The organism is Kitasatospora sp. NPDC096204, from assembly GCF_044763205.1.
Lineage (GTDB): Bacteria > Actinomycetota > Actinomycetes > Streptomycetales > Streptomycetaceae > Kitasatospora.
Genome location: NZ_JBIWFT010000039.1, coordinates 1 through 57124 on the forward strand (window position 1 = coordinate 1; position 57124 = coordinate 57124).

The following is a 57124-nucleotide window of genomic DNA, read 5'->3' on the forward strand; positions in this document are numbered from 1 at the left end:
CCACCGCCGTCAGCGACGAACTCGCCTGGGCCTGAACCACCCGCTCGAAGGAGAGCCGAATCCCCACCACCCACCCCCCCCCCCCCCCCCCAACCCGCGACCCCCCCGCGCGGGACCCCCGGCCCCCCGGGGGGCGGGGGCCTGCCACCGGGCGCCGCCCCACCCCGCGGTCCTCGTCACCAGCCGCGCCGCGCTCACCGCCCTGCCCGGCTCCCGGCTCGTCGACCTGCACGAACTGGACGCCCCGCACGCGCGGACGCTGCTGCGCCGCATCCTCGGGGAGCACCGGGTCGCCGCCGAGCCGGTGGCCGCCGCACGGATCGTCGAGCTGTGCGGCGGCATGCCGCTGGCGGTCCGCATCGCCGGCGCCCGCCTCGCCGCCCGGCCGCGCTGGACCCTGGCCCGGCTCGCCCACCTGCTGCACGACGAGCGGCGCCGGCTCGACGAACTGGCCACCGGGAACCTGGCCGTACGGGCCGGCTTCGCCGTCGGCTACACCCGCCTCGCCGAGCCGACCCGCCGCACCTTCCGGCTGCTCGGGCTGCTCGACGCCCCCGACTTCGCGCCGTGGGCCGCGGCGGCGATTGCCGACATCCCGCCGGAGCAGGCCGAGCGGCAGCTGGAGGAGCTGATCGACGCCCAACTCCTCCAGGAGACCGGCACGGAGCCGCACCTGCGCTACCGCTTCCACGACCTCGTCCGGCTGTACGCGCGCGAGCACGCCGAGGCCGCGGACGAACCGGCCGCCCGCGCCACCGCGCTCGAACGGGCCTTCGGCGCCTGGCTCTGGCTGGCCGAGCAGGCGGCCGACCAGGTGCCCGGGCCGTGCTTCGCGCCGATCCACGGCGCCGCGCCGCGCCACCCGATGCCGTCCGGCGTCGCGGCGGCACTGCTGGACGACCCGACGGCCTGGTTCGACGCCGAGCAGCCGGCCCTGAACGCGAGCGCCCGGCAGGCCGCCGCGCTGCGCATGGTGCCGATGGCGTGGGAACTCGCCGCCTGCCAGGAGAAGTACTGCGACGTGCGCGGCCTGTACGACGAGTGGCGCACCACCCACCTGGCCGCCCTCCAGGCCTGCCGGGCGGCCGGCGACGGCCTGGGGACGGCCGTGCTCACCCGAGGCCTGATCGAGGTGACGACCTGGACCACCGCGGCCGACGGCTCCGGGGCGACCGTCGACCTGCCGGACGGCACCCAGACGATGGTCGCGCTGGACGACCGGGCGCGACACCTGCGAGGCCTGTTCGAGCAGGCCGGGGAACCGCGCGGGACCGCCGACGCCCTCGTCCTGACGGCCTGGAGCCTGGTGGCCCAGGGCCGCGAGCAGGAGGCCCTGGACGCCGCCCGGCAGGCCCTGGACCTCGCCACCGCCCACGACCACCCGGGCGGCGAGGCCCGGGCCCACCAGATCATCGCCATCGCGTACGGCGAGACGGACCTCGACCGCACGATCGAGCACCTCACCGAGGCGCTGCGGCTGGCGCGGCTGATCGGCAACACCCGCTTCGAGGCGACCGCGATCCAGTTCCTCGGAGCCGCCCACGGCCGGGCCGGCCAGGTGGAGCGGGGCGGCGAGTTGCTCCTGCGCTCGCTCGCCATGGCCCGCTCGCTCAAGGACCGCTACGTGGAGGCGTTCTCGCTGCTCTACCTGGCGATGCTGTACGCGGCCACCGGCGACGACCGGGCCCGGGAGACGGCCGAGGCCGCGCTGGCCATCGCCCGCCGCTTCGATCTGGGGCACCACCTCGCCCAGGCCCTCGGCATCCTGGGGGAGCTGGACCTGGCGGCGGGGGACCACGCCTCGGCGGTCGGGCACCTGGAGGAGTCGGTGCTGGTGTGGCGCGCCCGCGGCTGGCGCTCCTTCCTCGCCGAGGCGCTCCGCGCGCTGGGCCGGGCGTACGAGGCGGCCGGGCTGGCCGAGTCGGCCGCGCGGGTGCTGGAGGAGGCGCGGGAGCTGAGCGACATCCGGTAGCCCGGCCGGGGCGTACGGCGGCGCCGGTCGGCGGCCGGGGGTGTACGGCGGCGGCCGGCGGCTCAACGGTGCCGAGCGGTGCCGGTCGTGGGCCGAGCGGTGAGCGATCGGTAAGCGAACGGTAAGGCGCCCCTGCCTAGGCTCGATCCCCACGGCACAGGACAGGCGTACCCACCCGGCCCCGGCCCGGTCGACGCGCCCGTCCCGTACGCACCGCATGGGCAGCCGGTCGGGTCCGCGCAGGGGACGGACCCGCCCGGTGGCTCTACCGGCACCCGGGTGGGGACCCGGTCACCGGTCCCGGTCTCAGGCGAGGGTCGCGTCGAGGAAGGCCCGCCAGGCCGCGTGGACGCGCTCGGCGTGCGCGCGGCTCCTGCTGCCCTCGCCCGCGTCGGAGCCCTCGCCCGCGTCGGCGTCGGCGCCGTCACCCTCGCCCTCGCCCGCGTCGGCGAGGAGGTCCAACAGCAGGCCGCGCAGGACGGCGAGCACCACGGTGGGATTGGCCCGGGTGCCGTCGAGGACGCGTTCCAGTGGAGGCAGCCACTCGTCCAGCGAGGCGGTGCCGAAGTCCAGCCACGGCTCGCTGTGGTCGAAGGCGCGGACGTACCCCTCGAAGAACAGCCGCAGCGCGCCCCGCCGTTCCGGGGCGGTCAGCCACTCCCAGAGCAGTTCGAGGGTCTCGCGGGCGCTGCCGCCCTCGACCTCGGATCGTTCCAGCAGGGCGAGTTGCTCGGACCGCCCGACCGCCAGGACCTCCCGGACCAGCTGTTCCTTGGACCCGAACAGGTACAGCAGCACGCGGGGGCTGGAGCCGATCCCGGCCGCCAGCGGGCGGAGGGAGAGGTCGGACACGTTGTGCTCGGCGACGTAGCGGACGGTCGCGGCGAGGATCTCCTCGCGGCGCGGCGAAGGGCGGGAGGGCGCGTTGGCAGGGGCGGACACGTGGTCTATCGTTCCACTGAAACGAGTGTTTCAGTGAAAGGGGATGCCAGATGGCCGCCACCGCACCCGGAACCGCGACCATCCGCGAGGCCGTCCGGCCCGGGGACCTCGGCGCTGTCGCCGCGCTGCACGGCGTCCTCTACACCCGCGAGTACGGCATGGACGCGACCATGGAGGCCTATGTCGCCGCCGGCATGGCCGAGTTGGTCCTGGCCTGCGCCCGCGAGGGTGGTGCCGCGCCCGGTCGGCTGTGGGTCGCCGAGCTCGACGGCCGGGTGGTCGGTGCCACCGGCCTCACCCGGGCGGAGGAGCGCCTCGGCTGGGGCCGGCTGCGATGGGTGATCCTCGATCCGGCCGCCCGTGGTCGGGGTCTGGGCCGGCGGCTGCTGGAGACGGCCCTGGACGAGGCCCGCACGCGCTCGTACCAGGGCGTGTTGCTCTGGACTGTCACCGGGCTCGACGCCGCCCACCACCTCTACGCGAAGGCCGGCTTCAAGCTCACCGTGTCCCGCGCCGCCCGCAAGTTCGGCCTCGACACCGTCGAACAGCGGATGGACCTGCGGTTCTGAGAAACGCGGGACAGGGGCCTGACGGGACGGTGGTTCCGACAGGACGGCGGTTCTGACGGGCCGGTGGTTCCGAGGGGCCGGTGGTTCCGAGGGGCGGTGGTTCCGAGGAACGCGGGACGGTGCTCCTGACGGCCCGGGCCCCGGGCGTGTGGAAGCCCGGCCGGGGGCTCGACTCCCCAGGGCGGCGAGGGCGTAGGCGCGGCTGCCGGTGACGTGCCCGCGAGGTGGCGGCGGGCGAGGTCCGCGGCCGCCTTCCGTCGGCCGTCGCCGTCCTCCCGTGAGTCCGGGGGCGGACGACCGCCGCCCGGACCGGGCCCGTGGCACGTCCGTTCGTATCCAGCCCCTATGATCCGCCGCGGGGGGAAGTACGCCGAGCCGGTGCGGCACAGCCGTGTCCGTACAGCCGTGTCCGCCTCCTCCGGTGGCGCGGGCCCGCGCCACCGGTTCGACGACCGGGAGACTACGACTCGGTGATACTCACTCAACGCCTGGGCCGCGGGCTGCTGGCCGGCGCCTCGGTGCTCGCGCTGGCACTGCTGCCCGCAGGCCTCGCACCCACCACGGCGGCCGCCGCCCAGGCCGCCGCCCAGGCCGCCGCCCCGACCGGCGCCCCGGCCGGTGACGGCTCCGGGCCGACGCCGGTGGACCTCGACACCACGCGCGCCTTCGCGGACACCTTCCAGCTGGACCCGGCCAGGGACACCGACCCGCTGTACGGGCTGAACGTCGGGCTCGAGGCCCGGCAGTCGGTGCCGGCCGGCCAGCACGGGATCTCCTACACCCGGGTCTCCGGCCGCTGGGACACCTCGGTCGCGCCCGACCAGTGGTTCGTCCAGACCAGTCACCCCAACCACCCCAACAAGCTGCTGTTCGCCAAGGGCGTCTCCGCGGTCATGCTCGGTGCGCCGGCCGTCGCGGACGGCACCGGGCACTACACCGTCTCGACGGTGATCGACCCCGTCGTCGGTGACACCGGCAGCAACGACTGGGGCTCGATCGTGCTGAGCCGCAGTCACCGCAGCAACGGCTACGTCACCGGTGGCGACGTCGACCTCGGACTGACCGTCAGCTCGCGCGGCGGGCTCGCCCTCTTCCACGGCGGCGGCGGTGAGGCTCCGTTCTGGACCGGCACGGTGGCGCCCACGGCGCGGTACGCCGTCTCGCTGACCGTCTCCACCGGGGCCGACCGCGCCGTCACCCTGACGGTGAACGGCACCCCGTTCACCGTCCCGGCGCCGGCCGGGGTGACCCGCTGGCCGGGCAGCGAGTTCCTCTACCTCGGCACCTACCTCACCGACCCGGACAGCTTCACCACCTTCGGCGACGGCGCCGGCCACGGGCTGAACGTCAGCAGGGTCGACACCACCGCCACCCGCAGCGCCAATCCGTTCGTCGACACCTTCGACGGCGCGCCCAACGCCACCGCCGACTTCGGGCTCAACCGGGACCTCAGTGCCCGCCAGCCGAGCCTGATCTCCGCGAACTACACCGCCGTCTCGGGTGTCAAGGGGCTGGCCCTCGACCCGCCGGCGGGCTCGGTGCAGGTCAACAGCCCGGCCCACCCGAACGTGCTCTCCTTCCCCAAGGGCACCTCGGCCGTCCGTCTGAACAAGCCGGCCACCTCGGACGTTCCGACCGGCGCCTACACGGTGCACGCCGTGCTGACCCCGGTGGTCGGCAGCACCTCCGGCCAGGACTGGGCCTCCCTCGCCGTCAGCGACGCCTCGGGCGGCACGGGCGCGGTGGACGCCGAGGACGTCGCGCTCGGCCTGCGTGTCCAGGCCGACGGCGGGTTGACGCTCTTCCAGGGCGGCACGTCGACCGTCCTGCCCACGGCCCCGGCGGCGGGCTCCTACGAGGTGTCGGTCGCGCTCAGGACCGGCGAGCAGCGGGCGACCGTACTGGTCAACGGCGCGACGGTGTTCTCCGGCCGCACCGACGTCCGGCTGCCCCGCGACGGCTACGTCTCGCTCGGCGCCCACCACTCGGCGCCCGGCCAGGCCACCACGGTGGACGACCTGCGGATCTCCATGCTGGGCGGGCTCGGTTACTACGGGTTCTTCGACATCCGGGACCCGGACTCGCCGAACAACGGCGTCAACCACGCGCCGGAGGTGGCGCAGTGGACCAACCTCAACAACTACCTGCGTGGCCAGGACCCCCGCCTGGAGTTCCTGGACCAGTGCCTGCCGGCCTCCTGCGTGATCGACCTCAACCAGGAGACGGTGATCCCGGACTCGCCGGGCAGCTGGGTGTTCCACCCGAACCCGGACGCCGCGGAGAACCTCCGCAGGCTGGTGGAGCGCATCGGGCCGAACATCGACAAGATCGCCGCCGTCGGCATGACGGACGAGCCGTACTCGCACGGCATGGCCCCCGAGCAGGTGATGCTGCAGGCCAAGCAGATCCGGGCCGCGTTCCCGGAGAAGACGCTGCTCATGAGCCTCGACCGCTGGAACGCCGAGCAGACCGCGCCGATCCCGCCCGAGGTCGACATCGTCGGCTTCGACCACTACTGCACGGGCCGCGGCCAGCTCCAGCCGCTGCTGGCGAACCTGAAGACGTTCCTCTCCTCGCCGGACCAGCACCTGATGCTCTTCCCGGAGTCCACCAACGAGCGGGACGTCGCCGTGAACTGCTTCCCCGACAGGACGGACGCGGACGTCGTGGCGTACAACGCCGAGTACCGGGCGCTCGCCGCACAGGACCCGCGCGTCGTCTACCTGCAGAACTTCCGCTGGCTGGGCCCCGACCAGCCGAACAGGGTGCCGCTGACCGTCGCGGCGCAGCAGCGGATCGGCCGGGCCGTGGTCAACGCCACGCCCACGCCGAAGCCCGCCTCGGTGGGCGCCTACCGGAAGTCGGACGGCAGCTTCGGCGAGGCCGCCCACAACGGCCGGTACACCGGGCAGTCCGTGTTCGGCGGCGGCGGCGACGACGTCGTCCCGCTGACGGGCCACTGGAGCGGGCCCGGCACCGACACCGTCGGCGTCTACCACCGCGACACCGCGACCTTCCAGCTGTCGAACGACAACGCCACCGTGGCCGCCACCTTCCCGTTCGGGATCCCCGGTGACATCCCGCTGGTCGGCGACTGGAGCGGGCAGGGGCGGAGCACGGTCGGTGTCTACCGGCCCAGCGACCAGTACTTCTACCTGTCCGACGACAACTCCACCGTCAAGTACCGGATCAAGCTGGGCAACCCGGGCTGGAAGCCGCTGGTCGGCGACTGGGACGGCAACGGCACCACCACAGTCGCCGTGTACGATCCGCAGACCCAGATCTTCTACCTGAACGACTCCAACCAGACGGAGAACGTGCGGCCGGGCGTCAAGTTCGGCAACCCCGGCGACATGCCGGTCAAGGGCGACTGGGACGGCACCGGCAAGGAGACCATCGGCGTCTACCGGCCCGGTGACCAGACCTTCTACGGGGCCGCCGAGAACTCCGACCTGGTGATCTACCGCACGAAGTTCGGCAACCCGGGCGACGTCCCGCTGGTGGGCAACTGGGGCTGACGCCTCGTACGACGTCCGACAGGGCGCCCTTCCGACGCCGCGGAGCGGTCGATCGGGAGGGCGCCCTGCCGTTGCCGGATCTCCAGGGGAGCCCCCGCCGGCACCGCGTCAGGTGATGTGCCGCAGCAGCGCGGCGACGGCGGGCGGTGCCTCGCCGGGGGGCCGGACGACCATGACCTTCCAGGTCGGGGCGTGGCGGTCGAAGCGGTACTGGGGGAGGTCGGGGAAGCGGTCCGCGATCGACCTGGGCATGATGCAGACGCCCAGGTCGTTGCGGACCAGCTCGGCGGCCGCCACGATGTCGTTCACCTCGAAGGTGGTGCCGCGGTCGACGCCCGCGGCGCGGAAGGCGCGGTCGACGGCGTGGCGGATGGCCCAGCCGGGGGTGAAGTCCACCACGGGCAGCCGGGCGACGTCGGCGAGGGTGACCTCGCCCTCCGGGGTGGCTCCGGCGAGCACCCGTCGGGGTGCCGTGAGCAGCACCATGGACTCGCGGGACAGCAGTCTGGTGGTGAGGCCGCGCTGCTGCTGGCGGTCGAGCGCCACCACGGCCAGGTCGACGGTGCCCTCGCGCAGCGCCTGGCGGATGTCGGCGACGGCGGCCTGGCGCAGGTGCACCACGACGCCGGGGTGCTCGGCGCGCAGGGCGGCCAGGGCGTGGTGGAGGCCGGCCCAGACGCCCTGCATGGTGCCGACGGTCACCCTGCCGCGCAGCTGCCCGCGGGCGGCGTCGACGGCTTCCCGGGCGAGTTCGGCGGCCCGCAGCGTCGCGCGGGCGGCGGGGACGAAGGCCTCGCCGGCGGGGGTGAGGGCGACGCGGTGGGTGGTGCGGTCGAACAGCGGGGTGCCGAGTTCGCGTTCGAGGGCGCGGACGGTGGCGGACACGGAGGACTGGACGACGTGCAGCCGCCGTGCCGCCGCGGTGAAGCCGCCGGTGTCCGCCACCGCGACCACGACCTCCATCTGCCGCAGATCCATCGTCCACTCCCGGTTGGGCCGTACGCCGCCCGGTGCGGGGGGCGGCGAGGGCTGTCGATCTTCACGCATCGTAGGCGGAGGGCGGTGCCGCCCTCGCGGGTGTGCGGAGGGTGGTGTCCCTGAGTACGTGGGCGGGGCGGTGTCCCTGAGCACGTGGGCAGGGGCGGCCCGGCACGTGGCGCCGGCCCGTCCTCGGAGCGGGGACGGGCCGCGGCCGGGTCGCTCCCGGTCACGCGCTCCCGGTCAGGCGCTCGCGGTGCCGGGTTCGGCGGCCGCGCCCTGGCGGCGTTCGGTGGCCCAGTAGAGCAGGGCGAGCAGGGGCAGGGCGGTGCCGAGGGTGGCGACGCCGGTCCAGCCCCAGGCGTGGTAGAGGACGGAGCCGAGTTCGGATCCGGCTGCTCCGCCGACGAAGAACATGGCGATGAAGGCACTGTTGAGGCGGGCCCGGGCGGCCGGGTCGAGCGCGTAGACGGTGTGCTGGCCGAGGATCAGGCTGGCCTGGACGGCCATGTCGATGAGGACGGCGGCGAGGGCGAGCAGGATGACGCTGTGGCCGCCGAAGCCGGCGAGCGCGAAGGAGACGGCGGCGACGGCGAAGGCGATGCCGGTCATGCGGTGGGTCAGCCCGTGGTCGGCCCAGTGCCCGGCGAACGGGGCGACGGCCGCTCCGGCCGCGCCGACGAGGGCGAACAGGCCGACGCCGACCGCGGAGTAGTGGAAGTGGGGGCCGGTCAGGACGAAGGAGACGGTGGTCCAGAAGGCGCTGAAGGCGGCGAACATCGCGGCCTGGTAGAGGCCGCGGCGCAGCAGGGCGGGGTGGGTGCGCACCAGCCGGGCGGTGGAGCGCAGGACGTGGTGGTACGGGATGGTGGTGGTCGGGGCGTGCGCGGGCAGGGCGGCGCGCAGGGCCACGCCGAGGACGGCCATCAGGACGGCGGAGCCGAGGAAGACGGTGCGCCAGCCGGCGAGGTCGGAGACCAGGCTGCTGAGGGTGCGGGAGAGCAGGATGCCGGTGAGTAGTCCGCTCATCACCCGGCCGACGATCCGGCCGCGGGCGTGGTCGGGGGCGAGGCTCGCGGCGAACGGGACGAGGACCTGGGCGACGACCGAGGTGGCGCCGCTGACGAGGGAGGCGATCAGCAGCATCGGGAAGCTGGTGGCGAGCCCGGCGGCGATGAGGGCGAGGGTGGTGACCGTCAGCAGGGCGGTGATGAGGTTGCGCTTCTCCAGCCGGTCGCCGAGCGGGACGAGGAAGAGCATGCCGATCACGTAGCCGACCTGGGTGAGGGTGATCAGGGCCCCGGTGGTGGCGGTGCTGGTGTGGAAGACGTCGCTCAGCGTGGAGAGCAGGGGCTGGGCGTAGTACAGGTTGGCGACCGTCATGCCGGAGGCGACGGCCAGCAGTGCTATCAGCCAGCCCGGCACGCCGTGGGGGGCGTTGGCGGGTGTGGACCGGCGCGCGGCGGTCGGGAGGTCGGACGAAGCGGACATCGGGCACCTTCTCGAGGCAGTGGGCCGGGGCGGCCGGCACGGGCGGGGCGGTGACGGCAGCCTCCTCGCTGCCGTCACACGGGTGTGAGCGTCGGTCCGCTCCCGCTGCTTCCCCGTCCGGGGCGATGCTTCGGAATGTCAGTCATCTCGATCGGAGATGACCGTGGGAGCCCGCCCCCTGGGTCGTGCGCCGAACCGGATCAGGCCCGCGCCGCCCGGGCCCGTCACTTGACCAGGCGGGACCAGTCGGCCGGCTGGGCGGGGTCGAGTTGGCGGAGCTTGTCGAGGACCGCCGGGTCCTGGGCGTCGAGCCAGTCGGCGACCTGGCGGAAGGAGGCGCAGCGGACGCCCTCGCGCTTGCAGACGCTCTTCATCACGTCCTCGACGGCCTTCATGTAGATGCCGCCGTTCCAGTCCTCGAAGTGGTTGCCGATGAACAGTGGGGCGCGGCTGCCGTTGTAGACGCGTTCGAAGCCGGCGAGGTAGCTGTCGCGGGTCTCCTTCTCCCAGGTGTCGTACTTCTTGGGGTCGCCCTTGGTGGTGTCCCCGGACTGGTTGGCCAGGAAGTTGAAGTCCATCGAGAGGCTCTGGGTCGACTTCCCGGAGTAGGGGAGCATCTGGAGCGGGAAGTTCCAGATGCCGTCCTTCCTGGTGGGCCAGACCTGGAACTCGCCCGGGGAGCTGGCGTCGTAGCGGAAGTTCGTGGCCTTCTCGGCCGGCAGCAGGTTCTTCTGGCCCTCCAGGCAGGGGGCGCGGCCGCCGACCAGTTCCTTGGTGTAGTCGAAGGGGAGCGGCGGGAGGTCCTTGAAGCCGGTGTTGGTCTTCCAGTTGGTGACGAAGGAGACGGCCTGGTCGAGCTCGCTCTTCCACTCCTCGGTGCTCCACTCGCCGCCGCCCTTGGCGTTGCAGAAGTGCCCGTTGAAGTGGGTGCCGATCTCGTTGCCGTCCTGCCAGGCCAGGCGCAGCTGTTCCAGGGTGTCCTTGATGTGGGCGTCGGTGGCGTAGTCGATGGAGGCGTCGCCGGGCTTGTGCTGTGGCGGCTTGTACAGCGTGCTCTTGGACTTGGGGAGGGTGTAGAGGCCGCTCAGGAAGAAGGTCATCTGGGCGTTGTTCTCCACGCCGAGCTTGCGGAAGCGGGAGAACATGCGCTCGTCGCCCTCCAGTGCCCCGTCCCAGGAGAAGACGACGAACTGCGGCGGCTTCTCGCCGGGCTTGAGCCGCTCGGGCGTGGGCTGCTTGGGCTGCGGGCCGGTGTAGGAGGTGGAGCCGTCGCCGAGCACCTTGACCTGGCCGTCCCAGGTGGGGGTGGGGACGGGCGGCGGCGGGGCCGGGGCCTCGGTGGTGCTGCTCGGGGTGGGGCCGGACGGGGTGGTGCCGGTGGCGGTCGTGGGTCTGCTCGTCGTGTCGGAGCATCCGGTCGCCAGGGCGGAGGCCCCGAGGACCCCCATTGCCAGCAGGATGGCCGAGCCGCGAGCAGTCCGCACGGGACCCCCTTTTCCCTGATGTCTGATCAGGAAGTATTCGGAAGATGATCGATGAATACGATCATCAGAACATTTTTGAGCGTCGAGGTCGAACCGCTCCGGGGGTGGTGCGGCAGCGGCCCGTCCGGCGCGGTCGGCGCCGTTGACGACGTCAACGGGATCGTGGGGCTCGGGGGTTCATGCCATTGACAGGGGGCCTCCCGGGTTGAATGCTAAGCAAGCGCTTAGTCAATGATCCGCCTCCCCGAGGAGCCGCCCGATGGCCGAGACCCCCGTCGACCCGCCCGGCCTGGACCTGGCCCGTCTCCGGGCCCACCTGGACCGCGAGCTGCCCGGGATCCTCCAGGGGCCGCTGCGGGCCGACCTCGTCGAAGGGGGCCGCTCGAACCTCACGTACGTGCTGAGCGACGGCACCTCCCGGGCCGTCCTGCGGCGCCCGCCGCTCGGGCACGTCCTCGCCACCGCGCACGACATGGGCCGCGAGTACCGCGTGATGACCGCGCTGCGCGACACCGGCGTCCCCGTGCCCCGCACCCTGCTGCTCGACCCGGACACCGACACCCTCGGCGCCCCCTGGTACCTCATGGAGTACGTCCCCGGCACCGCCCACCGGGACGCCGCGCCGCTGGCCGCCCTCGGCGAGCAGCGGGTGCACGCGCTCGGCACCAGGCTGGTCGACACCCTCGCCACCCTGCACCGGATCGACCCCGCCGCCGTCGGCCTCGCGGACTTCGGGCACCCCGAGGGCTACCTGGAGCGCCAGCTGCGCCGCTGGTCCAAGCAGCTCGCCGCCTCCCGCAGCCGCGAACTGCCGGACCTGGACCGGCTGTACGAGCTCCTCGGCCGGCGGCTGCCCGTCTCGCCCGCGCCCGCCCTCGTCCACGGGGACTACCGGCTGGACAACGTCCTGGTCGACGACACCGACGCCATCGCCGCCGTCCTGGACTGGGAGATGTCCACCCTCGGCGACCCGCTCACCGACATCGGCCTCCTGGTGATGTACACCGAACTCTCGGGCGTCGGCGGCGGCATCATCCCCTCCGCCATGACCGCCCCCGGCTTCCCCGAGCCCGACGAGATCGTCTCCTCCTACGCCGCCGCGACCGGCCGCCGGGCGGAGGACCTCGACTGGTACGTCGCCTTCGCCTCGTTCAAGCTCGCCGCCGTCGCCGAGGGCATCCACTTCCGCTTCCGGCAGGGCCGCACCCTGGGCGCCGGCTTCGAGCGCGCCGGCGAGATGGCGCCGATCCTCGCCCGGCACGGCCTGAGCACCCTCAAGGAGAACTGAGCACCGATGGACTTCGCCTACGACGCCCGGACGAACGAACTCCGCGAACAGCTGCTCGCCTTCATGGCCGAGCACGTGTACCCCGCCGAGCCCGTCCTCGCCGCCCAACTCGCCGACCGGGCCCGCGACCCGTGGGCCATTCCGCCCGTCGTCGCGGACCTCCAGGCCGAGGCCCGCAAGCAGAACCTCTGGAACCTGTTCTTTGTGGACAAGCACAGCCAGCCAGGTGGACCCGGCGCCGGCCTCACCAACCTCCAGTACGCCCCGCTCGCCGAAATCACCGGCCGCAGCATCCAGTTGGCCCCGCCCGCGCTCAACTGCGCGGCGCCCGACACCGGCAACATGGAGCTGCTCGCCCAGTTCGGCAGCACCGAGCAGCGCGAGCGCTGGCTGCGCCCGCTGCTGGACGGCGGGATCCGCTCCGCCTTCGCGATGACCGAGCCCGAGGTCGCCTCCTCGGACGCCACCAACATCGCCACCCGGATCGAGCGGGACGGCGACGAGTACGTCGTCAACGGCCGCAAGTGGTACATCACCGGCGCGATGAACCCCGACTGCCGGATCCTGATCGTGATGGGCAAGACCGACCCGGACGCCGAACCGCACCGCCAGCAGAGCATGGTGCTCGTCCCGCGCGACACCCCGGGCGTGATCGTGCGGCGCGGCATGACGGTCTTCGGGTACGACGACGCCGACCACGGCGGCCACGCCGAGGTGCTGTTCGAGGACGTCCGCGTCCCGGTGGAGAACCTGATCGGCGAGGAGGGCACGGGCTTCGCCATCGCGCAGGCCCGGCTCGGCCCCGGCCGCATCCACCACTGCATGCGCGCCGTCGGCATCGCCGAGCGGGCGCTGGAGCTGATGTGCCGTCGGGCCAACGAGCGGGTGGCGTTCGGCAAGCCGCTGGCCGAGCAGGGCGTGGTGCAGGACTGGATCGCCGAGTCCAGGGTGCGGATCGAGCAGCTGCGGCTGCTGGTGCTGAAGACCGCCTGGCTGATGGACACCGTCGGCAACCGCGGTGCGCACACCGAGATCCAGGCCATCAAGATCGCCACCCCGCGCACCGTGGAGTGGATCCTGGACAAGGCCGTCCAGGCCCACGGCGCGGCCGGCGTCAGCCAGGACACCCCGCTCGCCCAGCTCTGGGCCGGCAACCGCACCCTGCGGCTCGCCGACGGCCCGGACGAGGTGCACAAGCGCTCGCTGGCCCGCAGGGAGCTGCGGCAGTACCGGAACTGACCCGTAAGGGTGTGACACCCGGGTATTCAGGGGCCGGTTGGCCCCCTGGTATGACGGCCGCGGCCCGTCCCCGACCGTAGTGTCCTGCGTGTTCGATCGATCGGAACACGGAGGGAACACCATGGGCATTCCGGGACGGGCCGTGGCGGCGGTGGTACTGGCGGCGGCAGCGGCGGTGGGCACGATCGGCACGGCCGGGGCGGTCGCGGCGGCGCCGACCGACGGCGGCGCCGGGCGGCAGGCCCGGGCCTGGCTGCCGGAGCCCAGCGGGCCGTACCCGATCGGGACCACCGCGCTGCACCTCACCGACACCGGACGGGAGGACCCCTGGCACCCCGGGCAGCGGCGCGAGCTGATGATCAGCCTCTGGTACCCGACCTCCCACCCGGCCGCCGGCGACGACCGCGCCCCCTACATGGAGCCCGCCGCCGGCCGGCACTTCGACGGCCCGGACGGCGTCGGCCTGCTCAACTACGGCACCGAGCCCGGCCGCACCGACTGGTCGGCCATCCGCACCCACGCCCGCAGGGACGCCCCGGCGCTGGCCGGCGCCCCGCGCCCGGTCGTGCTCTACTCGCCCGGGCTCGGCGACCCGCGGACCTGGGGGACGGCGCTGGTCGAGGACCTCGCCTCACGCGGCTACGTGGTGGTCACCGTCGACCACACCTACGAGGCCTCCGAAGTCGCGTTCCCCGGTGGCGACCTGGCCCCCTCGGTGCTCCCCGGCATGCTCGGGCGGCCCGGCCTGGACATCGGCGCCGTGCTGCGCAGGGCGATGGACACCCGGGTGGCCGACACCCGCTTCGTACTGGACCAACTCACCGTACCGGGCGGCCGGCCCGGCCTGCCCGCCGGGCTCGCCGGGGCCCTCGACCTCGGCCGGATCGGCATGGTCGGCCAGTCGGCGGGCGGCTTCACCGCCCTGCAGAGCATGCACGACGACCCGCGGATCACCGCCGGCGTGAACATGGACGGGCAGCTCCACTTCCCCGGCCCCGACGGTCACACCGGCGTCTTCCTGCCCAGCGTCGCCGAGGACGGCCTGGACCGGCCGTTCCTGCTGATGGGCACCGGCAGCGACGACTCCGGCAGCTACCGGAACCAGCCCGGCTGGAACGCCCTGTGGCAGCACAGCACCGGCTGGCACGCCGATGTCACCCTCACCGGCTCCCGCCACGGCTCGTACACCGACGGCCAGCCGCTGCTGCCGCAGCTCGCCCGGCAGGGCGTGCTCAGCGCCGAGCAACTGCGCAAGGACGTCGGGGACATCCGCCCAGGGCGCGCCGAACTCGCCACCCGCTCCTACGTGGCGTCCTTCTTCGACCGCTGGCTGCGCGGCCAGGACGACCACCTGCTGGACGGTCCCTCGGCGCGCTTCCCGGAGATGGCCTACGAGCGGTAGCGGGCCGGGGCGGTGGGGGCGGAGCCACGGCGCCGCCCCCTCCCGGACGGGCCGCAGCCGAGGCTCTCCCAGCGCAGTGGTGAATCGCCGTCAAGAGGGCCTCGGCGCCCGGCGGCCGCGGATTCCGGAGCCCCATTTCCGGTTCCATTCAGTGAATGGCTACACGCGTCAACCCTTTTTCCATCAACACCGCTTGACCTGCTTGGAAACCGCTTGACCTGCTTGGACGCGCTTCTTAATCGTTCCTTACCCTACGCCGTTGACCGGTGTTCATCAGCTCTGCTTTCCTTCTTGCCACGCAGGCGGCAAAAAGCCGACGGGCAGTCAATTCCGGTGTACGAATGACATTCGACCGGAACCCGCCCCGACGGAATCCGCCGCCGGCCCTTCCCCACAAAGGGATCGTTCCCGGCCCCCGGGCCGCGGACGATCGGCAGAAGAGAGGCACCCTCACCCATGGGTCACTCCCCCAGGACAGGACGCGCGAGGACCGCGGCGCTCACCGCGATCGCGTCGCTCGCGCTCGCCGCCGCCGGCCTGGCCGGCGCGGCCGCTCCGGCCTCCGCGCAGGACGTCTCCGGCTCGCAGGGCAGCTCCACCAACGAGTTCAACCCCTGGAGCCCGCAGAGCGGCCACCCCTACCGGCACGGCGCGGTCCCCGGCATGTCGCAGCACGAGAACTACAAGAAGTGGCTTGCCGCCCACAACCAGGCCGCGGCGACGGGCCAGCAGACGCTGTCGTACGGCGGTGGCGTCGACGGCATCGGCGTGCAGAGCGGGCACTCCAAGGTCTACCTGGTGTTCTACGGCAACCAGTGGGGCACCCAGAGCACCGACGCCAACGGCAACGCGAAGTTCTCCAACGACTCGGCCGGCGCCGCCGGTGCCACCCAGCAGATGTTCAAGGGCATCGGCACCAACGGCGAGACCTGGTCCGCCGACCTGACCCAGTGGTGCGACGGCCCCAACGTCGCCACCGGTGCGGTGAGCTGCCCGTCCAACGCCAACTTCATCCCGTACCAGAGCGGCGGCGTCCTGTCCGGCGTCTGGTACGACAACGCGGCCGCCTCGCCGAGCCAGGCCAGCGGCAACCAGCTCGCCCAGGAGGCCGTCAAGGCCGCCGGCCACTTCGGCAACACCACCGCCGCCGCCAACCGGGACGCGTACTACATCGTCCTGTCGCCGCACGGCACCAACCCGGACGACTACCAGAACCCCACCACCGGGTACTGCGCCTGGCACGACTGGAACGGTGACACCACCCTCACCGGCGGTGCGGCGAGCTCGCCCTACGGCGACATCGCCTTCTCCAACCAGCCGTACAACATCGACGCGGGCTCCAACTGCGGCGTCGGCTTCGTCAACTCGCCCGGCACGCTGGACGGCTGGACGATGACCCTCGGCCACGAGTGGCACGAGATGATGTCCGACCAGAACCCGGCCGGAGGCTGGACCAACCACGTCTCCGGCAGCAGCTACAACGGCCAGGAGAACTCCGACGAGTGCGCCTGGATCCGGCCCGGCAGCACCGGCGGCGCCGCCAACATCTCCTTCGGCTCCTTCGGCAGCTACGCCGAGCAGGCCAGCTGGTCCAACGACACCAACTCCTGCGCGATCTCGCACGCCATCCTGACCCACGGCAACACGGTCACCGTCACCAACCCGGGCAACCAGAGCGGCACCGTCGGCACGGCGGCCAGCCTGCAGATCAGCGCCACCGACTCGGCCACCGGCCAGACGCTGAGCTACTCGGCCACCGGCCTGCCGGCCGGCCTGTCGATCAACTCCTCGACCGGCCTGATCTCCGGCACCCCGACCGCCGCCGGCACCTCCAGCGTCACGGTCACCGCCACCGACGGCACCGGCGCCGCCGGCAACACCGCCTTCACCTGGACCGAGTCCACCAGCGGGGGCGGCGGCAACCCCGTCACCAACGGTGGGCTGGAGAGCGGCAGCCTGACCGGCTGGACCGCCGCCGGCACGACCTCCGCCACCGCCGCCGCCGCCCACAGCGGCAGCTACGGCGCGATGGTCGGCTCCACCAGCCCGACCGGGGACTCCTCGATCGCCCAGACCTTCACCGCGCCGACCGGCTCCAGCACGCTGTCCTTCTGGTACAGCAACACCTGCAACGACACCGTCACCTACGACTGGGCCACCGCCACCCTGAAGGACAACACCACCGGCACGACCACCACGGTCCTGGCCAAGACCTGCACCACCACTGGGAGCTGGACCAACAAGACGGCCTCCGTCACCCCGGGCCACAGCTACACCCTCACCCTGAGCAACCACGACGACAACTACCCGGGTGACCCGACCTACACCTACTACGACGACGTGACCGTCTCCTGACCACCGTCGCGCCGAACGCACCGGGGTGGGCCCAGCGCCCGCCCCGGTGCCGTTTTCCGGTCCGGGCGCCGGGTGGCGTCCGGGCGGGATCCGAACCGGCCGCCGGTGCGTCGAACCGGTACCCGTGGAACAACGGCCGGAACAACGGCAACTGGAACAACGGCAAGAGGAACCACCGTGAATCCGAGAAGACCCGCCACCCTGGCACTCGCCGCCGCCCTGCTCGCCCTGGCCGGCTGCGCCTCCACCGGAACGGGCCCGTCGACGCCCGCGACCACGCCGGCCACCACGTCGGCCACCACGTCGGCGACCACGCCCGCCACCACGCCCGTCACCACGTCGGCCACCCCGGGCCCGGCGGCGGTCACGGTGGACGAGCACGCCGACCGCACCACCGTGCGGATCGCCGTCGGCGCGACGCTGACGCTCGCGCTGCACAGCACCTACTGGTCCGCCGCCACCAGCTCCGCCCCCGAGGTCCTCGCCCCGGACGGCGCCCCGAGCACCGCCCCGTCGCCGTCCTGCCGCCCCGGCGGCGGCTGCGGAACCGTCACCGCGGCCTTCACCGCCCGCGCGGCCGGCACCGCCCGCCTCACCGCCACCCGGACCTCCTGCGGGGAGGCCCTCAACTGCCCGCCCGAGCAGCGGACTTACGAGGTCACGGTGGACGTCGAGGGCTGAGGAGCGAGCGTTTCGACGCGCTGAGGGCCGCTCCCCGTCGCGCGAAATTCACGGCCCGGGGTCTACCCGCATAGACAGCGATACGTCATCCTGGTGCGATGCCGGTCCTCGGAGCCCGGGGGTCGAGTCGTAGGCACGTCATCCTGACCGGGAGATGCAGATGAAGCCACGCACCGCAGCCACCGTCGTCGCCCTGGCCCTGGCGGGCCTCGCCCTCTCGGCGCCCACGGCCGGCGCCAGCGGTACCAAGCTGTCGCAGTCGGCGGCCGCCAGTCAGTTGAGCGGCGCCGGCATCACGTGGAGCTCCAGCGGCGGCTGCACCACCAGGTCCAACTCCACCTGCACCTCGTTCGACCAGATCAACTCGGGCACGGTGAGCGCCGTCATCACCCTGAAGCAGGCCAGCGGCTGCGCCATCAACATCACGGGCGGGACGGAGGTGGGCCACGCCTCCGGCACCTACAGCCACTACAACGGCTACAAGGTCGACGTCTCCCGCAGCTCCTGCATCGACAGCTACATCCAGAACAGCTTCACCTACATCGGCCTCCGGGGCGACGGCTACCCGCAGTGGAAGGCCGCGTCGGGCAACCTGTACTGCAATGAGGGCAGCCACTGGGACATCACCGTCTACTGACGCCGACCCGTCCTGGCAGGAGGAGAAGGCCGGTGGCGGGGTCGCAGCCGAAGAGCTGCGACCCCGCCCGGTGTCGCCGCCCGAGCCGGGCGGAGGGTCAGTCGCCCAGGACGGCGATCCGGCCGGTGCTGAGCCCGGCCGCGACGCGCTGGACGGCGTCCGCGGCGCCGGCCAGCGGCACCCGGGCGCTCACCAGGGGCCGGACGGCGCCCCGTTCGGCGAGCCTGGTGAGCTCGTCGTGGGCGGTGCGGACGGCGCGCGGGTCGTGGGTGTTGTAGAGGCCCCAGTGCAGTCCGAGGATCGTGTAGTTCTTCACCAGGGCGTGGTTGAGCGCCGGGGTGGGGATCCGCCCGCCGGCGAAGCCGACCACCACGATCCGGCCCTCGAAGGCGACGCACCTGGCGGAGCCGGTGTAGGCCTCGCCGCCGACCGGGTCGAAGACCACGTCCGCGCCGCGCCCGTCGGTGGCCTCCCTGACGGCGTCGACGAAGTCCCGCTCCCGGCGGTCCACCACCAGGTCGGCGCCGAGCGCCCGCGCGGCCCGTGCCTTCGACGGCCCGCCGACCACGGCGATCACCCGCGCCCCGGCGGCCCGGCCGAGCTGGACCGCCGCGCTGCCGACCCCGCCGGCCGCCGCGTGCACCAGCAGGGTCTCGCCGGCCCGCAGCCTGGCCCGGCGGTGCAGCCCGAACCAGGCGGTCTGGTGGCCGATGTGCAGCGCGGCCGCCTCGGCGTCGTCCAGCGCCTCGGGCGCCGGGAACGCCGCGTCGGCGTCCAGCAGCGCGTACTCGGCGAAGGCGCCGTGCGGCAGCACCGGGTTGCCGATCAGCCGCTCGCCCCGCCGGGCGCCGTCCACCACCTCGCCGCACAGCTCCACGCCGGGCGTGAACGGCAGCGGCGGGCGGACCTGGTACTGCCCGCGCACCATCAGCGCGTCCGGGAAGTTGACGGCCGCCGCCCGCACCCGGACCAGCAGCTGCCCCGGCCCGGGCACCGGCCGCGCGACGTCCCCGGCCAGCCGCATCACCTCGGCGGGCTCGCCGAGTTCGCCCACCTGCCAGGCCCTCACAGCACTTCGCTCCTCTCCAGCCCCTGCTGGAGCCGGTTCATCCCGGTGAGCCAGCGGTCCGGCTCGGTGGCCCGGACGCGGCAGTAGTCGGCGACCTCGGGGTGCGGCAGCAGCAGGAAGCGCTCCGCGCGCATCCCGTCCAGCGCCGCCTCGGCGACGTCCGCCGGGTCGAGCGCGGTGGGGGCGAGCAGCGCCTCGCCGACCGCGCCGGTGGAGGCGAGCAGGTCGGTGCGCACGCCCTGCGGGCAGAGCGCGTGCACCCGCACGCCCCGGTGGCGGTAGGTCGCGGAGAGCCACTCGGCGAAGGCCAGCGCGCCGTGCTTGGTGACGGAGTACGGGGCGGAACCCAGCATGGTGAGCAGCCCGGCGGCGGAGACGGTGGCCAGGAAGCGGCCCTCGCCGCGTTCCAGCCAGCGGGGGAGCAGCAGGTCGGCGGCCCGGACGTGGGCCATGACGTTGACCTCCCAGGCGCCCGCCCAGGCCGCGGCGGGCGCGTCGGCCCCGCCGGCCGGGGCGACGCCGGCGTTGGCGCACCACACGTCGATCTCGCCCAGGTCGGCGCGGGCCCGCCCGACCAGCTCGGCCAGGCCCTCGGCGGAGGCCGCGTCTCCGGGCAGCGCGGTGCCCGCGCACTCCTTCGCCACGGCGTGGGCGGCCTCGGCGTCCAGGTCGTTGACCACCACCCGGGCGCCGGCCGCGGCGAAGGCCCGGGCCAGCGCGGCGCCGATGCCCCGGCCGCCTCCGGTCACCACCACGCCCCGGCCGTCGAACTCCCGGCCGTCGAACCCCCGGCTGCCCGGCGCCCGACCCTCCGCTGTCCGGCCCTCCGATGCCCGGCCGTCCGGTGTGGGGCCGTCGAACGCCCCGGTGGTCACATGCCACCGCCGAGGGTGACCCCGCCGTCCAGGACCAGGGTCTGGCCGGTGATCCAGCCGGCGTCCGGGGAGAGCAGGAAGGCGACGGCGCCGGCGACGTCCTCGGGGACACCGAGGCGGCCCAGCGGGTAGGCCTTGGCGACCTTCTCCTCGCGGCCCTCGTACAGCGCCTCGGCGAACTTGGTCTTGACCACGGCGGGGGCGACGGCGTTGACCCGGATGCCCTGGGGGCCCAGCTCGGCGGCGAGTTCGGTGGTGAGCCGGATCAGCGCGGCCTTGCTGACGCCGTACATGCCGATGCCCAGCGAGGCGCGGATGCCGGTGATCGAGGCGACGTTGACGATCGAGCCGCCGTGCTCGCCCATCCACGCGGCGTGCGCGCGGCGGGTCCAGGCCAGCGGGGCCAGCACGTTGACGGCGAGGATCTTCGCGGCGGCGCCCTCGTCGGTGTCCAGGATCGGCCCGAGGACCGGGTTGATGCCGGTGTTGTTGACCAGGTGGTCGAGCCGGCCGAAGGCCTCCAGGGTGCGGGCGACCGCCTCCTCCTGGTGAGCGGGGTTGTCGGCCTTGCCCGCGACGGCGATGGCGTTCTCCGGGCCGCCCAGGTCGCGGACGGCCTCGGCCAGCGGCTCGGGGTTGCGGGCGGTGAGGCAGACCTTGGCTCCGCGGTCGACCAGCTCGCGCGCGATGCCGAGGCCGATGCCCCGGCTCGATCCGGTGACGATGGCCACCCGGCCCTTGAAGGAGTGCACCACGGAGCGTCCTGCCTTTCGTGCGGGAACCTGCGGGAACCTGTGCGGATCTGCGGGGTCTGCCGGGGCTGCGGGGTCTGCGGGGCCCCGGGGAATCCCGCCATCTGCTGACTAAGCGCTTGCTCAGCATGCTGTCGGTGCGGGAGCCTGTCAACAGTCCGTCGGACTCCCGCCCCGCCCGAGGCGGCGACCGGCGGGAATGCCTGTACGAGTTCTCTGGGAGGATGGCGCCATGACCAGCACCCCGCTCGCCGACCTCTGGCCGACCCTGCCCGGCGCCGACGTCCGCCCCGAAGCGGCGTACCGGCTGCTCCAGGCCGCCGTCGAGTCGTTCGCCGAGCGCGGCTTCCACGCCACCACGACCCGGGACATCGCCACCGCGGCGGGGATGAGCCCGGCGGCGCTGTACATCCACTACCAGTCGAAGGCCGCACTGCTGGCCGAGATCAGCCAGGCCGGCCACGCCGCCACGCTCGCCCTGGTCCGGGGTGCGGCGGCCGGCCCGGGCGGCCCGGCCGAGCGGATGCGGCGGCTGGTCGAGCAGTTCACCGCCTGGCACGCCCGGGCCCGGACGGTCGGCCGGGTGGTCAACTACGAGCTGCACGCGCTGCCCGAGGACGCCTACGCGGTGGTCGCCGCGCTGCGGCTGGACATCGAGCGGGAGGTCAGCGCGCTGATCGAGGCGGGCGTGGCGACGGGGGAGTTCCAGGTGGCGGAGGTGCGGACGGCGGCCCGCGCGGTCACCTCGCTGGGCATCGACGTCTCCCGCTGGTACACCGGCAACTCCACCGAGGCGCCGGAGGAGCTCGGGCGCCGCTACGGGGAGCTGGTGCTGCGGATGCTCGGCGCCCGACTCTGAGGGGCGGCGCCCTCCGGGCCGGCCCCGGGCCCCGAACCCCCCTTGACCCGCGCCGGCGAGGCGAGCAGACTCGTATACGAAGTACGTTTTTCCCGTACGTGTGCCTCGTAAATGTACGGACAAACCCAGGGCGCCCGCCACGACCTATCGTGGCGGGCGCCCTGCTGTCGGGCACTGTGGCTTCGGGGCTTTGGCGCCTCCTACGGTGTTTCAGGCGGTGGCCAGGCAGAACTGCACCAGCCCGGCGTCCACGTCGAGGACGATCTGCTCCATCTCCGCCCACCGGGGGTGGAACTCGGTGCCCCACTCGACCGTGAAGCCGAGCACCTTCCCCTGGTCCGGGTCGGCGAAGTTGCGGGAGTAGACGTAGTCGTCGCTGGTTCCGCTGGTCGGGTACAGGTGGAACCCGCTCATCGGCTTGTACGCCAGGCCGCGCACGCCGTTGACGCCCTTGCAGAACGCCTCGGCGAGCAGCACGGCGGCGTCCTCGTCGTCCTTGGGGATGTACTCGGCGTACGTGAGGTCGCCGGGCAGGCCGCGCTTGCCGTCGTAGTCGGAGTTGCGGAAGTTCATGTCGGGGTCGACCGACTGGTTCTCGTCGTCGCCCCAGTTGTAGAGCATGTCCTGGGAGTAGCTGTGCACGTCGACGAACCACCGGGTCAGCGGGAGCTGGTCCAGCAGCCACTGGACGTTGCGGGTCTCCGGTTCGGAGAACGCGCTCGGGCCGGCGTAGACCTGCTGGTCGCACGGGTCGTTCGACACCTGGGGGTTGGCGCCCGGGGCGAAGGCGGTGACGAAGTCGAAGAGGAAGTCGTAGTTGCGGTTGAGGTCGACTCCGACGCAGTCCGGGGCGGGGTTGCCACCGGCGTTCGCCGGGTTGCGGTTCTTGCGCCACATGGGCCTGACGGTCTGGCTGTAGTGCCGGCCGTCGGGGTTGACCAGCGGGTAGAGCACCAGGTCGAGCCGCTGGAGCAGACCGCTGACCTGACCGGCGGTGAAGGCGGTGCCGCCGTAGCCGAGGCCGGTGCCGTCCCGGTGGGCCTCCAGCAGGTCGGCGGCGAGGTGGATGAGGATCTCGCAGCTGCCCCATTCACGGGCGTGGACGCCCCCGATCATCATGACGCACGGCTTGGGGGCCGGCGTGGGCTCGCTGATCAGCAGGGCGTGGGCGGTGCGGCCCTCGAACGAGGGCTCGGGCAGGGTGACGAGTTGGGTCAGGTCGGGGAAGGCGGTGGCCAGGCTGGTCACGGCGGACTCGACCTCGGTGACGTTCAGGTACGGCATGGCGGGCCTCCCGGGTCAGCCGGAGAGTTTGGCGGCCAGGCCGCGCGGGACGGCGTCGGCGGGGGCGAAGCGGTCGCCGCTGCCGACCTCGGCCTGGGCGGCGCGCCCGGCCTCGCTGGCGTTGCCGATCAGGGTGACCGTGACGCCCTCGCGTTCGAGGGCCGGGATCCGGTCGGCCGGGGCGTAGACGTCGATGCCGATGCGGCCGTCTTCCTCGACGCGCGGGCGTCCGCCGACGTCGGGGCGGGTGTCGCGCAGCAGCGCGCGCAGGGTCTCCGGGTCCTTGGCGGTGACGCGGAGGCGCAGGATGTCATCCGGGGGTGGTGTGTCGGGTACGGAGGACATGGGACTTCTTCCCGGGCGCCGTCAGCGGGCTGCCGGTGGCGCCGATTCGATCGGATATGTCCGACGTGTACCTCGTATCCTCAGGATGCGTCGCCGCCGTAGAACCCGTCAAGGGGCGGCTCGGGCATCCCGTCGAGCAGGCTGTCCAGGCCGCTCAGCATCTCGGCCTCGTCGTCGAAGTCGGCGAACCGGGGCACCAGGGCGCGCAGCCGGGGGTAGTCGGTGGCGGACAGCCGGTGCAGGCCGAGCCGCAGCGCGGGGTCCGGCTCGCTCGGGTTGTCGACCACCTGGCGCTTGTCCACCAGCATGCAGCCGAGGTTCCAGGCGACGAAGCTGCGGTAGACGGTCAGCGAGCCGGCGTCGTCGAAGCCGGCCCGGCCGAGCACGGCCAGGATGTGCTCGGTGAGGTCCAGCACCGAGGCCGGGCGCCGCGACACCGGGACGGCCAGCGGGCGGGTCGCGACCAGTGGCAGGATCTCGGGGTGGGCGTGCGCGGTGGCGGCGAACGCCTGGGCGATCCGGCGCAGTTCGGCGCGCCAGCCGTCCTGGTGGGGGCCGCGGACGGAACCGGCCCGCAGTCGGGCGTTGATCTCGTCGAAGTAGGCCTCGACCAGGCCGTCGATCAGCGCCTCCTTGCCCGGGGTGTAGCGGTACAGGGCCATCGACTCCACGCCGAGCTCGGTCGCCAGCCTGCGCATGGTCAGCGCACCCAGACCCTCGCGGTCGACCAGGGCCACGGCGGCACCCAGCACCAGCGGGCGGCTCAGCCGTCCCCGCTTCTCGGAGGCGTCCTGCTCGGCCATCTCCGCACTCCTCCGGGTCGGTGGCGGTGTCGGCCCGCGCCCCGGCCGCTCGGCCGGCTCGACGGACCAGTCGCGACGCGGGGCCCGCTTCCGGGCCGGGCTTTGGCGGATGTCACTCAGCGGATACAGAACCAGGATACAAGGTATGAATCGGACGTAAACGGTTGAGCGGACTCCGGCGGCCGATTTCGCGGATCCCGCTGGTCAGCCGACCCGGGGTGGGGGTCGGGGCGGGGCGCGGCTGCGGCAACGGCGCTGGCGGCGCCGGTCGCGGTGTGTGACGCCGCTGCGGGTGGAGGGGCGTGCGTTCGGTCGGGTGGGAGTCGGTCGGCGGGTGCGGTGAGCAGCGGTGGAGGCGGGGTGGGGGGTTGGGGCGGGGGCGTGGCTGCGGCAACGGCGGTGGCGGGGCCGGTCGCGGTGTGTGACGCCGCCGCGGGGCTTGCTGATCCGGTGGGCGGAGGGGCGTGCGTTCAGTCGAGCAGCAGCCGGACGGCGAGTGCGGCGACCAGTGCGGCGGAGCCGAGCGCGGTGAGCAGCCGGCCGCGCGGGCCGGTCAGGGCGCGGCCGAGCAGGGCGCCGCCGGAGGCCAGCAGCAGCTGCCAGCAGGCGGAGGCGGCGAAGGCGCCGAGGGTGAAGGCCACCCGGGCCGGGACACCGCCCTGGCTGCCGCCGCCGAGTACCAGCGCGGCGAAGTAGAGCACGGTGAGCGGGTTCAGCAGGGTGATGCCCAGCAGTGTCAGGAACGCCCGGGCGGGGGAAGGCGGTTGTGTCCGTGGTCCGTCGGCGGCGGTGCCGGGGCGGCTGCGCAGTGCGGTGACGGCCGTCCGGGCGGCGAGGGCCAGCAGCACCAGGGCGGAGACGAGCCGCAGCGGCCGGGCGAGCGGTTCGAGCAGCGGCGCGAGGCCGGTGCCGCCGGCCGCCGCGAGCAGCGCGTACAGGCCGTCCGCGGTGGCCACGCCGAGGGCGGCGCAGGTGCCGGTGCGCAGCGAGGTGCGTGCGGTGAGCGACACCAGGTAGGCCCCGACGGCCCCCACCGGGACGGCCACGCCGAGCCCGGCGAGCAGCCCCGCGGCCAGCGCGGCCCTCACGCGCGTGCGGCGTCGGGCCTCCGGGGACGGCGGGGCTGCTGCTGGACCGTGACCGTGACCGGGGCCGTGGCCGGGCGGGTGGCGGCGGGTGCGGACAGCGGACGGGCGGGGGAGTCGGTCATGGGTCGATGGTGGCGGCCCGGCCGCGGGCCCGGCAAACGGTTTTCCGGGCGCCCGGGATAGCGTGGGGCCGACCCCGTGATCGCCGTCCCGAGGAAACCCGAGGAGAGTCGATGGACAGTCAGAACGACCAGGTGCGCGCGCTGTTGGTGGAGGTCTGGGCCTCGTGGGCGGAGCGGGGCGCGGCCCTGACCGCCGAGGACTGGGAGCGGTCCACCCGGCTGCCCGGGTGGACCGTACGGGAGCTGTTCGCGCACGTGGCGCCGGTGCCGGAGATGTTCGCCGGGCTGCGCGCGGCCGTCCTGGACGCGCCGGCCGAGGTGGTGGACGGCGCCGGCATCCTGCGCGCCTACAACCGTCCCGGCGGCATCGCCCACACCGCCGCCGAGCAGGTCGCCGAGGCGGCGAAGCAGACCGCCGAGGCGGCCGAACCCGCCGTGCTGATCGCCCGGTTGGGTGTCGAGGGACCCGCCGCGCTGGAGGGCATCGCGGACCTGTCGCCGGGCGCCACGGTGGCGCATCCGCTGCTCGGCAGCGTGACGGTCGGCGCGCTCGGCGAGGTGGCGCTGATGGAGGCGACCGTCCATCTGCTCGACCTGGTCGCGGCCGTCGGCGGCCCGCAGCCCGCCGAGGAGGCGCTGGACTTCACCCGCGCGCTGCTGGCGCGGGTCGCCGACCCGGTGGCCTTCATCGAGGCGGCGACCGGTCGCGGTACGCGGGCGGTGCTGCCGGTCGTCCGGTGAGGGTTCCGGTCTGGTGAGGCGTACACGTCTCATGTCATGAGCCTTTCAAAGGCGCGGGCTTGCTGTCACGCTGCTGCTCCCGGCCCGCTCCCCACGAGAGGCTCCGATGAGAAGAATCCTGCCTGCCCTGACCGGCGCCGCCCTGTTCGCGGCGGTCGGCCTCGCGGCGCTCGCCACCCCCAATGTGGCGAGCGCCGCGGACTGCACACCCGCCCAGGTGGTGGCCAACGGCGGTTTCGAGTCCGGCAGTTCGTCCTGGACGGCGCCGAGCGGCGCGATCACCGCGGACAGCGGCCAGAGCGCGCACTCCGGCAGCTCCTACGCCTGGCTCGACGGCTACGGCTCCAGCCACACCGACACCCTCTCGCAGTCCGTCACCCTCCCCGCCGGGTGCGGCACCGCGACGCTCGGGTTCTGGCTGCACGTCGACACCGCCGAGACCACCGGCAGCACCGCCTACGACAAGCTCACCGTCAAGCTCGGCTCCACCACACTGGCGACCTACTCCAACCTGGACGCCGGCAGCGGCTACGTGCACAAGACCCTCGACGTCTCCGCCTTCGCGGGCCAGAGCGCGACGCTGGCCTTCACCGGCGTCGAGGACGCCAGCCTGCAGACCAGCTTCGTGCTGGACGACGTCACCCTGGACGCCTCCGGCGGCGGCACCCCGCCCCAGCCCGGCGACCCGACCCGCACCCCGGTCTCACCGGCGTACACCGTCGCGCTCACCAGCGACGCCTCCGGCGGCAGTTGGACCGGACACGAGAGCGTGAGTTTCAGCAACGCCTCGTCCTCGCCGCTGAACGAGGTGTACCTGCGGCTGTGGGACAACGCCCACGGCAGCTGCCCCAGCACCCCGATCACGGTGACCAACGTGACCGGCGGCACGCCCTCCCCGCTCACGGTGAACTGCACCGCGCTCAAGATCACCCTGCCGGCCCCGCTCGCCCAGGGCCAGAGCGGCACCGTCGGCTTCGACCTCGGCATCACCGTGCCGAGCGGCGCGGACCGCTTCGGCCACGACGGCGCGTACAACTTCCTCGGCAACGCCCTGCCCGTCCTGGCGATACGGGACGCGACCGGCTGGCACCTCGACCCGTACACCAACAACGGCGAGTCCTTCTACTCGGTGGCCTCGGACTTCACCGTCACCCTGGACCACCCGACCGGCCTGCTGGTGCCCGCGACCGGCACCTCGGTGGACACCCCCGGCGCGGCCGGACGGACCGTCACCAAGGCGACCGCGAGCAAGGTCCGCGACTTCGCCTGGGGCGCCGGACCGTTCACCAGGATCTCCGGCACCTCCGCGGCCGGGGTGAAGGTCAACGTCTACTCGGTGGCGGGGATCAGCGCGTCCGACTCCGCGTCGATGCTCTCCACCGCGACCTCGGCGGTCGACGCCCACGCCCAGCGCTTCGGCGCCTACCCGTACGGCGAACTGGACGCGGTGATCGACAACAACTTCTGGTTCGGCGGCATGGAGTACCCGGGCTTCGTCCTCGACCTGGTCAGCACCACGGCGCTCACCCACGAGATCGGCCACCAGTGGTGGTACGGCATCGTGGGCGACGACGAGTACAACGGCCCCTGGCTGGACGAGGCCTTCACCGACTACGCCACCGACCTCGCCCTCGGCAAGACCGGCAACGGCTGCTGGAGCAGCGTCTCCTGGGCCTCCTCGGCGGAGCGGATCACCAACTCGATGGCGTACTGGGACGCGAACTCCTCCCGCTACTCCACGGTCGTCTACGGCTACGGCAAGTGCGCCCTGCACGACCTGCGCCGGACGATCGGCGACACCGCGATGACCACGTTGCTGCGGAACTACGCGCAGGCGCACTGGTACGGCGTCTCCACCACCGCGGAGTTCAAGGCCGCGGCCCAGGCCGCCACCACCGTGGACCTGACCTCCTTCTGGAGCCAGCACCGCATCGACGGCTGAGCGGCCCGCACACCCCTGGCGGCGCCCCCGGTCCCGGCCGGGGGCGCCGCCCTGACGCCCTCTCGGCGGCCCTTGACGCCACCTGGCCCCCGGAGGACGCTGTACGCATACGACATAAGCGTGTGCCGTATGCGGACAGTCGAAAGCACACGACCCAGAGTCGCGAGCTCCCGGCGCAGACCCGACCGCTGGAGCGATCATGTCGACCAACCACTACGTGGCGCTGCCGGACAGCTCCCGCGTTCCGCTCGACGGAGCGCGGGCCATCGGACCGGCCCACCCCCAGACACCCCTGACCGTCACCGTCTACCTGCGCCGCGACCCCGCCGCGCAGCCGCGGCCGGACGTCTACGAGCTGGCGCTCCAGGCGCCGACCAGGCGCGTCCTGCCCACCGACGACCAGTACGCCGCCACCCACCGGTGGCTGGACACCGACCTCAAGGCGGTCGAGGCCTTCGCCGCCGAGCACGGCCTCAAGGTCGAGAACCCGAACCCGCTGGCCCGCAGCGTCCAGCTGACCGGCACCACCCGGGCCGTCGCGGACGCCTTCCAGGTGACCCTGGCCCGCTACCGCTACCAGGACGCCAGGGGCAACCCCCGCACCTACCGCGGCCGGGTGGGCCAGATCTTCGTCCCCGCGGAGCTGGACGGCATCGTCACCCACGTCTTCGGCCTGGACGACCGGCCGATCGGCAACCGCCTGCTGATCCGCCGGGCCGCCGACGCCGCCTCGGTGGCGCACACCGCCGCGACGGTCCGGCCGGGGGCCTTCCTCCCACCGCAGCTCCAGGTGCCGTACGCCTATCCGGCCGGCACCGACGGGAGCGGGCAGTGCATCGCCGTCCTCGCCTTCAACGGCGAGACGCCGCCCGGCGTCCCGTCCGGCGGCTACTCGCTGGACGCCCTGCGGAACTACTTCGTCAACATCCTCCACCAGGACATGCCGGACATCACCAACGTGGTGATCCCGGGCGTCGGCACCCCCGGCAACGACCCGGGGCAGGACTCCGACATCGAGACGGCCGACAGCACCGGCGAGATCATGCTCGACCTGGCGGTCGTCGGCGCCCTCGCCCCCAAGGCGAAGATCGTCGTCTACTTCACCACGTTCACCGAACAGGGCTGGGTCGACGTGATCACCCGGATCGTCAACGACACCGACAACCGGCCCTCGGTGATCACCAACAGCTACGGCAACGCCGAGGCCATCCCGGGCAGCCGGTGGACGGTCGGGGCGATGAGGCGGGTGGACACCGCCTTCGCCGGCGCGGCCGAGAAGAACATCAGCGTCTGCTGCGCCTCGGGCGACGACGGCTCCCGCGACCAGGCCTCCGACGAGCGCGCCCACGCCGACTTCCCCGCCTCCAGCCCGCACGTGCTCGGTGTCGGCGGCACCCGTCTGGTGGTCCGCCAGGGGCAGGTCGTCAGCGAGGTCTGCTGGGACGACGGCCCGGGCAGCCGGACGGGCGGCGGCATCAGCGCGGTCTTCCCGGAGCCCGCGTACCAGGACGGCGTCGACGTCCCGCCTTCGGCCGACCCGCCGCACGCGCGCGGGCGCGGCGCGCCCGACGTCTCCGCGCTGGCCGACCCCCAGACCGGCGTGGTCGTCCCGAGCGTCGACGGCGTGCACTTCAACCAGATCGGCGGCACCAGCGCCTCCGCCCCGATGTGGGGCGCCCTGCTCGCCCGGATCAACCAGGGCCTTCCCGGCTCCGCCCAGGTCGGCTTCCTCAACCCGCTGCTGTACACGAAGTTCGCGACGGGCGTCCTGCGGGACATCACCCAGGGCAGCAACGGCGCGTACGCCTCCGGGCCCGACTGGGACGCGTGCACCGGCCTCGGCAGCCCCGGCGGCCAGGGGCTGCTGGACGGCCTCAAGGCGCTCTGACGCCGCACCTCCCGTGACGCCGGACCCGTTCAAGGCTCCGGACCGGCCCCGGCTGCGGACACCGCCATCCGTCGGGCCCCCGCCTCGGCGACGGGGGCCCGACGGTCGGTGGATCAGCCCAGGGCGAGGGCGCGGAGGCGGTCGGCCGCGCCGTTGAAGTAGTTCTGGTCACCGGGGAAGGTGCCGGCGTCGGCGAACTGCCAGAACGTCTGGTAGCCCCAGCCGTTCGGCAGGGTGCCGACGGAGGAGGCGTAGCGGGCTATCCAGAGCGGGTTGGTGGTGCCGAAGCCGCCGTTGTTGCCGGTGCACTGGGTCCACCAGTTGGTGGTGGTGTAGATGGTGGGGTAGCGGCCGGTGCGGGTGTGCACGGTGTTGCTGAAGTCGCGGATCCAGCTGACCATGGCGCTCTGACTGAGGCCGTAGCAGGTGGCGCCGTAGGGGTTGTACTCGATGTCCAGCGCGGGCGGCAGGGTCTTGCCGTCGGCGGACCAGCCGCCGCCGTGGCTGACGAAGTAGTCGGCCTGGGTGGCGCCGGAGGAGGCGTTCGGCAGCGCGAAGTGGTAGGCGCCGCGGATCAGGCCGGCGTTGTACGAGCCGTTGTACTGCTGGGCGAAGGAGGGGTTGGTGTAGCCGGTGCCCTCGGTCGCCTTGACGTAGGCGAACTTGGCGCCGTTGGCGGCCACCGACGACCAGTTGACGTTGCCCTGGTAGCCGGAGACGTCCAGCCCGGGGGTCTGGGTGGCGGCGAGGGAGGCGAACGGCGCGGCGGCGCCGCGGCCCTCGTGGACGGCGACGGTGGAGCCGGCGAAGTCCTGCTCGGGGTGGAAGCCGGGGCGGCCTTCGGCGACGGGGGCGACAGGGGCGGGTTCGGCCGCGTACGCGGGGGCGGCCACACCGGCGACCAGGGCGGTCGCGGCGGCGAGGGCCGCCAGCGCGGGCAGGCGGCGGCCGGCCCGTCTGTCGGTGCCGGTGGGGCGGGCGGAGCGGGAAGAGCGGGGCATGAGCACTCCTCTGGTCCGAGCGTGGGGAAGGTCGAAATGACCCGGTACGGCCGGGGTCTGACCGGCCGTACCGCAGAGTAGCCATGTACCTGGCACCGCCACCAGGCATCTTTTTTCACATAGTGAACGCATGTCAGATGTGTCGGGGTGCCATGACCGGCAACCGGCGTTGCCGGTCCTGCCTGTTTCCGACCGCCCGGAACGCACGCGGAGACGGTGTCGGGCGCGGTGCCGGGCGGGGTGGCCGGGCCGGTGGCGGGAGGACCCCGGGGTCCTGGGGCGCGGTCGCCGCTGTGCGACGATGCCCGCGGGCCGGCCACCACGGGCGGCCCCGCACGTGAGGAGAGGACCCGCCATGCCCGAGACCGCCGCCGACTCCGCCCGTCCCGCCGGGGAGCCCGCGTTCCGGACCGCCACGCCCGCCGACGTCCCGGCGCTGGTCGCGCTGGTCGAGTCCGCCTACCGGGGCGAGTCCAGCCGGGCCGGCTGGACCACCGAGGCCGACCTGCTGGATGGCCGGCGCACCGACCCGGAGGCCGTCACCGAGGCCCTGAGCCACCCCGACGGGCTGGTGCTGCTGGCCGAGCTGGACGGCGAGCCGGTCGCCTGCTGTCAGCTGGAACGGCGGGGCGGGCTGGCCTACTTCGGCATGTTCTCGGTGCGTCCCGGGCTCCAGGGCGGCGGCATCGGCCGGGCCGTGCTGGCCGAGGCGGAGCGGCTGGCCGCCGAGGAGTGGGGCGTCGGCGCGATGGAGATGGCGGTGATCGAGCAGCGCGCCGACCTGATCGCCTGGTACGAGCGGCGCGGCTTCCGGCGCACCGGCGAGTTCAGTCCGTTCCCGTACGGCGACGAGCGCTTCGGCATCCCCCGGCGGCCGGACCTCCGGTTCGCCCACCTCGTCAAGGAGTTGAAGGCTGCGTCATGAGTGGATGGATGTCCGTGTACGGAAGTTGACGGCTGTGGCCGTGCTGACCCGGTGGCCGCGAAGAGAGTTGACAGCGGTCGGAAACGGCTCGCCCCAGGGGGAGGGTTCGGTTCCGCCGGAGCGGATTTCCGCAGGTGACGTGCCGTCAAGTCGGTGAGCTGGGGCGATGTGGAGATGTCATACCTCGTTCATTATTGGTCTAGGCCAATGTGAGAGGCTGAGCGCGAACGGCCACGTTCCGCCCGCTGCCCAGGGGGGCCATTTCCGCATGCCCGCACTCCATGGCACCGCCATGCCCGCACCCGACGCCGGTCCGCGCAGGACACCCGCGGACCCCGACGACAACCGACTGCCCACCCCGCCCGACGACGAGGAGCTCTACTGGTACTTCGGCCCGCAGCGCCGCTGGGTGCTGCTCTGCGCCACCCTCTCCTACGCGGGAGCCACCGCCACGCTCGGCCTGTTCGCCCTCAGCAAGCCGCTGCTCTGGCCGTTCCTGGCGCTCACCCTGCTCAACGCGGCCACCTGGCTGCTCTCGCTCGCCGACGGCCAGCGCGCCCGGCGCTTCACCCGCGACTCGCACGACCTGCTGCTGCGCGCCTGGAACCCCGCCCGCGCCCCGAGCGTGGACCTGCTGCTGCCGACCGCCGGTGAACCACTGGCCGTCCTGGACAACGCCTACCGGCACACCGCGGCCGTCCGGTGGCCCGGCGAGCTGACCGTCCTGGTCCTCGACGACGCCGACCGCCCCGAGGTGCGCGAACTCGCCGAGTCCTACGGCTTCCAGTACCGCGCCCGCCCCGACCGGGGCCGGTTCAAGAAGGCCGGCAACCTCAACCACGGCCTCGCCGAGGGCACCGGCGAGATCGTCGCCGTCCTGGACGCCGACTTCTGCCCCCGCCCCGACTTCCTGCACCACCTGGTGCCCTACCTCGACAACCCCGGGGTCGGCATCGTGCAGAGCCCGCAGTGCTTCGACACGGACGCCGACATGTCCTGGCTCGAACGCGCCGCGGGAGCCACCCAGGAGATCTTCTACCGCTGGATCCAGCCCTCCCGGGACGCGCAGGACGGCACCGTCTGCTGCGGCACCAACGCCCTCTACCGCCGCGCCGCACTCGAGCGGATCGGCGGCTTCGCCGAGATCGACCACAGCGAGGACCTCTACACCGGCCTCGCCCTCGCCCGCGCCGGATGGGCCACCCGCTACGTCCCCGCGCTGGTCGCCAAGGGCATGTCGCCCACCGGCCTGCCCGCCTTCATCAGCCAGCAGTACCGCTGGTGCCTCGGCTCCCTTGCCCTGGTCCGCGACCCGGACTTCCGCCGGGGGCCGCTCTCCCGATCCGCCCGGCTCTGCTTCTGGAACGGCATCCTCGGCTACGTCACCAGCGCGGTGAACGTCTTCGCCGTACCGCTGCCCGCCCTGATCATGCTGTTCTTCCGGCCCGAGGAGATCCGGCCCTGGCAGGTGCTGCCCTTCCTGCCGCCGATCTGGGTCGCCCTGGTGCTGCTGCCCGCGATGTCCCGCACCCGCTGGCGCTTCGAGGTCACCCGGGTCCAGCTCCTCGGCGGGCTCTGCCACGTGGTCGCCATCGCACACGCGCTGCGCCGCCGCTCCGCCGACTGGGTGCCCACCGGCGCCGTGTCCGGCGGCAGTTCGCTCGCCCGCGCCGTCGCCCGGATCGGGGTCGGCTGGCTCGGACTGGTCGTCCTCGCCGGCGCCGCCGGACTGGTCCGGGCCGCGCAGCTGTACGGCTGGCGGCCGTACTGGGCGCTCGCCGGACTGCTCGCGCTCACCGCGTACACCATGGTCCCGCTGATCCGGGAGCTGTGGCCGCTGCTGAACGGGACCGGCGGCAGGGGCACGCCCGTCGGCGAGGTCGCCGCACCCGCACCGGGCCGCTCCGACCTCCGGTTCGGACGGGCCGAGGCCGTCGCCGTCACCGCCGTGCTGCTGCTGTGCGGGCTGCTGGCCTCCGGCTGGGCCGATCCGCTGATCTTCTGACGCTCCGTCAGAGCCGCCGCACCGCTCGATCGTTGCTTTTTCCCTGTGCGTCGCCCCACCGGCGCGGACACCGCCCGGCCGCCCCATCGGCCCGGCGGCCCGACAACCGCTGCCAGCCCTGCAAGGAGCACCGCCGTGTCAACGGCCGTACCGCCTTCGTCGTCCACCGCCGCGTCCACCGTCTCCTCCTCGGCGGCGTCCGCCGCCGCCTCCGACCCGCCCGTCGACCGGCCCGCCGACCTGCTGCCCGGCGTCGTCCGGGTCGACCGGGCACCCGCCGTCCCGCCGCGCGCCACCGTCGCCGGGAGCGGACCGGAGCGCCGGCGCACCGCCTTCCGCCCCGACATCGAGGGGCTGCGCGGCGTCGCCGTGCTCTCCGTCCTCGCCTTCCACTCCGCCGTCCCCGGCCTGACCGGCGGCTTCGTCGGCGTCGACGTCTTCTTCGTCATCTCCGGCTTCCTGATCACCGGCCTGCTCACCGGCCGCCCGCTCGGCCTGTGGGACTTCGCCGCCCGCCGCGCCCGGCGCATCCTGCCCGCCGCCGCCACGGTGCTGGTCGCCACCGCCGTCGCCGGCGGCGCCCTGCTCGACCCGCTGCGCGGCACCGACCTCGCCCGCGACCTGATCGCCTCCGCCGGCCAGTTCGCCAACTGGCGCTTCGTCGGCCTGCAGACCGACTACCTGGCCGCCGAACGCGACCCCAGCCCGCTGCAGCACTTCTGGTCACTGGGCGTGGAGAACCAGTTCTACCTGCTCTGGGGCGTCCTGCTGCTCGGCCTCGCCCGCTACCTGCACGGGCGCCGCCGCACCCTGGCGACCACCCTCGCCACGGTGGCCGTCGGCGCCGTCTCGCTGGCGCTCTGCCTGCGCTGGACGGACAGCTCCGCGCCGCTCGCCTACTTCTCCACCGGCAGCCGGCTCTGGGAGTTCGCGGCCGGCGCCTGCGCGGCGCTGGCGGGCCCGGCGCTGGCCGCCCGCGCCGAGCGGCGTCCGGCGAGCCGGACGCCGCGGTGGTCGCTGCGGACGCTCGGGTGGCTGGGCCTCGCGGCCGTGCTCGCACCGGTGGTCCTGTACGACCGCGACACCCCGTTCCCCGGCACCGCCGCGCTGCTGCCCGTCCTCGGCACCGCCGCCGTCCTGCTCGCGGGGCACGGCGCCCCCGGCCCCCTCCGCGCCGCCGACGCCGGACGGCTGCTCGCCACCCGCCCGCTGCGCGCCGCCGGGCGCCTCTCCTACGCCTGGTACCTGTGGCACTGGCCGGTGCTGACCATCGCGCAGGCCCGGTACGGCACGCTGCCCTGGACCACCCTGCTCGCCCTCACCGCCGCCGCCGCGCTGCCCGCCTGGCTCACCCTGCGCCTGGTCGAGCAGCCGCTGCGGTACGGCAGCAGCCCGGCACCCCGGCGCGGGCTCGCGGTCGGCGCCAGCGCCCTGGTCATCCCGCTGATCGCCGCGCTCACCCTCGGTGGCGGCACCGTGCGCGCGCTCGGCGACCCCTCCTCCGGGCCCGTGGCGGCCCCCGCCGGAGCCGCCGACGGCCCGCTGCTGCTCGCCCCCGGCACCCGGGTGCTCGCCCTGACACCCCCGCTGGCCCGGGCCCGGGAGGACTTCCCGCCCGGCAAGGGCTGCGAGATCCCGCTCAACGCCGACAGCAGCCCGCGCTGCCTCTTCGGCGCCGAGGACAGCTCCGACCGGATCGTGCTGCTCGGCGACTCCCACGCCGGGCAGTGGATCTCCGCCGGCCTCGCCCTGGCCGAGCAGCGGCACTGGGCCCTGGAGGTCCTGGTCAAGCCCGGCTGCCCGCTGGCCACCCTCACCGTGCGCAACAACGTGCTCGGCCGCACCTTCGAGGAGTGCGACCGCTGGCGCGAGAACACCCTCACCCGACTGGCCTCCGGGCCCAGGCCGCGCCTCGTCCTGATGGCCGGCCTCAACCGCTACGGCACCCAGGCCGAGCGCGCCGAGGGCTGGACCCGCACCCTGGACCGGCTCACCGCGCTCGGCGCCCCGCTCGCCTACCTCGGCGACACCCCGATGCCCGGCAAGGACATCCCCACCTGCCTGGCCGCCTCCGACGGGCGCTCGGACGCCTGCTTCTTCCCGCGCGACACCGCGTTCGAGCCCGACCCGGTGCTGGACGGCGGCCTCGCGGCCCGGTACGGGGTGCGGACCCTCGACCTCGGCCCGCTGCTCTGCCCCGGCGCCGGGCCCTCCTGCCCGGCCGTGCTGGAGGGCGTGGTGCTGTACCGGGACACCGGGCACATCACCGACACCCTGGCGCGGGTGCTGGCACCCCGGCTGGACAGGGGGCTGCTGGGGGCGGATGGGGCGCCGGTCGTCCCGGCGGGTCAGGCCGTCCCGGCGGGTCCGGCCGTTCCGACCGGTCAGGCCGCTCCGGCCGGCCCGACCGGTCAGGCCGCGTCCGTGGCCCCGGGGCCGCCGTCGGCCCAGCCGTGGACTCAGCCGTAGATGTTGCGGCAGAGTCGGGCCGAGTCCGACCCGACCGGCCAGTGGCCCGCCCGCTCGGCCTGATCGCAGATGGTGCTCCGGCCGCCGCCCGAATCCGCCCCGGCACTCGCCGGGGCGGCAGTGCCCGACGGGCCGCGGGCCGGAGCGGACGCGTGCGGACTGTGCCCCGGCCTGGGATGCGCGCTCGCCGAGGCGTGCTGGGCGTCGGGCGTCGCGGCGGCCCCCGCAGCGGCCGCGGGCGCGGCCACGCTCGGCCCCTCCACCGGTACCGCCGTCCCCGGGGTGGGCGGCGGCAGCGGGGACGGCGCCGGCGTGGCCAGGGAGGGGGAGACCGGCAGCGACTGCGTCGTCGGGTCCGCGGCGGAGGGCGAGGCCTCCGGCAGCGCCGCCACACCGGCCTCGTCCCCCGGCCCCGGCCCGCACATCACCAGGACGGAGGCCAGTACGGCTCCCGTCCCGACCATCGCGGCCGTCCACGCCTTGCGCGACAGACGTCTCGGCGGCTCGGGGGTGGACCACGGCGGTAGCGGATTCGTCGGGACCGGTGGCGGCTGCCAAGCGTTCTGCGGCCACTGCCACTGCCCTCCGGTGGGCTGCCCAGTCATGTGCTCGTCCTTCCAGCGGCCCCCCTCGAACGTTTCCGTGCTCAACGAGCGCACCGACGCCGGGATATGACCCGGAAGAGGGGTTTGGACGGGCGTTGATTGCCAGCGCGCCACATGCTGGGGGCATGGAGACCAACAGCACGTCCAAACCCCTGGTCGAGGTGGCCGAGCTCCGGGCCGACAACCGCTACCGCCTCGTCCGCTTCGAGGGCCACGGCTGGGAACCGCTCGAACGGGAAGAGTTCGAGCCGCGCGTCCACCAGCTCTTCCCCGACCTCGACCCGCGCGACCCCCAGCGGGTCCACTGGGTCGACCACCCCTGGGAATGGCCCCGCTGGCACCCCGGCGAAGCCTGATCAAGGCCCTGTCTCCTGGATCCTTGCCGGGTCCGCCGGAATCCGAGGGACAGGCCCAAGCCGCGGGGGTTGCCGACCCCGCTACGCTGAGCGGGTGAGTGTGGATCACTTCTGGTGCCGCTTGCCGGGTCAGGCCGTGGACGCCTGCTCGCCGGAGGAACTCGGCGAACTCGTGCCCCGCGACCGCGACGTCCGCTATGACCGGCTGGCCGCCGCGGGCCTCGCCCTCGGCGTGCGGCGCACCGCCGTCCTGATGGAACTCGCGCTCACCGAGAACGGCCTGCACCCCGACCCGGCCGCCCGGCTGCCCGTCTACGGCGGCCGACGGCACCGGCCGGACGGGGCGCTACCGGACGAGGCCCTGCCCGGCGGGGCACCGCGCAGCGGCGCCATGCCGGTGCTGCGCCCCGAACAGGTCGCGACGGCCGCCGCCTTCCTGCGCGGCTCGGCGCTCGGCGAACTCGTCCGCCAGCAGGACAGCGTGCTCGCCCGTACGGTCGCGCACCTCGGCTACCCGACGCCCTGGTCCGAAACCTGGGCGGCGCTCGTCGTCCACGACCTGCGCGAGCTGCGGGACTTCTTCGCCGGCGCGGCCGCCGCCGGCGACGCGGTGGCCGTCCGGGAGGCGCAGTGAACGGGCCGGAGCGGGTGGCCGAGCCGGCCGGGACGCGGGGCTACGGCGAGGCGGCGGAGCAACTCGCCGTCCAGTACGAGGGCGTGAGCTTCGCCGAGGTACACCGTGACCTGCACCACCTGTACCCGGCCCCACCCCGCTCCGTCCTCGACATCGGCGCCGGCACCGGCCGGGACGCCGCCGCCCTCGCCGCCCTCGGCCACCGGGTGGTCGCCGCCGAGCCCACCCCCGAACTCCGCGCCGTCGGCGAGCGGTTGCACGCCGGCTCCGGCGTGCGCTGGGTCGCCGACGCGCTGCCCGGACTGCCGCTGCTCGTCGCCGAGGGCCGGCGCTACGACCTCGTCCTGCTCACCGCCGTCTGGATGCACCTCGCCCCCGTCGAGCGTCCGCCCGCGATGGCCGCCCTCAGCCGCCTCCTCGCCCCCGCCGGCCGTCTCGCCCTCACCCTGCGCCACGGCCCCGTCCCGCCCGGCCGCCGGATGTTCGACCTCCCGCCCGAGCCCACCGTCACCCTCGCCGCCGGCCACGGCCTGCGCCTCCTGCACCGCGCTGCTCGCCCGGACCTGCACGGCCGGGACGGGGTCCACTGGACGGCGCTGCTCTTCGAGCGGGAGGCGTAGCCGCTCGGCCGCGGCCCTGCCGAAGTGTGCTGATCGGCAGCGGCGGGCAGACGACCTCCTCCTCGGTGAGATCGGCCGACTCCTCGGGCGGCTCGGCCCCGTCCCGTACGGCCGGCAGGTACGCCTTGGCCTGCGGGCGGCTCAGCCGAGGCGCGTCTCGGCGCGGATGGTCCATCGCGGCGACGGCCCCCTCCTCCACACCGCGGCAAGGGGATTTCGGGCGGTGCGCGGAGGAGGCCCCGATTGTCCGTGATTCGGGTGACGCCGAAGGAGGGCGACACCGCCCGGTGGTCGTCGGCACGATGGTCGGACCGACGGGGGGAGCCCGCGGCCGGAGAACGCCGGGGATGGCCTCCGTTCGCTGCCCGTCAGGTGCCTGCCCGGCCCCGCCCGTGCGGGGCCGGGCCTCAGCCGTGCCATCGCCGCCCCGGTCTTGGAACTGACGGAGCGTCATCACGCCTGACATGGGCGTCGGATCGGCAGTGCCCCGGCGGGGTGGCCGTGTTCCCGGCCGCAGGCGGTGAGGGTGAGGACGCCGTGGCCCACCACCTCGGTGTCCGGCCCCGGCGCCCCGGGGTCGGTCGAGAGCCGGGCGGCGATGTCGGTGGCGTTGCAGGTGTCGGGGATTCGGAGCTCCTCCTTCACCTGGAGGTACCGGGCGAGGAACGCTTCGGAGGCGGAGGGGTCCACGCCCTCGAAGGCGCCGGGTGTCCTGGGAGGAGCTGCCGGACACCAGCGTCCGGCCGTTCAGCGCGGGGCTGACGAAGACGCGTGAGCAGGACCGGTGGGGCTGGGCCCGGTCCCGGCCGTGGTGGTCGTGGTTCCAGGCCGCTGCGCCGGTGCGGAGCGGACGGGCCGGGCGCGGGTGAGCCCGAAGGCGTCCAGGGCCGCGGCCTGGTCGGTGGTCGGCGCGGGCCGCCCGGCGCGGTCACGGTGTGCCGAAGCCGAGCAGCCGTCGGACGGCGGGCCGGGCGTGCTCCAGTGGTTCGCGGCTGCGCCGGACGGCGGCGAGCAGGGCGGCGCCCTCCAGCAGGGCGAGTGCCTGCCCGGCTGCGGCCAGGGCCTGCGCCGGGCCGCAGCCTTCGCTCTCCAGTCGGTCGGCCAGGAGCTGCTGCCAGTCCGCGTAGAGCTGGGCGCAGACCGTCCGCAGGGCCTCGTTGGTGCCGGCCACCTCCAGGGCGACGGTGGCGATCGGGCAGCCGCTGGTGTAGTCCGAGCGCTCCAGGCGTTCCGCGAAGGCGTCGACCAGCCGCTCGGCGAGGGTGGCGGTGTCGGCGCCCTCGGCAGCCGGGCCGGTGAGCAGGGCCTGGACCTCCCGGCCGGCTTGGGTGAGCGCGGCGGTCACCAACTGGTCCTTGCCGCCGGGGAAGTGGAAGTAGAGCGAGCCGCGGGGGGCGCCGGTGGCGGCCACGATCCGGTTGAGTCCGGTGCCGAAGTAGCCCTGTGCCTCGATCAGTTCCCTGGTTCCGGCGATCAGTCGAGCCCTGGTCGCCTCACCTTTGACTCCCATGCGGCGAGAGTAGACCGGTCTGCATATTCCTGTCGACGGGCCCGAAAGGTGCCACCGATCGTCCTCCGCGCTTTGTCAGCAACGGAGTTGGGGCGGGTAGCCGGTCCAGTGCAGCTCCTCCGGGAGGTGGCCCTGGTCGTTGAGGAGCAGTACGGCGGGCGGCCGACCGGGCGTGTAGCGCAGGACGGTCAGTGCCGCGTTGGCGGCGTTGACGCCGAGCCAGCGCCAGGCCGGGGCGTCCAGGGCGTGCCGGACCAGCCAGCCGACCAGGAAGGCGTGGGTGACGACCAGTTGGTGCCGCTCCTCGCCGCCCGGCACCGGCCCGGTGAACCGCTCGACGGCCCGCCGGGCCAGCAGGGCGCCCTCCTCCCGTTCCTCCGCCGTGGTGGCCGAGAGACGGTCGAGCACGAACTCGGCGCTGGCCTCGGGGAGTTCCTCCCGCGCGGGCACGTACGGCACGAAGTCGCCGGCCTCCTCGCACTGCCGCGGCCGCACGCCGGTCAGCTGTTCCGCGACCAGCCGCGCGGTCTCCGCCGCCCGGGGCAGCGGGCCGTGGTGCAGCGCCGAGATCGGGCGGCCGGCCAGCCGTCGGCCCAGCAGGGCGGCCTGCCGGCGCCCGGCGGCGGTGAGGGCGCTGCCGTCGCCTTCGGACGCGGCCTCACCGTGGCGGGCCAGGTAGAGGTAGCGGGTGGCAAGGTCGGTCATGTTCGGGGACTCCTCGTGGCGGACGAAGATCGACTTTCCCCGGGGCGACGCGCGGCGGGCGGCGCCCGGTTCCGTCCCAGCCCGTGAGTGCCGGCCCGCGCTCCCCTCCGCCCAGCCCCCTCCGCCTCAGCCCGCGTGGGCCTCGTCCAGCAGCGCCAGCTCCCGCGCCGACAGCCGCAGCGCCCCGGCGGCGATGTTGTCCTCCAGGTGCGCCACGTCCCCGGTGCCCGGGATGGCCAGCACGTGCGGGCCGCGGTGCAGCGTCCAGGCCAGGCGCACCTGTGCGGTGCTCACCCCGCGTGCCTCGGCCACCGCCAGGACCTGGGCGGGCTCGGTCCCGCCGGCGCCGTCCTGCCGTCCGGCTCCGGCGATCGCGTAGAAGGGGACGAACGCGATGCCCTGCTCCCCGCAGATCCGCAGCAGCTCGTCCTGCTCCGGTGTGGCGCCGATGCCGTACGGGTTCTGCACGCAGACCACCGGCGCGATGGTCTGCGCCTCGGCGAGCTGGTGCGGGTGGACGTTGGAGAGGCCGAGCTGCCGGATCAGTCCGGCCTGGCGCAACTCGGCCAGCGCGCCGAAGCGTTCGGCGACCGAGTCGGTGCCGAGGATCCGGAGGTTCACCAGGTCGAGGTGGTCGCGGCCGAGCTGGCGCAGGTTCTGCTCCACCTGGGCGCGCAGCCGCTCGGGGGTGCGGGCGTGCTCGACCCACTCGCCGTCGGGGCCGCGGCCCGGGCCGACCTTGGTGGCGATCACCAGGTCGTCGGAGTACGGCGCGAGCGCCCGGTTGATCAGCTCGTTGGCGGAGCGCAGCGGGGAGAAGTAGAAGGCGGCGGTGTCGATGTGGTCGACGCCCAGCTCGACGGCCCGGCGCAGCACCCGCAGGGCCTGCTCGCGGTCGCGCGGGACGGCGTGCGGGACGAGCGCCGGGCCGGTCTGCGGCAGGCGCATCGTGCCGAAGCCGATCCGGTGGACGGTGCGGTCCCCGAGCTTCCAGGTGCCGGAGGCGGCGGCGGTGACAGGGTCGGCGGTGGGGGTGTTCACGAGGGCGTTCGAAGTCATGCCCATGATGATCTCCACTGCACTAGCCTGACCGCCAACGATTCGAACATGTGTGAATCCACGGGGGTGGGGCTTGGCGGCCGAGCTGCTGTTCACGGCGGGCGACCTGGCGCGGATGCGCTTCGCGGTCTCGCCGATGTGGGAGGTCGGGCCGAGCCTGCGGCTGCTGCGCTCAGGGCTCGCCCACCCCGTCCACCGGCCCTGGACGGAGCAGGTGCGACCCCGGCTGGCGGCGCTCGGCCCGGCGTACGCCCTGCTCGCCGAGCTGGTCCGGCCCGCCGGGTACGTGCCGGACTTCCTCAACCCGGCCCCCGCCGGGCCCGCCCCCACACTGGCCGAGGAGTTGGCCGCGATCCGGGCCACCCCGGCCGAGCGGGTCCGCCGCGACCTCGACCGGCTCGGGGACGGGCTCGGCGCCCGGCTGCGGGCGCTGTACGCCGACCCGGAGGCGGGACTGGCGCGGCTGACCGGTGCGGTCGAGACGTACTGGGAGCTGGCGCTGGCACCGTACTGGGCGAGGATCCGGGCCGTCCTGGACGCCGATGTGCTGCACCGGGCCCGGCAGGCCGCCGAGCACGGCACCGCGCGGGTGCTGAACGACCTGCACGCGGAGCTGCGCTGGACGGAGGACACGCTCCGGCTGCGCCACCGGTCCCGGCCGCTGCCCGGCCGGAGGCCAGGATCGGGCCTGCTGCTGATCCCGTCGGCCTTCACCGGCCCGCGCCTGTACACCCGCCTCGCCCCGGGGGACCCACCCCAACTCGCCTACCCGGCACGGGGGATCGGCGGGCTGTGGGAGACGGCGCCGGTCCCGGTCGCCGGGGCGCTCGCCGCGGTGCTCGGCCGCTCCCGGGCCCTGCTGCTCTCGGAGCTCGGCGCCCCGGCGTCGACCACCGAACTCGCCCGGCGCACCGGACTCTCGCCCTCGGCCGTCTCGCAGTACCTGACCGCCCTGCGGGAGGCCCGGCTGGTCAGCGCCCACCGGGCGGGGAGGTGGGTGCTCTATGCCCGGACGGCCTCGGCGGAGGCGCTGCTGGCGCCGCCGCCACCACTGGGGGAGGGGTGATCGGGGTGCTCCTCCCGCCCGGTCGGAACGCGGTCTGGTCGGTGCCGGGCGCCGCCGGTTAGGCTGCCCGGCGTGGCGGAGGAGAACGCGGCGCGGGCCGCCCAGCCGGCGGACGACCGGGTCGTGGCGGAGTGGATCCGCGAGCGTTTCGGTGTGGTGCCGGAGTCGCGGGGCTCGCTGACCGCCTTCGACGGGCGCCTCGTCGTCGACCTGGACACCCGCCTCGTCACCGTGGACGGCCGCGAGGCGCGGCTGAACCGCTCCGACGTCAAACTGCTGTGCGGCCTGATCGAGTTGGGCGAGGGCGTGCACGAGCCGGAGGCGATCATGTGGAAGGTCTACGGCACGCCGTTCCACACCCACGAGCTGAGGTACCTGACGGCAGTGCTGAGGGTGAAGCTCGGCGAGCCCTCCTGGATCGTGCGGACCGAGGAGGGCTACGGCCTGCTGCCCCCGGAACGGCAGTAGCCCGCCCGCGGCGCCGGGCCGCCCGGAGCCGCATACTGACGGCATGACGCGTGGAGACGGCGGCCGGGGACCGGGGCGACGCGGGATCCTGCGGGCGGGCGCGGCGGCGCTGGTGCTGGGAACGGCGGGGTGTACGGGAGGTACCAGGCCGCAGCCGACGGCCACGAGCCAGGCCACGAGCCCGGCCACGAGCCCGGCCGGGACTCCCACCGGACGGCCCACCGAGACGCCGACACCCACACCCACACCCACCCCGCTGCCCCAACCTCCCCTCTGGCAGCCCGGCCCCGGTGAGATCCAGCCCGACGTCAAGCGCCGCGCCGTCGAACTGGTCGCCGCGCTCGGTGCCTGGCCGCCCGGCGGGCAGGGCATGGAGGCGGCCCGCGCCCGGGTGGCGGCGCTCGGCCTGCCGCCCGCGCTGGCCGACCGGGCGGGCCCGCTGGCCCCGGCGGCGACCGAGGCCGGCCTGGAGGTGATCGTCGCCCAGTACGGCGGGATCCTCGACGACTCGGCGAGCGTGCTGGTGGTCTGTCGTCAGTGGCGGCGCGGCCCGGACGGTTCGGTGGTCGAGGGCGGCACCACGGTGGACGTCCGGCTCGGCCGGGCCGAGCCGCGCTGGACCGTCACCGACCTGCGTCCGGGGGACGCCGGGCCGACCGCCGCCGCGCCGCCGCCCGCGGTGGCCCGGGTGCTGGCCGAGCCCCGGATCGAGCTGCCGCCGGAGGCCGCCGCCGACCTGCGCAGCGGTACCGTCCACGACAGCGTGCTGGAGGCGATGCTGCGATTGGCCGGCCCGTACACGCTCTCGGTGAGCGTGGTGCGGACCGGCCACCCGTTGGACGTCTTCGGGACGACCCGGCCCAGCGACCATCCGCTGGGCCGGGCCTTCGACGTCTGGCGGATCGACGGGCTGGCCGTGGTCGACCCGGGGACGTCCCGGCAGCTGATCGCGTCCTTCATGCGGGACGCGGCCGCCGCCGGCTCGTACAACGTGGGCGGTCCGGTGGCGCTCCGGGGCGCCGGGAACCAGTTCTTCACCGACGACACCCATCACGACCACTGCCACGTGGGGTTCGACCACTGAGGCCCTGAAGCCCGTCGAACGTACGGTCATTCGACGGCCGCGCCCAACCGCGGTCCTTCCGGAGAATCCGGTCCATGCCCGCGGACCACCACGAACCACCGATGCGGCACACGTCGACGGACCCGGCCGACCGGCCGGAGATCGACCTCTGCCTCCGCAAGTCCAAGATCGTCCGGGAGGGCGAGGAGCGCGACATCAGTCGCCCTCGGCCGGGGCCGCTGCCGAAGCTGGTGGAGCCCCTCACGCGGGATCACGGGGGAGTCGGGGTCGGGCGGGGTGGGGTTCGGCGGCTTCGGCCGGGCGGGCCCAGGCGGTGCGGCGGTGGGATTCGTGTTCCTGGGCGAGGCGCCGTAGGACGGCGAGGACCGGTTCGAGGAGCAGGACGACGATGGCGGCGTGTTCGGCGAGCCGGAGGCGGTCCTTGATGTCCTCAAGCTGGTCGAGGTCGAGCCGGGCGGCGGTGGCGGCGACCTCGGCGTAGGGCAGGAGGTCTTCGGTGCGGTAGGTGACGCCGAGGCGGTCGAGGTCCATCAGGCTGGCGGCGAGGGCTCTGCGGTGCGGTGAGTCCTGGGAGACCTCCCAGTCCATGGCGTCGAGCAGCTCGTCGATCCGGTGCGCTTGCTCGTCGACGGCGTCCGTCTCGGCGGCGTCGACGGGAGTGGGCAGGGCGTAGTGGACGACTCCGAGGGTGGCGAGCGGGTCGAGGGGCTGGTCGAGCGCGGCGAGGACGTCGCGGGTGGCGGCGATGGACAGGCCGCCGCGGGCGGTGAGGGCGCGGATGAGCCGCAGGCGCTGGACGTGCTCGTCGCCGTAGAGCGTGAGGGTGGCGCCGAGGGGCCGACCCGGGGGCAGCAGGCCTTCACGTACGTAGTACTTGATGGTGGCGACCGGGGTCCCGGACTGCCGGCTCAGGTCGGAGATCTTCATGCGCACTCTCGCTCGGACTCGGTGTCTGTGATCAGTCTCGCAGGCCGTCGAATGGACTCCTCTTACTGATAGCTTCACTATCTAGCTAGATAGTGAAGCTATCAGTTGGGCGGACGGCCAGCTGAAACGCTGGAAATCCACGTCCTCTTGTCACTCGGAGCGCCACGACGGCGCGATATCGCAACCGGAGCACCGTTGATGTCTGAGCCACCCCGCGTCCAGAGCGTGAGCGCCCGCGGACTGCTGCGCAGGAGGAGCCTGTGGCTGTCGTCCGCGGTGATCCTCGGCCTGCTGTCGTTCGTCCTGTCGCTGCTCTACCTGGGTGCCAACAACGACCCGGTCGGTTCGGCGAAGGACATGCCGATCGCGCTGGTCAACGCCGACCGCGGCGTTCAGGTGGCCGGTCAGCGGATCGACCTCGGCGCGCAGATCGCCTCGCAGATCACCGGAGCCGACGACCTGAAGGGCAAGGTCTCCTGGAAAGAGGTCGACCGGGCCACCGCGGACGACCTGCTGGGCAAGGACAAGGTGTTCGGGGCGCTCGTCATCCCGGACGACTTCTCCGCCACGGTCGCCGCCCTCGCCGGGCCGGCCCAGCACGATCCGCACCCCCCGACCATCACGGTGCTGACCAATCCCGCGGCCGGCAGCTTCGGCTCCTCGATGGCGACCGAGATCAACCGCAAGGTCGTTCAGGCCACCTCCGCCCAGGTCGGCCACCAGCTCGCCGAACAGCTCGCGAAGCAGCAGGCCGCGCAGCAGACCGGGCGCCAGGCCGCCCCGGGCGCCGCGGCCCAGCTGATGATCACCGACCCCGTCAAGGCCGTGATCCAGGAGGGCCACCCGCTCGGCCGGCACAGCGGCCTCGGACTGAGTGCCTTCTTCTACACCCTCGTCCTCGTCCTGGGCGGCATGCTCGGCGCGAACGTGATCCACACCCAGGTGGACGCGGCGCTCGGCTACGTCGCCAGCGAGAAGGGCCCGTTCCGCAGCACCGCGCCCGCCCAGCACATCAGCCGCACCCGTCACTTCGCGGTCGCCTCCGTGGTCATGGTCGCCCTCTCCGCGCTGACCTCCGCCCTCGCGATGGTCGCGGCCTTCGGCATCGTCGGCATCGACGCCTCCCACCTGCCGATGCTGTGGCTCTTCGGGACCTGCGCCACGGCGGCGATGGGCATCACGGCGCTGGCCCTGCTCGCCGCCTTCGGCACCCCGGGCCCGCTGGTGTCCATGCTGGTGCTGGTGGGCCTGGCGATCCCCTCCGCGGGCGGCACCATCCCGCTGCAGGCGCTCCCCGGCTTCTACCGGTTCCTGGCCGGCTTCGAGCCCTTCCGCCAGGTGGTCGACGGAGTCCGCTCCATCCTCTACTTCGGCGCACAGGCCGAAGCGGGACTCGGACGCGCCTGGACCATGGTCGGCATCGGCTTCGCGATCTCGCTCGCCCTGGGGTTCGCCGTCACCCGCCTCTACGACCACAAGGGCCTGCACCGCAGCCCGGCCCACTCACCGTGGCCGGCCCCGGCAGCCGCCTGACCGGCACCGACGCTCGTCTGGTGCCGGCCTGCCTCAGGCCGGCACCGGGCCTGCACCAGGACCGCGAGTCCGCCCGGGGGCGGTCACGGTGCCCGCCGACGAATCAGCGAAGTGAAAGAACGGTCATGATCCAGGACGAGCCCGCGCCCGCGCTTCCGCCGGCTTCACCGCTACGGCCGCTCGACCGCCTGTACCGCGTCATCGCGCTCTGGAAGGAACAGCTGACCCCCGTGCTCAAGCGGCACGGACTCACCCTCGCCACCTTCCATGTGCTCGCCGTCCTACACCAGGCCGGACCTTCCCACCGCCTGACCACCGGACAACTGGCCGCCGGTGAGAAGGTCACCTGCTCCGGCATGACCGGTCGCGCGGACCAACTCGAACGCAAGGGTCTGATCGCCCGCGAACGCGACGAACACGACCGCCGCATCATCCACCTCAGGCTCACCGAACCCGGACTACGCCTCGTCGACCAGGTCCTCACCCACCACCGCCTGATGGAACAACAGCTGATGGCGGGACTCGACGGCGACGAGCGTCAGGCCTTCGCCGCACTGCTCGTCAAACTGGAACACCTCCTCGAAAGAGGTGGCCGAGCTTGATCTCCCGGCGTCGGCCTCCGCGAACTCTCCGACGGAAACAGTGAGCCGTCGGGCCGGATGTGCTCGCGCTGCGCGCAGTGGGGCGCCCCGGCGCCCGATCTCCCGGTGATGACGGCCTGTTCGACGGGCTGAGGGGCGTCAGTTGACGTTGACCCCGCTCCAGGCCGCCGCGACCGCGTTGTACTCGGCGCTGCCGGCGCCGTACAGGTCGCGGGCCGCGTTCAGCGAGGCGGCGCGGGCACCCTTGTAGTTGGTGGTGGAGGTCATGTAGACGGTCAGCGCGCGGTACCAGATCCTGGCGACCTTGTCGCGGCCGATGCCGGCCACCGTGGAGCTGTTGCAGGTCGCGCTGTTGTAGGTGACGCCGTTGACGGTCTTGCTGCCGCTGCCCTCGCTGGCCAGGTAGAACCAGTGGTTGCCGACGCCCGAGGAGTAGTGCACGTCGAGCTTGCCGACACTGCTGCTCCAGCAGTCGGCGGAGCCGCCGTCCAGCGAGGGCTTGTCGAAGCGGCGCAGCCACGGCGGGGTGGACTGGTCGCTGAACAGGTAGTCGCCGGTGTCGACCGTGTTGTTGGCGTAGAACTCGACCATGGTGCCGAAGATGTCGCTGGTGGACTCGTTGAGGCCGCCGGACTCGCCGCTGTAGCGCAGGTTGGCGGTGGCGCTGGTGACGCCGTGGGTCATCTCGTGGCCCATGGTGTCGAGGTCGACCTGCTCCGGGTCGGTGCTGCCGTTGCCGTCGCCGGTCATCATGCAGAAGCAGGCGTCGGACCACTGGGCGTTGTCCCAGTTGGTGCCGACGTGGACGAAGACGGTGGCGCCCTTGCCGTCGTTCTTGATGCCGCTGCGGCCGTGGACGTTCTTGTAGTAGTCGTACGTCCAGGCGGTGTTGGCGTGGGCGTCGACGGCGGCGGTGGAGCGGTCGGAGGAGAACTTCCGCCCGTCGCCCCAGACGTTGGTGGTGCTGTTGAACGCGGTGCCGGAGGAGGCCTTGAGCGAGCTCGCGGAGAGGTTGTTGGCGTCCTTGGTGACGTGGCCGCGGACCGGGTCGGTCAGGGTGTAGCCGCCGCCGGACTTGGCGGTGGTGTCGATGGTGACCGTGCCGGTGTACTCGGAGTTCCCGGTGCCGGCCGCCTGGTGCTCGGCGTCGTAGGACTCGATCTGCTCGCCGGTGGTGGCGTCGGTGACGACCACCTTGCCGGCCGGCTGGCCGTGCTCGCCGGTGCCCTCGACGGTGGTGCGCCAGGCCAGTCGGGGCGTGCCGTCGGCGGCCCAGACGACCAGCTCGGGAGTGCTGACGGCGTCCTTGACGCCCGGGGCGGCGGCCAGCGCGCCGGCCGCGCCGGACTGGGCGTTCACCTTCGGCACGGTCGACTTCACGGCGGCGTCGTGGGCGGCCGCCCGGGAGGAGTCCCTGAGCCGGCCCTTGGCGTCCTGGTGGACGACGAGGTCGCCGCCGACCACCGGCAGGCCCTGGAAGGTGCGGTCGAAGCGCACGTGCGAGGTGCCGTCGGCGTCCAGTACGACGTCCTTGAGCACGAGGTCCTGGCCGGAGCCGAAGCCGAACACCCCCGCGTTGTGGGCGACGTTGGCGCGGGCCTGGGATATCGCGGCCTCGCGCGTGCCGGGGGCGGCGGACGCCGTGGCGGCGGGGACGGTGGCGCCGGCGAGGGCGGCGACGACCGCGACGGCCGCGGCCACGCGGGCACGGCGGGAGGAGGGCGTGGGGGTCACTCTGACTCCAGTGGGGGTAGCTGTGCAGGGAAAGGAGCTGCGTCAGAGATTGACGGGGTTCAGTCAGATTCAGCTAGAGGGAAGGTCATAACTTTGCCAAGTCGTGTCCTTCGTTGATAAAAAATGATCAGAAGTTAACAAGCGCTCTACAGTGCCGTCGTGACGATCGACTACCTGTGGCGCGGCCCGCTCGCCGACCCCGAACTCGACGCCCTGCACGCCGAGGGCTTCGGCCACCCCGTGCGACCCGGGGGCTGGCTCGCCCGGCTGGAGCGGCACAGCCTCGGCTGGGTCACCGCCCGCCGCAGCGCCGACGGCGCCCTGGTCGGCTTCGTCAACCTGGCCTGGGACGGCGGCACCCATGCCTTCCTGCTCGACACCGTGGTCGCCCCGGGCGCCCGGCGGCAGGGTGTCGCCACCCGGCTGGTCGCCGAGGCGGCCGACGGCGCCCGCGCGGCCGGCTGCGGCTGGCTGCACGTCGACTTCGAGCCGCAACTGGGCCCCCTCTACCTCGACGCCTGCGGCCTGCGCCCCACCGACGCCGGGCTGTTGGCGCTCTGAGGCCCCAACTCCCGCCGGTCGGCGGCGCCGTGGCGCGTCCACCCCTCGGACGGCCGGGGCCGCCCCCGGCCGACGGTTGTACTCTGCACGCGGACGGACGGCGCCGAACCGGCGCGGCGCCCCGCCCGCACCCTGCCCGGCGCCGCGATCGGAGTCCCGTGAACTCATCCGCCCCCGACTTCGACGGGCCGCTGCTGCGCACCCGGGACGTGGACGTCGTGCGCGACGGCCGGCACCTGCTGCGCGGGATCACCCTGGAGATCCTCCCCGGCGAGCACTGGGCTCTGCTCGGCCCCAACGGGGCGGGCAAGTCCACCCTGCTCGCGCTGCTCGGCGCGGTCTCCCACCCCACCCGCGGCGAGGTGGACGTGCTCGGCCGTCGGCTCGGCCGGGTGGACGTCCGCGAGCTGCGTGCCCACCTCGGGCACGTCAACCCGCGCCACCCGCTGCGCTCGCCGCTGACCGTGCGCGAGGTGGTGCTCACCGGCCACACCAACACCATCGAGCCGGAGTTCCACCGCAAGCCCGCCCCGGTGGCGCTGGAGCGGGCCGAGCTGCTGATCGACACCCTCGGCATGCGGGCGATGGCCGAGGCGCCCTGGACCACGCTGTCCCAGGGCGAGCGCGGCCGGGCCCTGATCGCCCGGGCGCTGATGCCCAGTCCCCGGCTGCTGCTGCTCGACGAACCCGCCACCGGACTCGACCTGACCGCCCGCGAGCTGCTGCTGGACAGCCTGGACCTGCTGCGCCACCAGCACCCGGAACTGGCCAGCGTGCTGGTCACCCACCACCTGGAGGAGCTGCCGGAGAGCACCACCCACGCCCTGCTGCTGCGCGGCGGCGAGTGTGTCGCGGCCGGGCCGGTGGACGGGGTGATGACCACGGAGCTGATCAGCGAGACCTTCGGCCACCCGATCCGGATCAGCCGCCACGAGGGGCGCTGGACGGCCCGGGCCGCGGCCCGCCGGGCTCCGGGAAGGTAACGGTTCGGGGGGCGGGTGTAGACGGTAAGAGGTCTTTACGTAAGGTATGCCTTAGCTAATGATGGTCTGCTGGTCCCCGGCCGGCCGTACCGCCTTGGCACACCCATGCCTCTTTACGTTGGAGCCCGCATGTCCGCCCGTCGCCGTTCCACCGCAGCCGCGCTGCTCACCCTCGCCGTGGCGACCGCCACCCTGGCCGGTTGCGCGTCCAAGAAGGACGACAAGGCGGCCTCCTCCGACGCGGTCAAGGTGAACGCGACCGACACCGCCTGCGAGGTTTCCAAGACGACCTTCCCGGCCGGCCACGTCGTGCTGGACATCAGCAACAAGGGCTCGAAGACCACCGAGGTCTACGTCTACGGCGACGGCGACAAGATCGTCACCGAGCGCGAGAACATCGGCCCCGGTACCAAGGTCAGCATCAACGCCGAGATCAAGGCCGGCTCGTACGAGATCGCCTGCAAGCCCGGCATGGTCGGCGACGGCATCCGCCAGAAGATCACCGTCGCCGGCGAGGGCGGCAGCGCCGCGTCGGCCGACCCGCGCCTGGCCGCCGCCGTCGACGCCTACCGCAAGTACGCCCAGGAGCAGGCCGACGCCACCATCCCGGCCGTCGAGGCCTTCGTCGCCGCGATCAAGGCGGACGACCTGGAGAAGGCCAAGTCGCTGTACGCGCCCTCGCGCACCGGCTGGGAGCGCACCGAGCCGGTCGCCGAGAGCTTCGGCGACGTCGACCCGAAGACCGACACCCGCGAGGACAAGCTGGAGCCGGGCCAGGCCTGGACCGGCTGGCACAAGCTGGAGAAGTCGCTCTGGGTGGACGCGAAGGTCGGCGACGACGAGAAGAAGCTCGCCGACCAGCTGGTCGCCGACCTCAAGGACTGGCAGAAGAAGATCCCCGGGGCCGAGATCACCCCGACCAGCATGGCCAACGGCGCCAAGGAGCTGCTGGACGAGGTGGCGACCAACAAGATCACCGGCGAGGAGGAGCGCTACAGCCACACCGACCTGGCCGACTTCCAGGCCAACGTCGAGGGCGCGCAGAAGGCCTACGAGCTGCTGAAGCCGGTCGCCGCCGAGAAGGACCCGGAGCTGGCCAGGACGCTGGACTCCGAGTTCACCGAGATCAACGCCCTGCTCGCCAAGTTCAAGCAGGCCGACGGCACCTTCACCTCCTACGACAAGGTCACCGAGGCCGAGCGCAAGACCTTCTCCGACGCGGTCAACTCGCTGGGCGAGCCGCTGTCGAAGCTGGCCGCCGCCGTGGTCGTCAAGTAACCGGCCAGGCACACCCCGTACCACCCCACCGACGCCGTGGCGGCCCGCGATCCGGGCCCCGCGGCCTCGGTGGGCCAGCGCAGAAGTCCCCAGCACAGTAGAAGGGCCCGCCCGCCGATGGACGCGGAGAACGAGCAGCAGAACGGGACGCCGGCCGCCGCCGACGCCACCGCGACCAAGGGCGCGGTCAGCCGCCGCGCCGTCATCGGCTGGGCCGGCGCGGGCGTCGCGCTCGGCGCCGCCGCCGTCGGCTCGGTCGCCGCGGCGAGCCGTCAGGACGACGCCGTCCCGGTCGCCGCCACCCAGGTCGGTGCCGAGGTGCCGTTCTACGGCGAGCACCAGTCGGGCATCTCCACGCCGGTCCAGGACCGGCTGCACTTCGCCGCCTTCGACGTCTCCGAGAAGGCCACCAGGGAGTCCCTGGTCAAGCTGCTCAAGGAGTGGACCAAGGCGGCCGCCGCGATGACCGGCGGCCGCGAGGTCGGCGCCGGCGCGGTGCCCGGTTCGCCGGAGGCGCCGCCGGACGACACCGGCGAGGCCCTCGGCCTGCCGGCCTCCCGGCTCACCCTGACCATCGGCTTCGGCCCGAGCCTGTTCGAGAAGGACGGCGTGGACCGCTTCGGCCTCCAGGCCAAGCGCCCCGAGGCCCTGATCGACCTGCCCAACTTCAAGGGCGACAAGCTCGACCCGACCCGCAGCGGCGGCGACCTCTGCGTCCAGGCCTGCGCCGACGACCCGCAGGTCGCCGTCCACGCGATTCGCAACCTGGCCCGGATCGGCATGGGCACCGTCAACATCCGCTGGTCGCAGCTCGGTTTCGGCAAGACCTCCTCGACCACCCCGGACGAGCAGACCCCGCGCAACCTGATGGGGTTCAAGGACGGCACCCACAACATCGCGGGCACCGACACCGCGAAGCTCGCCGACCACGTCTGGGCCGCGCCCGGCGACGGCCCGGAGTGGATGACCGGCGGCTCCTACCTGGTCGCCCGGCGGATCCGGATGCACGTCGAGACCTGGGACCGCGCCTCGCTCAAGGACCAGGAGGACACCTTCGGCCGCACCAAGGGCGAGGGCGCCCCGTACGGCAAGGTCAAGGAGCACGACGCCCCGGACCTGGCGGCGATGCCCGCGACCTCGCACGTCGCCCTCGCCCACCCGGACGCCAACAGCGGCCTGATGATCCTGCGCCGCGGTTTCTCCTTCACCGACGGCACCGACGGCCTCGGCCGCCTGGACGCGGGGCTGTTCTTCCTCGCCTACCAGCGCGACACCCGCAAGGCCTTCGTCCCGCTCCAGCAGAAGCTCGCGGCGAGCGACAAGCTCAACGAGTACATCCAGCACGTCGGCTCCGCCCACTTCGCCTGCCCGGCGGGCGTGCGCAAGCCGGGGGAGTGGTGGGGTCAGGCCCTGTTCGGCTGACACCTCCCGCTTCCCCCGGTACCATCTCTACACCCCCCAGGAGCCCGCGTGTTCGGCAACTACCTGATCGGCCTGCGCGAAGGCCTCGAAGCCAGCCTGGTCGTCTGCATCCTGATCGCCTACCTGGTCAAGACCGGCCGCAAGGACAAGCTGGCGCCGGTGTGGATCGGCGTCGGCTCGGCCGTGGCGCTCTCCATGGCCTTCGGCGCCCTGCTGCAGTTCGGCTCCTCGCAGCTCACCTTCGAGGCCCAGGAGGCGCTCGGCGGCACCCTGTCGGTCATCTCGGTCGGCCTGGTGACCTGGATGGTGTTCTGGATGCGGCGCACCGCCCGGCACCTGAAGACCGAGCTGCACGGCAAGCTGGACGCGGCGATCGCGATGGGCACCACCGCCCTGGTGGTCACCTCCTTCCTGGCCGTCGGCCGCGAGGGCCTGGAGACGTCGCTGTTCATCTGGACGGCCGTCCAGGCCACCGGCGACGGCTGGAACCCGCTGCTCGGCGCCATGCTCGGCCTGCTCACCTCGGTGGTGCTCGGCTGGCTGTTCTACCGCGGCGCGCTGAAGATCAACCTGGCCAAGTTCTTCACCTGGACCGGCGCGATGCTGGTCGTGGTCGCGGCCGGCGTCCTCGCCTACGGCGTGCACGACCTGCAGGAGGCCGGCTGGCTGCCCGGTCTGCAGAGCGTGGCCTTCGACATCTCCAGCACCATCCCCAAGGACAGTTGGTACGGCACCCTGCTGAAGGGCGTGTTCAACTTCCAGCCGGACCCGACGGTGCTCCAGCTGGTGGTCTGGCTGCTCTACCTGCTGCCGACGCTGGCCGTGTTCTTCAACCTCTTCGGCGGCGGCAAGGCCAAGCCCGCCCAGCGGGTGACCGCCAAGCCGGCCGCCTGATCCGGCCGTTCGACACCCGTACCGCCCCGCCCGGCACCCGCCGGGCGGGGCGGTTTCGTATGTCCGCGGCCGGTTCTCGCCATGAGCGGCCGAAACCAGTCAGGAACCGGAGGAAAGCGGTCAGCTCTGACAAACTACAGCCTCAGTGGAACCGTTCTGCCACGGCCTTCGTACATAGGGTGACAGCACCATGCCATTACTCACCCTTGGGGGGACCATGACCGTTCGCAGGCCTGCCAGGTTACTCGCCGTCGGTGTCGCCGCCCTCGCGGCGACCGTCGTGCTGACCGCGTGCGACGACGTGAAGTACACGGACGACAAGCCGGGAGACCCGAAGGCGAGCGCCGCCGGGGCCACCGTCCCCGGCGACCCGATGGCCGGCCAGGCGGCCGGTTCGCGTTGCAAGAGCGACGAGATCACCGCCACCGTGCAGATCAAGGGCACGGGCTCGGCGATGCTGACGATCAAGAACAAGAGCGACCACAACTGCACCCTGTACGGGTACCCGGGCTTCGGCGGACTGAAGGCCGACAACAGCCCGGACGCGCTGGCGGCCAACCGCGACGCGCACCCCGGGCCGGCGGTGCTGGTCACCCTGAAGCCCAACAAGTCCGGCTACGCGGGCCTCAAGTGGAGCGCCTGCGACAAGTCGGACGCGACCTGCCACGTGCTCACCGGCCTCCAGGTCACCGCACCGGACGAGACCACGCCGGTCACCGCCGAGGTGCTCGGCACCGACGGCAAGCCGGCCGGCCAGCTGCTGGTCTCGGCCGCCGGTCTGACCACCGGCACCCTGCAGCCGAACAACGAGAAGGTCCTGTTCAACTGACGTTCTCCGACCGGGGACACGACGGAGCCCCCGGGGCGGTTTCTCCAACCGCCCCGGGGGCTCCCGGCTTCGTGCTCCGAGTCCGCTACCGGCGGACCGCTACTGGCTCTTGATCGAGTCCAGGATGTCCAGCTTCGCCGCCCGGTGGGCCGGCCAGAGCGCGGCCAGCAGGCCGATCACGGCGGCCGCGAGCAGGAAGCCGGCGGTCTGCAGCGGCGGCACCACGGTGCTGATGCCCTTGAGGCTGTCCGCCATCGTGCCCACGACCGCCCAGGCGACCAGGATGCCGAGGCCGACACCCACCAGCCCGCCGAACAGCGCGATCAGCAGCGACTCCAGCCGGACCATCCGGCGGATGCCGAGCCGGTCCAGGCCGATCGCCCGCAGCATGCCGATCTCCCGGCGCCGCTCGAACACCGACATCGCCATGGTGTTGACCACACCGAGCACCGCGATGACCACGGACATGCCGAGCAGCCCGTACATCATGTTCAGGATGCTGGTGATCATCTGGCGGTTCTCCTCCTTGATCTCCTTCTGGCCCTTGACCGCGATCAGCGGGTTGCCGCCGGTCGCGTCGCGCAGCGCCTGCTTCAGTTCCTCGGTCGGGCCGTTGGCGCCCTTGACCAGGACCGCCTCCGGACCGGAGCCGGGCGCCGCGTGCGGGCCGACCACGGACTCCGGGGCGACGATGCCGGCCAGCGCGGTGTTGGCCTCCAGGATGCCGCCGACGGTCAGCGAGCCCTTGGCGCCGTCCGGGTAGGTGACGGCGAGGGTGTCGCCGAGCTTGTAGCCGCCGTGCTCGGCGCGGCCCGAACTCACCAGCAGCTTGCCCTGCTTGAGGGCGTCGGCGGAGCCTTCCGAGACCTTGACGGTGGCCAGCCGGTCGATGGTCGCGGCATCCACCGCGGTGATCGACTCGCTGTCCTCCTGCCCCTGCCCGATGTTGACCTGGACGGTGCGCTGGGTGCTCATCGCGCTGATGCCGGGCACCTTGGCGACCTGGGCGGCGACCTCGGGGGAGAGGTTCGAGAAGTTCTGCATCGCGACCGTGTAGTCGGCCTTGAGGTTGGTCGCGGTGAGCTTGTCCACGGCCTGGTTCACCGAGGCGCCGATCACGGTCAGCGAGGTGATCAGGGTGACGCCGATGGTCAGCGCCGAGGCGGTCGCGGCGGTGCGGCGCGGGTTGCGGACCGCGTTCTCCTGGGCCAGCTTGCCCGGCGTGCCGTACACGGCGCGCAGCAGCGGGGCGAGCAGCGAGATCAGCGGCCGGGACAGCAGCGGGGTCAGCACGAACACGCCGATCAGCAGCGCGCCGGCGCCGAGGCCGACCAGCTTGACCTCCTTGCCGGCCACGCCGGCCACCAGCGCGGCTCCACCGGTGGCGGAGAACAGCAGGCCGATGGTGTTGCGGACCACCAGGCTCTTGTGGGAGGCGGGCTGCTCGACCGAGCTCATCGCCGCCACCGGCGCGATCCGGGAGGCCCGGCGGGCGGGCAGCCAGGCGGCCAGCACCGTCACCAGCACACC

Annotated in this window: 51 protein-coding genes (1 of these 51 cut by a window edge); 30 read left to right on the top strand and 21 right to left on the bottom strand. The window is 73.4% G+C overall.

The annotated features are described in order from the left end of the window. The first annotated feature begins 304 nt into the window (after positions 1-304). Entirely contained in the window at positions 305-1972 is a 1668-nt protein-coding gene (locus tag ACIQ87_RS32415) for a tetratricopeptide repeat protein (protein WP_402413786.1), read from the top strand. A gap of 306 nt (positions 1973-2278) precedes the next feature. On the opposite strand, the gene ACIQ87_RS32420 is transcribed toward ACIQ87_RS32415, so the two are convergent. Next, positions 2279-2914, bottom strand: coding sequence for a TetR/AcrR family transcriptional regulator (locus ACIQ87_RS32420; RefSeq protein WP_402413788.1), 636 nt, complete (start codon positions 2912-2914; stop codon positions 2279-2281). 50 nt (positions 2915-2964) lie between these two features. On the opposite strand from ACIQ87_RS32420, the gene ACIQ87_RS32425 reads away from it, so the two are divergent. Together ACIQ87_RS32425 and ACIQ87_RS32430 are read left to right on the top strand one after the other, a co-directional pair. Beyond that, positions 2965-3483, top strand: a complete 519-nt coding sequence (locus tag ACIQ87_RS32425) for a GNAT family N-acetyltransferase (protein ID WP_402413790.1) — start codon at positions 2965-2967, stop codon at positions 3481-3483. A 470-nt stretch (positions 3484-3953) separates the two neighbouring features. After that, positions 3954-7001: a hypothetical protein gene (locus tag ACIQ87_RS32430; RefSeq protein WP_402413793.1), complete on the top strand. Its 3048-nt coding sequence runs from the start codon at positions 3954-3956 to the stop codon at positions 6999-7001. 108 nt (positions 7002-7109) lie between these two features. Here the strand turns inward: ACIQ87_RS32430 and ACIQ87_RS32435 are convergent, their stop codons facing one another. The 3 genes from ACIQ87_RS32435 to ACIQ87_RS32445 all read right to left on the bottom strand — a co-directional run bounded on the left by ACIQ87_RS32435 (position 7110) and on the right by ACIQ87_RS32445 (position 10918). Further along, entirely contained in the window at positions 7110-7979 is an 870-nt protein-coding gene (locus tag ACIQ87_RS32435) for a LysR family transcriptional regulator (RefSeq protein WP_402413794.1), read from the bottom strand. A 243-nt stretch (positions 7980-8222) separates the two neighbouring features. Then, entirely contained in the window at positions 8223-9470 is a 1248-nt protein-coding gene (locus tag ACIQ87_RS32440; RefSeq protein ID WP_402413797.1) for an MFS transporter, read from the bottom strand. Positions 9471-9694: 224 nt separating this feature from the next. Next, positions 9695-10918: a hypothetical protein gene (locus ACIQ87_RS32445; protein WP_402413975.1), complete on the bottom strand. Its 1224-nt coding sequence runs from the start codon at positions 10916-10918 to the stop codon at positions 9695-9697. Positions 10919-11213: 295 nt separating this feature from the next. On the opposite strand from ACIQ87_RS32445, the gene ACIQ87_RS32450 reads away from it, so the two are divergent. From ACIQ87_RS32450 to ACIQ87_RS32475, 6 genes are all read left to right on the top strand, one after another. Beyond that, positions 11214-12242: a phosphotransferase family protein gene (locus ACIQ87_RS32450; RefSeq protein WP_402413799.1), complete on the top strand. Its 1029-nt coding sequence runs from the start codon at positions 11214-11216 to the stop codon at positions 12240-12242. 6 nt (positions 12243-12248) lie between these two features. Beyond that, positions 12249-13481, top strand: a complete 1233-nt coding sequence (locus tag ACIQ87_RS32455) for an acyl-CoA dehydrogenase family protein (protein ID WP_402413802.1) — start codon at positions 12249-12251, stop codon at positions 13479-13481. Positions 13482-13602: 121 nt separating this feature from the next. Further along, positions 13603-14883 (top strand): alpha/beta hydrolase family protein, encoded by a 1281-nt coding sequence (locus ACIQ87_RS32460; protein ID WP_402413804.1) that lies wholly within the window; start codon positions 13603-13605, stop codon positions 14881-14883. A 456-nt stretch (positions 14884-15339) separates the two neighbouring features. Further along, entirely contained in the window at positions 15340-17238 is a 1899-nt protein-coding gene (locus ACIQ87_RS32465; RefSeq protein WP_402413807.1) for a putative Ig domain-containing protein, read from the top strand. 177 nt (positions 17239-17415) lie between these two features. Beyond that, complete coding sequence (locus ACIQ87_RS32470) at positions 17416-17919, top strand: hypothetical protein (protein ID WP_402413809.1); 504 nt, start codon at positions 17416-17418, stop codon at positions 17917-17919. Between the two features lie 160 nt (positions 17920-18079). Beyond that, on the top strand, positions 18080-18556 hold the full coding sequence (locus tag ACIQ87_RS32475) for a hypothetical protein (RefSeq protein ID WP_402413811.1): 477 nt from the start codon (positions 18080-18082) through the stop codon (positions 18554-18556). Positions 18557-18653: 97 nt separating this feature from the next. On the opposite strand, the gene ACIQ87_RS32480 is transcribed toward ACIQ87_RS32475, so the two are convergent. The 3 genes from ACIQ87_RS32480 to ACIQ87_RS32490 form a co-directional block, all read right to left on the bottom strand. Further along, complete coding sequence (locus tag ACIQ87_RS32480; protein ID WP_402413813.1) at positions 18654-19625, bottom strand: NADPH:quinone oxidoreductase family protein; 972 nt, start codon at positions 19623-19625, stop codon at positions 18654-18656. Then, the gene (locus ACIQ87_RS32485; protein WP_402413978.1) at positions 19622-20380 is read right to left on the bottom strand and encodes an SDR family oxidoreductase; all 759 of its coding nucleotides are present in this window, start codon (positions 20378-20380) and stop codon (positions 19622-19624) included. The genes ACIQ87_RS32480 and ACIQ87_RS32485 overlap by 4 nt, the downstream gene beginning before the upstream one ends. Positions 20381-20496: 116 nt before the next feature. Beyond that, on the bottom strand, positions 20497-21255 hold the full coding sequence (locus tag ACIQ87_RS32490; RefSeq protein ID WP_402413816.1) for an SDR family oxidoreductase: 759 nt from the start codon (positions 21253-21255) through the stop codon (positions 20497-20499). Positions 21256-21484: 229 nt separating this feature from the next. Here ACIQ87_RS32490 and ACIQ87_RS32495 point away from each other — a divergent pair, with 229 nt between their 5' ends. After that, entirely contained in the window at positions 21485-22111 is a 627-nt protein-coding gene (locus ACIQ87_RS32495; protein ID WP_402413818.1) for a TetR/AcrR family transcriptional regulator, read from the top strand. Positions 22112-22321: 210 nt separating this feature from the next. Here the strand turns inward: ACIQ87_RS32495 and ACIQ87_RS32500 are convergent, their stop codons facing one another. The 5 genes from ACIQ87_RS32500 to ACIQ87_RS32520 form a co-directional block, all read right to left on the bottom strand. Then, positions 22322-23395, bottom strand: coding sequence for a M14 family metallopeptidase (locus ACIQ87_RS32500; protein ID WP_402413821.1), 1074 nt, complete (start codon positions 23393-23395; stop codon positions 22322-22324). A 15-nt stretch (positions 23396-23410) separates the two neighbouring features. Beyond that, positions 23411-23740, bottom strand: coding sequence for a hypothetical protein (locus ACIQ87_RS32505; RefSeq protein WP_402413824.1), 330 nt, complete (start codon positions 23738-23740; stop codon positions 23411-23413). Positions 23741-23820: 80 nt separating this feature from the next. After that, positions 23821-24543 carry a TetR/AcrR family transcriptional regulator gene (locus ACIQ87_RS32510; RefSeq protein ID WP_402413827.1) on the bottom strand — a complete coding sequence of 241 codons (723 nt, stop codon included), beginning with the start codon at positions 24541-24543 and terminating at the stop codon, positions 23821-23823. Between the two features lie 470 nt (positions 24544-25013). Then, positions 25014-25631 carry a LysE family transporter gene (locus ACIQ87_RS32515; RefSeq protein WP_402413829.1) on the bottom strand — a complete coding sequence of 206 codons (618 nt, stop codon included), beginning with the start codon at positions 25629-25631 and terminating at the stop codon, positions 25014-25016. Beyond that, a complete protein-coding gene (locus ACIQ87_RS32520) occupies positions 25628-25753 on the bottom strand; it encodes a hypothetical protein (protein ID WP_402413832.1) in 126 nt (41 codons plus the stop codon). Before ACIQ87_RS32520 ends, ACIQ87_RS32515 begins: the two co-directional genes overlap by 4 nt. Before the next feature lie 111 nt (positions 25754-25864). Between ACIQ87_RS32520 and ACIQ87_RS32525 the strand changes: the two genes are divergently transcribed. From ACIQ87_RS32525 to ACIQ87_RS32535, 3 genes are all read left to right on the top strand, one after another. Next, the gene (locus tag ACIQ87_RS32525) at positions 25865-26494 is read left to right on the top strand and encodes a maleylpyruvate isomerase N-terminal domain-containing protein (RefSeq protein ID WP_402413834.1); all 630 of its coding nucleotides are present in this window, start codon (positions 25865-25867) and stop codon (positions 26492-26494) included. Positions 26495-26600: 106 nt separating this feature from the next. Continuing rightward, positions 26601-28436 carry a M1 family aminopeptidase gene (locus tag ACIQ87_RS32530; RefSeq protein ID WP_402413836.1) on the top strand — a complete coding sequence of 612 codons (1836 nt, stop codon included), beginning with the start codon at positions 26601-26603 and terminating at the stop codon, positions 28434-28436. Between the two features lie 199 nt (positions 28437-28635). Further along, positions 28636-30324 carry a protease pro-enzyme activation domain-containing protein gene (locus ACIQ87_RS32535; protein ID WP_402413839.1) on the top strand — a complete coding sequence of 563 codons (1689 nt, stop codon included), beginning with the start codon at positions 28636-28638 and terminating at the stop codon, positions 30322-30324. Between the two features lie 113 nt (positions 30325-30437). Here ACIQ87_RS32535 and ACIQ87_RS32540 read toward each other — a convergent pair whose 3' ends face one another. Further along, positions 30438-31325, bottom strand: a complete 888-nt coding sequence (locus ACIQ87_RS32540) for a lysozyme (RefSeq protein ID WP_402413842.1) — start codon at positions 31323-31325, stop codon at positions 30438-30440. 355 nt (positions 31326-31680) lie between these two features. On the opposite strand from ACIQ87_RS32540, the gene ACIQ87_RS32545 reads away from it, so the two are divergent. The 3 genes from ACIQ87_RS32545 to ACIQ87_RS32555 all read left to right on the top strand — a co-directional run bounded on the left by ACIQ87_RS32545 (position 31681) and on the right by ACIQ87_RS32555 (position 36724). Next, the gene (locus ACIQ87_RS32545) at positions 31681-32250 is read left to right on the top strand and encodes a GNAT family N-acetyltransferase (RefSeq protein ID WP_402413845.1); all 570 of its coding nucleotides are present in this window, start codon (positions 31681-31683) and stop codon (positions 32248-32250) included. A 268-nt stretch (positions 32251-32518) separates the two neighbouring features. After that, positions 32519-34255: a glycosyltransferase family 2 protein gene (locus tag ACIQ87_RS32550; RefSeq protein WP_402413846.1), complete on the top strand. Its 1737-nt coding sequence runs from the start codon at positions 32519-32521 to the stop codon at positions 34253-34255. Positions 34256-34390: 135 nt separating this feature from the next. Next, complete coding sequence (locus ACIQ87_RS32555; protein ID WP_402413849.1) at positions 34391-36724, top strand: acyltransferase family protein; 2334 nt, start codon at positions 34391-34393, stop codon at positions 36722-36724. On the opposite strand, the gene ACIQ87_RS32560 is transcribed toward ACIQ87_RS32555, so the two are convergent. After that, positions 36715-37329: a hypothetical protein gene (locus ACIQ87_RS32560; RefSeq protein ID WP_402413851.1), complete on the bottom strand. Its 615-nt coding sequence runs from the start codon at positions 37327-37329 to the stop codon at positions 36715-36717. The genes ACIQ87_RS32555 and ACIQ87_RS32560 overlap by 10 nt on opposite strands. 125 nt (positions 37330-37454) lie before the next feature. Between ACIQ87_RS32560 and ACIQ87_RS32565 the strand changes: the two genes are divergently transcribed. From ACIQ87_RS32565 to ACIQ87_RS32575, 3 genes are all read left to right on the top strand, one after another. After that, a complete protein-coding gene (locus tag ACIQ87_RS32565; RefSeq protein WP_402413853.1) occupies positions 37455-37685 on the top strand; it encodes a hypothetical protein in 231 nt (76 codons plus the stop codon). A 94-nt stretch (positions 37686-37779) separates the two neighbouring features. Continuing rightward, a complete protein-coding gene (locus ACIQ87_RS32570) occupies positions 37780-38319 on the top strand; it encodes a hypothetical protein (protein WP_402413855.1) in 540 nt (179 codons plus the stop codon). Continuing rightward, entirely contained in the window at positions 38316-38939 is a 624-nt protein-coding gene (locus ACIQ87_RS32575; RefSeq protein ID WP_402413857.1) for a class I SAM-dependent methyltransferase, read from the top strand. The genes ACIQ87_RS32570 and ACIQ87_RS32575 overlap by 4 nt, the downstream gene beginning before the upstream one ends. Before the next feature lie 453 nt (positions 38940-39392). Here ACIQ87_RS32575 and ACIQ87_RS32580 read toward each other — a convergent pair whose 3' ends face one another. From ACIQ87_RS32580 to ACIQ87_RS32595, 4 genes are all read right to left on the bottom strand, one after another. Then, positions 39393-39629: a hypothetical protein gene (locus ACIQ87_RS32580; RefSeq protein ID WP_402413860.1), complete on the bottom strand. Its 237-nt coding sequence runs from the start codon at positions 39627-39629 to the stop codon at positions 39393-39395. A 238-nt stretch (positions 39630-39867) separates the two neighbouring features. Next, the gene (locus ACIQ87_RS32585; RefSeq protein ID WP_402413862.1) at positions 39868-40449 is read right to left on the bottom strand and encodes a TetR/AcrR family transcriptional regulator; all 582 of its coding nucleotides are present in this window, start codon (positions 40447-40449) and stop codon (positions 39868-39870) included. 75 nt (positions 40450-40524) lie between these two features. Continuing rightward, complete coding sequence (locus tag ACIQ87_RS32590) at positions 40525-41154, bottom strand: histidine phosphatase family protein (RefSeq protein ID WP_402413865.1); 630 nt, start codon at positions 41152-41154, stop codon at positions 40525-40527. A 126-nt stretch (positions 41155-41280) separates the two neighbouring features. Next, positions 41281-42213, bottom strand: a complete 933-nt coding sequence (locus tag ACIQ87_RS32595; RefSeq protein WP_402413868.1) for an aldo/keto reductase — start codon at positions 42211-42213, stop codon at positions 41281-41283. Between the two features lie 73 nt (positions 42214-42286). Here ACIQ87_RS32595 and ACIQ87_RS32600 point away from each other — a divergent pair, with 73 nt between their 5' ends. The 3 genes from ACIQ87_RS32600 (at position 42287) to ACIQ87_RS32610 (ending at position 44831) form a co-directional block, all read left to right on the top strand. Beyond that, the gene (locus tag ACIQ87_RS32600) at positions 42287-43279 is read left to right on the top strand and encodes a DUF5937 family protein (protein ID WP_402413871.1); all 993 of its coding nucleotides are present in this window, start codon (positions 42287-42289) and stop codon (positions 43277-43279) included. Between the two features lie 72 nt (positions 43280-43351). Continuing rightward, entirely contained in the window at positions 43352-43747 is a 396-nt protein-coding gene (locus tag ACIQ87_RS32605; RefSeq protein WP_402413873.1) for a hypothetical protein, read from the top strand. A gap of 43 nt (positions 43748-43790) precedes the next feature. Continuing rightward, positions 43791-44831, top strand: a complete 1041-nt coding sequence (locus ACIQ87_RS32610; protein ID WP_402413875.1) for a hypothetical protein — start codon at positions 43791-43793, stop codon at positions 44829-44831. A gap of 240 nt (positions 44832-45071) precedes the next feature. On the opposite strand, the gene ACIQ87_RS32615 is transcribed toward ACIQ87_RS32610, so the two are convergent. Beyond that, on the bottom strand, positions 45072-45758 hold the full coding sequence (locus ACIQ87_RS32615; RefSeq protein ID WP_402413878.1) for a MerR family transcriptional regulator: 687 nt from the start codon (positions 45756-45758) through the stop codon (positions 45072-45074). A 198-nt stretch (positions 45759-45956) separates the two neighbouring features. Here ACIQ87_RS32615 and ACIQ87_RS32620 point away from each other — a divergent pair, with 198 nt between their 5' ends. Both ACIQ87_RS32620 and ACIQ87_RS32625 read left to right on the top strand, forming a co-directional pair. Then, positions 45957-47291 carry a YhgE/Pip domain-containing protein gene (locus ACIQ87_RS32620; RefSeq protein WP_402413881.1) on the top strand — a complete coding sequence of 445 codons (1335 nt, stop codon included), beginning with the start codon at positions 45957-45959 and terminating at the stop codon, positions 47289-47291. A 125-nt stretch (positions 47292-47416) separates the two neighbouring features. Further along, positions 47417-47893 (top strand): MarR family winged helix-turn-helix transcriptional regulator, encoded by a 477-nt coding sequence (locus ACIQ87_RS32625; RefSeq protein WP_402413884.1) that lies wholly within the window; start codon positions 47417-47419, stop codon positions 47891-47893. A gap of 138 nt (positions 47894-48031) precedes the next feature. Here ACIQ87_RS32625 and ACIQ87_RS32630 read toward each other — a convergent pair whose 3' ends face one another. Beyond that, positions 48032-49627 (bottom strand): M4 family metallopeptidase, encoded by a 1596-nt coding sequence (locus tag ACIQ87_RS32630; RefSeq protein WP_402413886.1) that lies wholly within the window; start codon positions 49625-49627, stop codon positions 48032-48034. 159 nt (positions 49628-49786) lie between these two features. Here ACIQ87_RS32630 and ACIQ87_RS32635 point away from each other — a divergent pair, with 159 nt between their 5' ends. The 6 genes from ACIQ87_RS32635 (at position 49787) to ACIQ87_RS32660 (ending at position 55594) form a co-directional block, all read left to right on the top strand. Continuing rightward, positions 49787-50188 carry a GNAT family N-acetyltransferase gene (locus tag ACIQ87_RS32635; protein ID WP_402413888.1) on the top strand — a complete coding sequence of 134 codons (402 nt, stop codon included), beginning with the start codon at positions 49787-49789 and terminating at the stop codon, positions 50186-50188. Between the two features lie 158 nt (positions 50189-50346). After that, positions 50347-51171: an ABC transporter ATP-binding protein gene (locus ACIQ87_RS32640; RefSeq protein WP_402413890.1), complete on the top strand. Its 825-nt coding sequence runs from the start codon at positions 50347-50349 to the stop codon at positions 51169-51171. A 129-nt stretch (positions 51172-51300) separates the two neighbouring features. Continuing rightward, positions 51301-52449, top strand: coding sequence for an iron uptake system protein EfeO (gene efeO / locus ACIQ87_RS32645; protein WP_402413893.1), 1149 nt, complete (start codon positions 51301-51303; stop codon positions 52447-52449). Positions 52450-52566: 117 nt separating this feature from the next. Beyond that, the gene (efeB, locus tag ACIQ87_RS32650; RefSeq protein WP_402413896.1) at positions 52567-53871 is read left to right on the top strand and encodes an iron uptake transporter deferrochelatase/peroxidase subunit; all 1305 of its coding nucleotides are present in this window, start codon (positions 52567-52569) and stop codon (positions 53869-53871) included. 48 nt (positions 53872-53919) lie between these two features. Beyond that, positions 53920-54765 (top strand): iron uptake transporter permease EfeU, encoded by an 846-nt coding sequence (gene efeU, locus ACIQ87_RS32655; protein ID WP_402413899.1) that lies wholly within the window; start codon positions 53920-53922, stop codon positions 54763-54765. Between the two features lie 217 nt (positions 54766-54982). Next, positions 54983-55594, top strand: coding sequence for a DUF4232 domain-containing protein (locus ACIQ87_RS32660; RefSeq protein ID WP_402413902.1), 612 nt, complete (start codon positions 54983-54985; stop codon positions 55592-55594). A gap of 99 nt (positions 55595-55693) precedes the next feature. Here the strand turns inward: ACIQ87_RS32660 and ACIQ87_RS32665 are convergent, their stop codons facing one another. Further along, positions 55694-57124: the 3' portion of an ABC transporter permease gene (locus tag ACIQ87_RS32665; protein WP_402413905.1), read on the bottom strand. The gene runs 1134 nt beyond the window's last position; only the last 1431 of its 2565 coding nucleotides appear in the window; the start codon falls outside the window, past its right edge; it ends in the stop codon at positions 55694-55696.

Excerpts from the sequence above, each read along its gene's own strand:
- ACIQ87_RS32495 (WP_402413818.1), top strand. The coding sequence starts at position 21,485 with ATGACCAGCACCCCGCTCGCCGACCTCTGGCCGACCCTGCCCGGCGCC.
- ACIQ87_RS32565 (WP_402413853.1), top strand. The coding sequence starts at position 37,455 with ATGGAGACCAACAGCACGTCCAAACCCCTGGTCGAGGTGGCCGAGCTC.
- ACIQ87_RS32550 (WP_402413846.1), top strand. The coding sequence starts at position 32,519 with ATGCCCGCACTCCATGGCACCGCCATGCCCGCACCCGACGCCGGTCCG.
- ACIQ87_RS32610 (WP_402413875.1), top strand. The coding sequence starts at position 43,791 with ATGACGCGTGGAGACGGCGGCCGGGGACCGGGGCGACGCGGGATCCTG.
- ACIQ87_RS32465 (WP_402413807.1), top strand. The coding sequence starts at position 15,340 with ATGGGTCACTCCCCCAGGACAGGACGCGCGAGGACCGCGGCGCTCACC.
- ACIQ87_RS32625 (WP_402413884.1), top strand. The coding sequence starts at position 47,417 with ATGATCCAGGACGAGCCCGCGCCCGCGCTTCCGCCGGCTTCACCGCTA.
- ACIQ87_RS32590 (WP_402413865.1), bottom strand. The coding sequence starts at position 41,154 with ATGACCGACCTTGCCACCCGCTACCTCTACCTGGCCCGCCACGGTGAG.
- ACIQ87_RS32505 (WP_402413824.1), bottom strand. The coding sequence starts at position 23,740 with ATGTCCTCCGTACCCGACACACCACCCCCGGATGACATCCTGCGCCTC.
- ACIQ87_RS32535 (WP_402413839.1), top strand. The coding sequence starts at position 28,636 with ATGTCGACCAACCACTACGTGGCGCTGCCGGACAGCTCCCGCGTTCCG.
- ACIQ87_RS32530 (WP_402413836.1), top strand. The coding sequence starts at position 26,601 with ATGAGAAGAATCCTGCCTGCCCTGACCGGCGCCGCCCTGTTCGCGGCG.
- ACIQ87_RS32585 (WP_402413862.1), bottom strand. The coding sequence starts at position 40,449 with ATGGGAGTCAAAGGTGAGGCGACCAGGGCTCGACTGATCGCCGGAACC.
- ACIQ87_RS32475 (WP_402413811.1), top strand. The coding sequence starts at position 18,080 with ATGAAGCCACGCACCGCAGCCACCGTCGTCGCCCTGGCCCTGGCGGGC.
- ACIQ87_RS32660 (WP_402413902.1), top strand. The coding sequence starts at position 54,983 with ATGACCGTTCGCAGGCCTGCCAGGTTACTCGCCGTCGGTGTCGCCGCC.
- ACIQ87_RS32525 (WP_402413834.1), top strand. The coding sequence starts at position 25,865 with ATGGACAGTCAGAACGACCAGGTGCGCGCGCTGTTGGTGGAGGTCTGG.
- ACIQ87_RS32540 (WP_402413842.1), bottom strand. The coding sequence starts at position 31,325 with ATGCCCCGCTCTTCCCGCTCCGCCCGCCCCACCGGCACCGACAGACGG.
- ACIQ87_RS32445 (WP_402413975.1), bottom strand. The coding sequence starts at position 10,918 with ATGGGGGTCCTCGGGGCCTCCGCCCTGGCGACCGGATGCTCCGACACG.
- efeO (WP_402413893.1), top strand. The coding sequence starts at position 51,301 with ATGTCCGCCCGTCGCCGTTCCACCGCAGCCGCGCTGCTCACCCTCGCC.
- ACIQ87_RS32460 (WP_402413804.1), top strand. The coding sequence starts at position 13,603 with ATGGGCATTCCGGGACGGGCCGTGGCGGCGGTGGTACTGGCGGCGGCA.
- ACIQ87_RS32440 (WP_402413797.1), bottom strand. The coding sequence starts at position 9,470 with ATGTCCGCTTCGTCCGACCTCCCGACCGCCGCGCGCCGGTCCACACCC.
- ACIQ87_RS32560 (WP_402413851.1), bottom strand. The coding sequence starts at position 37,329 with ATGACTGGGCAGCCCACCGGAGGGCAGTGGCAGTGGCCGCAGAACGCT.
- ACIQ87_RS32595 (WP_402413868.1), bottom strand. The coding sequence starts at position 42,213 with ATGACTTCGAACGCCCTCGTGAACACCCCCACCGCCGACCCTGTCACC.
- efeB (WP_402413896.1), top strand. The coding sequence starts at position 52,567 with ATGGACGCGGAGAACGAGCAGCAGAACGGGACGCCGGCCGCCGCCGAC.
- ACIQ87_RS32615 (WP_402413878.1), bottom strand. The coding sequence starts at position 45,758 with ATGAAGATCTCCGACCTGAGCCGGCAGTCCGGGACCCCGGTCGCCACC.
- ACIQ87_RS32450 (WP_402413799.1), top strand. The coding sequence starts at position 11,214 with ATGGCCGAGACCCCCGTCGACCCGCCCGGCCTGGACCTGGCCCGTCTC.
- ACIQ87_RS32500 (WP_402413821.1), bottom strand. The coding sequence starts at position 23,395 with ATGCCGTACCTGAACGTCACCGAGGTCGAGTCCGCCGTGACCAGCCTG.
- ACIQ87_RS32545 (WP_402413845.1), top strand. The coding sequence starts at position 31,681 with ATGCCCGAGACCGCCGCCGACTCCGCCCGTCCCGCCGGGGAGCCCGCG.
- ACIQ87_RS32435 (WP_402413794.1), bottom strand. The coding sequence starts at position 7,979 with ATGGATCTGCGGCAGATGGAGGTCGTGGTCGCGGTGGCGGACACCGGC.
- ACIQ87_RS32510 (WP_402413827.1), bottom strand. The coding sequence starts at position 24,543 with ATGGCCGAGCAGGACGCCTCCGAGAAGCGGGGACGGCTGAGCCGCCCG.
- ACIQ87_RS32425 (WP_402413790.1), top strand. The coding sequence starts at position 2,965 with ATGGCCGCCACCGCACCCGGAACCGCGACCATCCGCGAGGCCGTCCGG.
- ACIQ87_RS32455 (WP_402413802.1), top strand. The coding sequence starts at position 12,249 with ATGGACTTCGCCTACGACGCCCGGACGAACGAACTCCGCGAACAGCTG.
- ACIQ87_RS32520 (WP_402413832.1), bottom strand. The coding sequence starts at position 25,753 with ATGACCGACTCCCCCGCCCGTCCGCTGTCCGCACCCGCCGCCACCCGC.
- ACIQ87_RS32620 (WP_402413881.1), top strand. The coding sequence starts at position 45,957 with ATGTCTGAGCCACCCCGCGTCCAGAGCGTGAGCGCCCGCGGACTGCTG.